The organism is Microvirga splendida (assembly GCF_016427565.1).
Taxonomy (GTDB): domain Bacteria; phylum Pseudomonadota; class Alphaproteobacteria; order Rhizobiales; family Beijerinckiaceae; genus Microvirga; species Microvirga splendida.
Genome location: NZ_JAELXT010000006.1, coordinates 113508 through 168555, shown reverse-complemented (window position 1 = coordinate 168555; position 55048 = coordinate 113508). Strand labels below are relative to the sequence as shown.

Sequence of the window (55048 nt, the reverse complement as noted above, 5' to 3'; positions counted from 1 at the left end):
CGGCGCCCCGTCCGGCAAAGACAAGCAGCAGGCCGGCAGCATCGCGCGGGTCGCCTATACGGGCGCCACCGCGTCCCAGCCGGCGGATATCCGCCTGGAAGGGTTCGAGGCCGGCGACCAGGACGGCCGCGTGAAGATCGGCACCGTCAGCCTCACCGGCTTCTCCATGACGCCGACCCTGAACGGCCTCAAGGCGCTCCAGGGCAAGCCCCTCGAAGGCCTCGGCCAGGAGGAGTTTCGCACGCTCATCCCGACCCTGGGAACGCTACGCATATCAGGCGTCGACATCGACGCCCTGAGCAAGGGCGAGACCAGCGGCAAACCGGAGCGGACCCGCGCCACCATGGAGAGCTTCGAGATCACGGCCGACAAGCCGCTCAACGGCCTTCCGACGAACATCCGAATCGAGCAGCGCAACTTCGTCCTTGCCTTGCCGTCGAACAGCACGGACGAGTTCGTGAAGGAAATCGCAGCCCTGGGCTACAAGACCTTGGACACGTCCTTCCTGATTGCCGCCACCTGGAACGAGGCCGCCAGCGAGATCGCCCTCAAGGAGGTGTCCGTTCAGGGGCAGGACATGGGCAGCCTCTCGCTTACGGGCACCATCGGCAACGTCACCAAGGATCTCTTCAGCCCGGACGAGGCCACCGCCGCCGCGGCGCTGATCGGCGCCAAGGCGAAATCGGCCGACGTCGTGGTCGAGGACAAGGGCCTGCTCGGGCGCTACCTCGCCAGCGCCGCCAAGGAGCAGAAGACCACGCCCGAGGCGCTGCGGACGATCTATGCCAGCGCCGCACCGTTTGTCGTGTCATCCATGATGGGCAATTCGGAACAGGCCAAGACCCTGGGTCAGGCCATCGGCCGGTTCATCGCCAAGCCCGGAAAGCTCACGATCAACGCGCAGCCGAAGAACCCCTCGGGCTTCGGCGTGATGGACGCGATGCTGGCGTCCGACCCGAAGGCAGCGCTGGCGAAGCTGAACATCTCCGCGACGGTGGAGTAGACCGCCTCCCGATACGCACTCACCTCATCCTGAGGAGCAGCCGGAGGCTGCGTCTCGAAGGAGGCTCCAGAGAGCACTGGAGGCGCCCTCGTCCTTCGAGACGGTCACTGACGTGACCTCCTCAGGATGAGGGCTGCTGGAGTGTCACAAAACTCAAATCAGCATCGGCTGATCCTGCTCCGTGGCCTGCGCCTCGACGACCGCGATGGCCGTGATGTTGACGATGCCGCGGGCCGTCACGGACGGGGTCAGGATATGCGCGGGCTTGGCCGGGCCGATGAGGATGGGCCCGACCGGGAGCGAGTCCGCCAGGACCTTGGTGAACTGGAACGCGATGTTGGCCGCGTCCAGGTTCGGCATGATCAGCACATTGGCCTCGCCGGTGAGGCGCGAGTTCGGGTTCACCCGGTCGCGGATCATCTGGGACAGGGCCGAGTCCGCCTGCATCTCGCCATCGACCTCGAGATCCGGCGCGCGCTGGTTGATGCAGGCGAGCGCATCGCGCATCTTGAGCGCCGAGCGGCTGTCGGCGGCGCCGAAATCCGAATGCGACAGGAGCGCGATCTTGGGCTCCATGCCGAAGCGGCGCACGTGGCTGGCGCAGGCGATCGCCATGTCGGCGATCTGCTCGGCGCTCGGGTCGATCTGCACATGGGTGTCGGCCAGGAAGTAGGCGCCCTTCGACGTGATGACCAGCGACAGGGCCGCCAGTTCGTTCACCCCGGGCGCCAGGCCGATGATGTCCTTGATGTGCTTGATGCGGGACTGGAAACGTCCTTCCAGGCCGCAGATCAGCGCATCCGCATCCCCTCGCCTCACGGCCAGCGCGCCGATGACCGTGGAGTTGGTGCGCACCAGCGTTCTCGCCGCATCCGGCGTGATGCCCTTGCGGCCCGCCGCCTCCACATAGGTGGCGACATAATCGCGGTAGCGCGGATCGTCCTCCGGGTTCACCAGCTCGAAATGCCGGCCGATCTCCATGGAGAGGCCGAAGCGCTTCATGCGGGCTTCGACCACGTTGGGACGGCCGATCAGGGTCGGCCTGGCAATGCCTTCCTCGACGATCACCTGCACGGCGCGCAGCACGCGCTCGTCCTCGCCCTCGGCATAGATCACCCGCTTTGGGTTGGCCTTCGCCTGCGAGAAAAGCGGCTTCATGATGAAGCCGGAGCGGAACACGAAACGGCCCAGCGACTCGGCATAGGCTTCCAGATCCTCCAGCGGCCGCGTGGCGACGCCGGAATCCATGGCGGCCTTCGCCACGGCCGGCGCGATGCGCAGGATCAGGCGCGGATCGAACGGGCTCGGGATCAGGGACTTGCGGCCGAAGGGATGCGCCTCGCCGCCATAGGCGCGCGCCACCACTTCGGAGGGAGCCTCGCGGGCAAGGCTCGCGATGGCCTTCACGGCGGCCGCCTTCATCTCCTCGTTGATGGTGGTCGCGCCCACATCGAGCGCGCCGCGGAAGATGTAGGGGAAGCACAGGACGTTGTTGACCTGGTTCGGGTAGTCCGAGCGCCCGGTGCAGATCATCGCGTCGGGACGCGCGGCTTCCGCCTCCTCGGGCATGATCTCCGGATAGGGATTGGCGAGCGCCATGATGAGCGGGCGCGGGGCCATCTGAGCGAGCAACTCGGGCTTGAGCACACCGCCGGCGGAGAGCCCGAGGAACACGTCCGCATCCGGGATCACGTCGGCGAGCGTGCGCGCATCGGTGTCTTGAGCATAGACCGACTTCCAGCGGTCCATGAGCTCGTTGCGGCCCTCGTGGACCACGCCCTTGATGTCCGTGACCCAGATGTTCTCACGCTTCGCGCCGAGCGACACCAGCAGGTTGAGGCAGGCGAGAGCGGCGGCGCCGGCGCCGGAGGTGACGATCTTCACCTCCTCGATGCGCTTGCCCGCCAACTCCAGGGCGTTCGTCACGGCGGCGCCCACGATGATGGCGGTGCCGTGCTGGTCGTCGTGGAAGACCGGGATGCCCATGCGGGCCTTCAACCGCTCCTCGACCTCGAAGCATTCGGGCGCCTTGATGTCTTCCAGGTTGATGCCCCCAAAAGTGGGCTCAAGCGCCGCGATCACCTCGACGAGCTTGTCCACGTTGTTTTCGGCCACTTCGATGTCGAACACGTCGATGCCGGAGAACTTCTTGAACAGCACCGCCTTGCCTTCCATCACGGGCTTGGAGGCGAGCGGGCCGATATCGCCGAGGCCGAGCACGGCCGTGCCGTTGGAGATCACGGCCACGAGATTCTGGCGCGAGGTGAGATTGGCGGCTTCCGCCGGATCGGCCGCAATGGCTTCGCAGGGGGCGGCGACGCCGGGCGAATAGGCCAGCGCCAGGTCGCGCTGGTTGCCGAGGGGCTTGGTGGGCTGGATCTCGAGCTTACCGGGGCGCGGGAACTGATGGTAGAACATCGCCCCCGACTTCAGATCCTGCGAGATGTTGTCTCCCATCCCCAACGCTCCTTGCACCAACCGTGATACTCAGGACCTTGTGAGCGCCCTGCCCTCCGGCGTCAATGTTCTTCTCAGGCAGTGAAGGGTGCGGGACGATGCGTGTGCTTCACGCTGACGCCGCTGTAGCGCTTTCCCCTCTCCCGTGTGGGAGAGGGGCAGGGGTGAGGGCGTGGCGTTGGACCAGCCTAGAACTGCTGTCTTCGCTGCAGCACGTCACCCGCTGCATCTTCTCCGGCACCGGCCTTCCCTCACCCCAACCCTCTCCCACATGGGAGAGGGAGACGCGCCGCTGGTTTCAGATCCCAGCCTCCCCGCACCGTCTCGGGCCGGATGCTCCGAACAGGGCCGCTTACTTCTCCGGCAGGTTCAGCCGGATGTGCAGCTCGCGCAGCTGCTTGGGCGTCACGTCGGAGGGGGCACCGAGCAGCAGGTCTTCCGCCTTCTGGTTCATGGGGAACAGGGTGATCTCGCGCAGGTTCTGCGCGCCGCAGAGCAGCATCACGATGCGGTCGACGCCCGCCGCCATGCCGCCGTGGGGCGGCGCGCCGTACTGGAAGGCGCGGTACATGCCGCCGAACTGCTCCATGACCTCCTTCTCGCCGTAGCCGGCGATCTCGAAGGCCTTCACCATCCGGTCGGGACGGTGGTTGCGGATCGAGCCCGAGGCCATCTCGTAGCCGTTGCAGACCATGTCGTACTGGAAGGCCGTGATCTTGAGGATCGTGTCCTTGTCAGCCGGGTCGAGGGCCATGAAGGCGTCATGGTCGAAGTTCGCCATGGAGAACGGGTTGTGGGAGAAGTCGATCTTCTTCTCGTCCTCGTTCCACTCGTATTGCGGGAAGTCGACGATCCAGCAGAACTCGAACCGGTCCTTGTCGATGAGGCCGAGCTCGTCGCCGATGCGGGTGCGCGCCTTGCCGGCGAGCGAGGCCGCCTTGTCCTCGGCCCCGGCCGAGAAGAACACCGCGTCGCCGGCCTTGATGCCGGCCTTCTCGCGGATGGCCGCCTGGGCTGCCTCCGGGATGAACTTGGCGATGGGGCCTTTGCCCACGATCTGGCCGCCCTCTTCCTCGAACACGATGTAGCCGAGGCCGGGCGCGCCTTCCGTGCGGGCCCAGTCGTTGAGCTTGTCGAAGAAGGAGCGCGGCTGCGAGGCGGCGCCGGTGGCCGGAATGGCGCGCACGACGCCGCCGGACTTGATCACGTTCTTGAACGCGTTGAAGGTCACGTCCTCGCGGGTGAAGACCTCCGACACGTCGGCGATGATGAGCGGGTTGCGCAGGTCGGGCTTGTCGTTGCCGTATTTCAGCATGGACTCGAAATACGGGATGCGCGGGAAGGTCTCGGTGACGGGCTTGCCGTCCGCGAACTCCTTGAAGGTGTCGCGGATCACCGGCTCCATGGTCTGGAACACGTCCTCCTGGGTGACGAAGCTCATCTCCACGTCGAGCTGATAGAACTCGCCCGGCAGGCGGTCGGCGCGCGGGTCCTCGTCGCGGAAGCAGGGGGCGAGCTGGAAGTACCGGTCGAAGCCGGAGATCATGATCAGCTGCTTGAACTGCTGCGGGGCCTGCGGCAGCGCATAGAACTTGCCGGGATGGATGCGCGACGGCACCAGGAAGTCGCGCGCGCCCTCAGGGCTCGAGGCGGTCAGGATCGGCGTCGTGAACTCGAAGAAGCCGCTCTGCTGCATGCGGGTGCGCAGGCTGTTCACGATGGCGCCGCGCTTCATGATGTTGGCGTGCAGCTTCTCGCGGCGCAGATCCAGGTAACGGTAGGTGAGACGGGTCTCCTCCGGGTATTCCTGGTCGCCGAAGACCGGCATCGGCAGCTCGGCCGCCGGGCCCAGCACTTCCATGTCGGTGATGTAGACCTCGATCATACCGGTGGGCAGCTCCGGGTTCTCGGTGCCGGCCGGGCGCTTGCGCACCTTGCCGTCCACCCGGATCACCCACTCGGACCGGGCCGTCTCGGCCATCTTGAAGGCCGGGGAATCGGGGTCGATCACGCATTGCGTCATGCCGTAATGGTCGCGCAGGTCGATGAACAGCACGCCGCCATGGTCGCGGATGCGGTGGCACCAGCCGGACAGGCGGGCGACCCCGCCGACATCGGATTCGCGGAGCGCGCCGCAGGTGTGGGAACGGTAACGGTGCATGGAGGCGGACATGGACAAAAGCCTGCTGGTTCGGTTTGAGGCGCAACATCCATGGGAGGCCGGGGAAGTCAAGGCGGAAGGCTGAAATCGCGCCTGCGCGGAGGCGCTCCCTCCCCGGTTCGGGGTGGCGGCTGCAGGCTGGTCCTGGCTCGTCTCGGGCATTCAAAGGAAGCGCGGGAGCAAGGCTGCTTCGCTTCACTCCGGTGGAGCGGGCGAAGTTCGGGTCGGGACGGGAGATCCGCCCGGACGGGAAGCACCTTAGCCCCCCGCGCACGGCTTTTCGACCCTGAGCCTCGCGCTTCAGCCCATCACGGACGAACCCTCAGAGAGCTTTGCGGCGCGTCATGTCGCGCAGCCCCGGGTGCGCCGGTGCCGGCGAGGCTTGGAAGGCCGACGACGCCAGCCTGCCCGAACAGGCCCTGCGCCTCGCATCCTCCACTCAGAGCCCCGGCATGCGGGACCAGCGTCTTGTCCCACAGCGGCCAGAACCGTATCCCGCCCCCACAACCGACGCCTCGGGCGCGTCCCTCGCGAGGCAGGACGGCACAGGTATGGCTCAGCTTGTGGGATTTGTCAAGAACAAAAGAAGAACATGCCCACGCCATTTCCGGAAGGTTGCGCAATATGATTACTCCTTCCGACTCCTCGCCAGGGGTGCACCCCACCGGTAACATCACGGCAAACCACAGGAGGCAGGAATGCGCGCGCTACCGATCGCCGTCATCGCTCTGCTGGCGTTGCCCTCACTTGAAGCATTCGCACAGGAAAGGCGAAAGCAGCGCTCTCCGGAACGGCAGGCTCAGCGCGAGATCTGCCAGCAGGAGGCAAGGCGGACTTATAAGGTGAAGTCGAGAACAGCGGTCAACAGCCCGGAGGTCAAGGCCGGCATGAAGAGCGCCCGGAAAGCCTATATCCGGGACTGCATGCAGCGGACCAAGGCGGCTGGAGGATAGCGAGAGTCCTCGTCCCTCGGTTATCGACAGCAGCAGGGCCTTAAGCCACCAGTCTCCGATACAAATGCCACGTGGTATGCCCGAGCACCGGCAGGACCACGACGAGGCCCAGGAAGGCCGGGAGCGCCGCCGTGAACAGCATGAGCACGACGCAGAGCGCCCAGCCCAGCATGGCGGCCGGGTTGCTCACCACGGCGCGCACGCTCGTGATCATGGCGGTGATGAAATCCACCTCCCGGTCGAGCAGCAGCGGGAAGGACACCACCGTGAGCGAGAACGTGACGGTGGCCAGTACCGCCCCGACCACGTGGCCGACCGCCAGGAAGGCCAGGCCCTCGGGCGTGGTGAAGAGAACGCCCGGGAAGCCTCCCGCCGGCATGCCGTGGAGCCCGAAGAACAGGGCGACCAGCAGCCTGACCTGATACATCCAGATGATGAACAGGAAGATGGTCACGAAGGCCATCCAGGAGATTTCCTTGCCCCCCTGCGCCCAGATCGCCCCGAACACGCCGGCCAGGGTCGGGTGCTCCCCCTGCTCCCGCAGGCGGCTGACCTCGTAGAGCCCGACGGCCACGAACGGCCCGACCAGCACGAAGCCCGAGGCGAGCGGGTAGACGAGATAGACGAGGTCCCACAGGAACGCGCAGGCGAGGATGACGACCCCGCCGAGGGCATAGACGCTGCCGAAGAACAGCCCGAAGGCCGGATAGGCCTGGAAGTCCCGCAGGCCCGCCGACAGGGCATCGACCAGGTCGGCGCGCCCGATCCGGCGGATGGCCGGCTCCCGGCGAGCCAAGGGTGCGGAGGTGCGGATATCCTGGCTCATGCGGCGTCCTCCTGATCCGGTCTTCGGCCCCTGGGCCGTGCATGGCCGAGCCGGATCGGCATTCGGGCATCATAGGTTCGGAGCACGGCAAAGGTCGACTCAGGAAGAGCCCTTAGGGCTCCGGGCACTCAGCCCCAGCGCTTCGCCATCCAGATCCGGTCGTGGCCGGGCGGGCGGTCCTTCAGGCGGCCGATCTCCGCATAGCCCTGCTTTTCGTAGAACCCGGGCGCCTGAAAGGTCGAGGTGGTCAGCTGCGCGCCGATGGCCCCGTGCATGCGTGCGGTCTCCTCGGCCATGTCCAGCAGGCGGGAGCCATAGCCTTGCCCGCGCAGGGCCTTGTCGACCCAGAAATGATCGACCTGGAGCCAGCACAGGACGACGACCCCGCGAATGCCGCCGCGTACCCGGTTGGCGTCGTCCCGCAGGAGCAGGGTCAGAGGGACGCGCAGCAGAGGGCCGGTCTTCTCGACCACGTGCGCCCGCACGCCGGCGGTCATATCGTCGGCACCGGGCGGGTTGGCTTCTTCAAGGACTTCGATCTGCATGAGCTGGACTTGGCTTCTGGCACCAGGATGGCAGGCTCCAAGTAGCTTAACTCGGCCGCTTGGGGGACTTCAGGACACTGGGTTTCGGGGAGCGTTCCCAACTGTTCCGAAACGCCCGCTGCCCTTTATCATTGATAGGCCTTTTCTGCCCTTCAAAACCCCCTCAAACCCTTGCGGAACAAAGGGTGAAACACCATATTCTTCCTATGGTTACCACCCTTGCAACATCCCTGTTGAGGCCGGCCCGGAACGCTCCCGTCGAGGAGCGGATCGAGGGCAACTGGCACGTCTATCCGCTGGAGGCGGCGCTGGAGCTCGACTATGTGGACCAGGCCGGCAATGCGACCCGGCGCTGGGTGCTGGCGCGCGAGCTGAAGGTGGGGCCGGGCAAGATGCTTTTGGGCGGCATCGATATCCTGACCGAGGACGGCTATCGCGGCTTCCGGGTCGACCGGATCCAGCGCCTCGAGGATGCGGAGACCGGCTTCGTGGTCGAGCACAACATTCTCGACTGGCTCATAAAGCTCGCCGAGCGCCAGGCCCGCGCCCGGCGCAAGGCTGCCAAGCGCTTCCCCCTGCCCGGCACCGGCGGCACCCGGACGGAGGATCTGACCTCGTAAATGGAGACGGCGCCGATCGAGGCGCCGTCTGACGATCCGCAGAGTCTTAGCCGCAGGACTGCCCGAAAGACCTGGGCCGGTCCCGGTCTTCAGGGCCTCTTCGGCTCCTTCTTGGGCTGCCGCTGCTCGGCCGACAGCATGTCGTGGCCGTAGATGTACCACTCCCGCCAGCCTCCGCCGTGCAGGTTCGCGCAGAAGGTCGACCAGGCGTAGAGCTCAGCGTGGTTGATGCCCGGCGGCCGGTCGCAGCGGCTTTTTCCGCCCGCCACGACGCCGAGGCACTCCTCGGTCAAGACTTGGATATTCGACATGATGTTCTCCCTTGGCTGTTCCGGTGATCTGAGTTCTTGAGAACAGCAACTTGATACAATGTCACACATTGGGGAGAGACAAGAGCCCTGCGACAGAACCGCCGCACCGGCCGCTTTGGAATCACCGAACCGATGAACTCCCTTGTGCGATCCCGGTCTTTCTGCAACATCATAACGTTGCTTTGTTGCGTTAGGGGACGGGGTGGCGCATCAATCCTTATTCAGGCCGCAGGCCATCGCGGCAGCCTCGGGCGAGCATTCGTCCGTGTCGCTGCCGGTTGCGCCCTTCTCGTGGCGGCTCCTAGGGGCATTTCTGATCGCCTGCACGGCAACCGTCGTAGGCTTTCTCGGCACGGCGGAATATGCCCGCAAGGAGACCGCGAGCGGCGCTCTCGTGGCGGCGGGCGGCGCGGTGCGCATCGCGGCCATGCGCGGCGGCGTGGTCTCGGACCTCAAGGTCCGGGACGGCGACCGGGTCGAGGCGGGCCAGCCCCTCTTCACTGTCGCGTCGGCCCAGGGCCTCGAGGCCGGCGGCACCCTGGACGGGGCGATCCTCGCCTCCCTGGAAACCCAGGTGCGGGTGCTCCGCGACCAGATCGCCGCCGACCCGGCCCGCACGGCCAACGAGGTCCTGCGCCTCGACGCGGCCATCGCCGCCGTAGCGGCCGAGCGGGCTGCACTGGCCGCTCAGCGGCGGCTCATGGCCGAGCGCATCCGGGTGACGGAGGAGCGGCGGGACGCCGTCGCAGGCCTTGCCCAACAAGGCCACACCACCCGGGCCGCGCTGCAGGAGCAGGACGAGGCGCTGCTCGCCCGCCGCCAGGCGCTCGCCGAACTCGACCGGGAGCTGGCGGCGGCCGAGAAGGAGCTGGGCCAGACCGAGCTTCAGCGGGAGCAGCTGCCGGTGCAGCAGGCCGAGCGCGTGGCGCAGCTGCGCCTGAACCTTGCCGACAAGGAGCGCCAGCAGGCAGAGGCCCAGGCGCAGCGGGCGCAGGTGGTCACAGCCCCCATCGCCGGGCGTGTCACCGCCCTCCAGGTCATGCCCGGCCAGATCGTCGATCCGAACCGGCCGCTTCTCACCATACTGCCCGAAGGCGCGGGCCTGCTGGCGGAGCTTTTCGTGCCGAGCCGCGCCATCGGCTTCGTCGAGGCCGGGCAGCGGGTGCGCCTGATGGTGGACGCCTTCCCCTACCAGCGCTTCGGCACGCAGGGTGGAACCGTCGAGACCGTGTCCCAGGCGGTGCTCCTGCCCAACGAGGTGATCGGGAAGGTCCCGCTGACCGAACCCGCGTACCGGGTCACCGTGCGCCTCGACCGCCAGGACGTGGAGGCCTTCGGGCGTCAGGTCGCCCTCCAGCCCGACATGACCCTCAAGGCCGACATCGTGCTGGAGGGCCGCTCCCTCGTCGCCTGGCTGTTCGAGCCGCTCATCAGCGTCAGGGGGCGGATGTGACGCTCTCCGCCCGCCTCGACTTCTTCGGCGCGCCGCGCCTGCCGGCCATCATGCAGTCGGAGGCGGCGGAGTGCGGGCTGGCGTGCCTGGCCATGATCGCGAGCTATCACGGCCGCGAGGTGGATCTCGCCGCCCTGCGCCGGCTGTTCTCGATCTCGCTGAAGGGCGTGACCCTCAAGGACGTGCTGGCCATGGGCCAGCGCCTCGGCATGACCGGGCGGGGCCTGCGGCTGGAGCCCGAGCAACTGGGCGAGATCAAGCTGCCCTGCATCCTGCATTGGGACATGAGCCATTTCGTGGTGCTGAAGGAGGTCGGCGCCCGCAAGGTGACGATCCACGACCCGGCTCTCGGCGTTCGCACCCTTACCCTGGACGAGGTCAGCCGCCACTTCACGGGCGTTGCCCTGGAGCTGACCCCGACGCAGGGCTTCGAGCGCAGGAAGGAACGCTCGCGCCTGGCCCTCACGGCCCTGTGGGGGCGGATGCGGGGGATCAAGCGAGCCCTGGCCCAGGCGCTGGTGCTGTCGGCGGTTCTGCAGCTCGCGGTCCTCGCAGCGCCCTTCTACATGCAGCTCGCCGTCGACGAGGCGGTGATGAAGGGCGATGGGGGCCTGCTCACGGCGCTGGCGCTGGGCTTCGGCCTGCTCACCCTCATCCATATCGGGGCGGACTGGCTGCGCTCGCATGTGCTGCTGTTCTTGAGCGGCGCGCTCAATTTCCAGATGGGCGCCAACCTCTTCCACCATCTCGTGCGCCTGCCCCTGGGCTGGTTCGAGAAGCGGCATATCGGCGATCTCGTCTCGCGCTTCCGCTCGGCGGAGCCGATCCAGAAGCTGGTTTCCGAGGGGCTGGTGGCCGCTTTCGTCGACGGGGTGATGGCGACGCTGACCCTGGCCATGATCCTGATCTACAGCCCCACGCTGTCAGGCATCGTCTTCGCCGCGCTGGCGCTCTACGCCGCCTTACGCTTTGCCCTGTACCGCTCCCTGCGCCAGCGGCAGGAGGAGATGATCGAGGCCGACGCCAGGGAGCAGACCACCTTCATCGAGACGGCCCGCGCCATCCAGAGCATCAAGATCTTCGGACGCGAAGCCGACCGGGAGGCCCTGTGGCAGAACCGCTATGCGGCTTCGATCAGCCGCGGCATCCGCCAGGGCCGCTTCACCATCGGGTTCAAGACCGCCAACGACCTGATCTATGGCATCGAGAACGTGCTCGTGGTCTGGCTCGGCGCCAGGGCCATCATGGCCAACGACATGACCATCGGCATGCTCTATGCCTTCATGGCCTACAAGGAGCAGTTCCTCTCCAAGGCCACCACCCTGATCGAGACCGGCATCCAGGTCCGCATGCTCGACCTGCATCTCGACCGCCTCTCCGATATCGCGCTCTCCGAGCGCGAGGAGGACCGGCATGGCGACAGCCTCGTGGCGCGGCCGATCGCCGGGTTCGTCGAGCTGAAGGGCGTCGGTTTCCGCTATGCGGATACGGAGCCGGAGGTGCTGTCGGGCGTGGATCTCAAAGTGGAGGCCGGCGAGTTCGTGGCCATCACCGGGCCGTCCGGCGGCGGCAAGACCACGTTGCTCAAGGTCATGCTCGGCCTGTTCAAGCCCCTGGAGGGCGCAGTGCTGATCGATGGCACGCCGCTCGCGCATTTCGGCACCCAGGCGTTCCGCCAGCAGATCGGCGTGGTGATGCAGGACGACCAGTTGCTCTCGGGGAGCATCGCCGAGAACATCTGCTTCTTCGACGCCACGCTCGATCTCGACTGGATGCGCGACTGCGCCAGGATCGCCGGGATCGACGACGAGATCATGGCCATGCCCATGAACTACAACACGCTCATCGGCGACATGGGCACCACCCTGTCCGGCGGGCAGCGCCAGCGGGTGATGCTGGCACGCGCCCTCTACCGCAGGCCGCGCATGCTGTTCATGGACGAGGGCACGTCGAGCCTCGACCTCGACAAGGAGCGCGAGGTGAACCGGTCGCTCGCGGAGCTGAGGATCACCCGCATCGTCATCGCCCATCGGCCCGAGACGATCCGCGCGGCGGACCGGATCGTGGTGCTGCGCGAGGGCCGGGTCTCCCCGCCGATGGACGGGGAGGCACTGGCCTTCACCGAAGCGGCCCGCCATTCCCTCGGCAGCCGGGCCTGAACCTGCGTGAAACGAAAAAGGCGCGGCTCCCAGAAAGCCGCGCCTTGTTCCGGTTGCGAGGGAGATCCGGCGGAGCCTGCGCGGAATCCGCACCTGCTCCGCCGCTCCGCTCAATCCAGGTCAGATGCAGGATGTGGTCTGATAGACGATGATCCGGCGACCGCCCGCGACCCCGGCGAGTTCCTTCTCGCTGAGTTCGACAACGGCCTTCTGCCCCTTCTCGCTGGTTCTGGTCTGTGTCTTCTTCTTCATGAAGACCTCCCCACCTTTAGGGTGTTGTTGGACTTTGAACCTGACCTCGCGGTCAGTGATACAAAGTAACTATTATTTTCCTTTCCGTGTCAATTGATAAGGTTTTACCAAGCCTTAACCATGGGTCAGCTCTGTGGATGGCGGACTCGCGAGCGCCTTGCAGATGGGGTATGAACGCTCCATGGACCTGATCACCTCCACCGATGCCCTGGCCGCCGCCTGCGGCCGCCTCAGCCAGCACCCGTTCGTCACCGTCGACACGGAGTTCCTGCGCGAAACCACCTATTACCCCAAGCTCTGCCTGATCCAGATGGCCGGCCCCGACCCCGCGGATGCGGTTCTGGTCGATCCGCTCGCCGAGGGCATGAGCCTGGAGCCGTTCATGGCGCTCATGGCGAACAGAAACGTGGTGAAGGTCTTCCACTCCGCCCGGCAGGACCTGGAGATCGTCTGGAATCTCGGGGGCATCGTGCCCGAGCCCCTGTTCGACACCCAGGTGGCCGCCATGGTGTGCGGCTACGGGGACTCGGTATCCTACGAGCAGCTGACCAACGATCTCGCCAAGGCGAAGATCGACAAATCCTCCCGCTTCACCGACTGGTCGCGCCGCCCCTTGAGCGACGCCCAGCTCACCTATGCCCTGTCCGACGTCACCCATCTGGTGAAGGTCTACGAGGCCCTCGTGAGCCAGCTGCAGGCGAACGGCCGGCTCGATTGGCTCGGCGAGGAGATGGCGATCCTGACCTCGCCCGAGACCTACCAGGCCGATCCGGACAATGCCTGGCGCCGCCTCGCCGGCCGCCTGCGGAAGGCGAAGGAGGTCGCGATCCTCATGGAGATCGCCGCCTGGCGCGAGCGCGAGGCGCAGAGCCGCGACGTGCCGCGCGGGCGCATCCTGAAGGACGACGCGGTCATCGACATCGCCACCTCGGCGCCGCGCAGCGTGGAAGCGCTCGGGCGCCTGCGCACCATCCCCAACGGGTTCGAGCGCTCCCGCACCGGCGGCGAGATTCTGGAAGCCGTGGAGCGGGCGCTCGCCCGCGATCCCGCCACGATCCCGATGCCGGAACGCAGCCGCGGCCGCAACAGCACCGGCTCCGTGGTCGACCTGCTGAAGGTGCTGCTGAAAGCCGTGGCCGAGCAGGAGGGCGTCGCGCCGAAGATCATCGCCACCGTGGAAGAGCTGGAGGCCATCGCCGAGAGCGACGACGCCGACGTGCCCTCCCTCAACGGCTGGCGCCGGAAGCTCTTCGGCGAGAAGGCCCTCGCCCTCAAGAACGGGCAGCTCGGGATGGTGCTCGAGCGCGGCCGCGTGAAGCTGCGGGAGATTGCGCCGCTTCGAGGCGATGAGGCTCGCCCGGCGTGAGCGCCTCGCAGCCCTGACAGCACCGAACCTCCACCTGCCATGACGCAGTAAGGCGGCCGAAGCCGCCTTACCACCCGTCTCATTGCCGCCGAAGACGGCAGGCCTGCATCACATGACGAAGATGTCGAGATGCGAGAGGGCAAGCCCCTTCTTGACCTGGGCGAACTCAATCGCCTTGCCCCTGCCCGATCCATCGGCATCGTAAGACAGCACACCCGCCTTCTTGTTGTAGACGATGTAGTCGTTCTTATCGATCGCCTTGGTGCCGGTGGCGAAGAAGTCCTTCTTCAGCGTGCCGGTCTTCTTCAGCTTTGCAAAAATCTTGTTCTCCAGCCGGATCGTGTCGTCCTTCGTCGAGAAGTCCGTGATGGTGTCGAAGTTCACCTTCCGGTCGGTCGTGGAGGTTCCGAGCTTCGTGTCGAACAGGAAGCTGTCCTTGCCCTTGCTGCCCGACAGCAGGTCATTGCCGGAACCGCCATAGAGCTTATCATCGCCGGACCCGCCGTAAAGCTTGTCCTTGCCATCCAGGCCCTTGAGGGTGTCCTTGCCCACACTCCCCTTCATGGTGTTGGCTGCACTGGACCCGGTGAGGCTGTAGGACTTTCTGCTGGAGACGCCGGCGAACAGCAGTTCCTCCACCTCAGCGGCGGCATCGAGCCGATAGCTGGTGCCGGTCACGACAACTTTGTCGTAGCCCCCGCCGGCAGTCTCAACCACCTGATCGCCTCCGCTGACATAATAGATATCGTTGCCGCCGGAGCCCTGCAGCACCGCCACTCCGTTGCCGTAGAACGTGTCGGCGTGATGCGACCCCAAAAGGTGCTCGATGGACGAGTACACGTCGCCTGCGGCATCGCCGCCGGTGCCCCCAGCCATGCTGGCTACAACGCCGGCCGCGGCATGGGCGAAGCTCACCGTGTCGAACCCGTCGCCTCCGGCAATCACATCTGCCCCAGCGCCGCCTTCGATCTGGTCGTTCCCGAGCCCGGCCTCGAGGATATCCCCAAAGCCTGTGCCGACCCAGTCGTTGCTGAGCGCCAGCTTTTGTGCGGTGAGGGTTCTGGCCGAGAGCTCGATGGCCGCCTCACGCGGATCGATGATCTTCACCCGGATCGTCGGCTCGCCGTCATGCCACCAGCCGACCGCCACGCGGCCGTCCTCAAGGGTCGTGATGCTAGGCATGCGGTCGTTCGCGCTATCTGGCGCATTCACCGTGAAAATTCCACCGTCCTTCGCACCGGAAGCCGTGTAGACTTGGCTCTTCACTTCCGTGCTCAGCGAGCCGTAGCTTTGGTAATCAGCCCAGGTGATCATGAATCGCCCGTCATTGAACGCGGTCACCACCGGATCCACCTCTACGCCTCCATTGGTCGAGGGGCTGACCTCGAACATGTCGGCTCCCGTCCCGTCGGCTTTGAACACACGTGCCCAGACCGCGTACCGCTCAATGGAATCGATGGCCGGGTCGCGAACCTTCCAGGTGACGACGAAGCCGCCGTCCTTCAGCCTGGTGATCTGCGGGTCGATCTGAACGACGTTCTCGGAATCGGCGCGGGGCAATCCGATGTTGCCCAGATCGTTTACCTCATTGCCGTTGGCATCGATGATCCGTCCAAACAGGTTGATGGCGTTGGTGTTGGTTCCGTCAGTCCAGAGGACGATGGCCTTGCCGCCGTCGAGGCCCTGGATGATCGGCTTTACGTTCTCGTCATCCGCAGTCCTGACAATCGACGTCGGAGCCCCGGCGGAGCTACCATCGCTATTGTAGGCGGCAACCCATATGTCCGCCCAGGACGAGTCCGGATCGGGCAGATTGTAATCGCGCCAGGTCACGGCAAATCCGCCGCCACTGAGAGCCGTGATGCTAGGCTTATCTGAGGCATGAGTCGGCGTTGCGCCCTCATTGACCTTGAAGGAACTGCCGATCTTTACGCCGTCGATGCTGAAAATCTGTCCGAAGACGTCAGCGTAGTCGCCCGAATACGTGGCACCGTCATCGTATTGAGAGGCGCTCTGATCCGTCCAGACGGCTACGAACCGCCCATCCGCCAAGGCCAGAATATTGGGGAGCTGCTGCTCGCCTGCTGAGATTGTATTGAGGGTGAACTGCCCTCCCCGGATCGATCCGTCGGCATTGAGGATCTGCGCCCGGATTTCCTGCGTGGTGTTATCGACCCAGGCCATCACGAAACGGCCATCAGCCAAGGCCGTAATATGTGGCTGGTCGTGATCTCCCAGCCCACTGACGTAGATGTCTGTGCCCCAAAATACAGGAGTTCCCATTCTATTTATCCCCATTGGCGATTCGATTACTGCTCCCTATAGCGGAGCATTGAAGAAATGCCCTATTGTTCAGGCATCACTTCTTTGATCAGACATACTTTCCTTACGGCATGTTGCATGTGTGCTACGGCACCTTGGCCGTAACGCTGGCGCTGCGGAGGGCAAGTATCGAGACAACGAGGCGTTGCTGGTCAGGCCGAATGAGCCAATGAGAACCTATCAAGGGTGCACGGCTCGCGCTGGAAGCTCCTCGGCGAGAAGGCCCTCGCCCTCAAGAACGGGCAGCTCGGGATGGTGCTCGAGCGCGGCCGCGTGAAGCTGCGAGAGATTGCGCCCGCCTGATCGTCCCGGCGTCTATTGGGCCGCGGAGGTCGCCTGCGGTTCGGGCATGCAATCCAGATAGCCGCGATAGCCGACCTGGAGGTTCTGGCCGATCTCGAAGATCATGCTCGCCTCCCGGTGCCGCGCGCCTTCGCGATCCTCGCCCTCGCCCGGCGCATCCGGTGCGACCGAGATGCGGACCGGATCGGCCAGCAGGAGCAGGCTGCCGGACGCCTTGGCGCCTTCCGTGGCAGAAGCCGGCGTCAGGGCGACGAGGCTTCCGTTGAGCTTGACGACACCCCTTGTCGGAGCCCCGCCCGGCTGCACGCCGAATGCGAGAACCGGCCTGCCGGAGCTCGTATACCGGAAATCGCAATGGGAGCCTGTCCCGATCGCCTTCTCGATCTCGGCATCGTTCATCGTGTGGGGATCGAGGGTGGGGATATGAGCCCCGGCGAGCGCCTGTTCCGCAGGCAGGATTCGGGCAACGTCGTGCATCCGGATGGGATTCACCACATCGTCCGGCGCCGCGCTGTCGCCGCATCCCGCCAGCAGCCCAAGCGCCAGGGCCGGGAGAAGATGCCTTCGTACTGCGGGAAGGAAGAGCCCTGCCATCAGTCCCGCGCCTCCAGATCGGCCGCCAGGTACTTCATCTCGGCGATCTCGCGCTCCTGCGCCTCGATGATCTCGTCGGCGAGCTTGCGCACACGCGGATCGGAAATCTGGGCGCGCTCGCTCGTCATGATGGCGATGGAATGGTGCGGGATCATGGCCTTCATGTAGTCCACATCGTCCACCGTGGCCTGGCTGCGCACGAGCCAGAGGCTGAGGGCGAACACCGCGATGGAGCCGCCGAAGATCGCGAAATTGAGCGCCATCTTCTTGTACATGTCGATCATGAAGATGAGCATGATCACCGACATGGTCGCGCCCATGACGAGCGCCATCCAGGCGCGGGTCTCGCTCCAGAACACGTGCTCGGCCGCATAGGTGTTCAGGTACATCAGCCCGTACATCACCACCGTGGAGGTTGCGATCATCGCGGCAAAGCGCCAGTAGGACATGCCCATGGGAAGTCTGCTCCAATTCAGTGCGGATGCGTGCCGTGCGCAGCACCGCCGGCGTCTGCGGGCGCTGAGCCCTGCGTCCCGCCGGGTGCGCCGGCCGCCTGGGGCGTGCTGCTTTGAGATCCTCCGCCACCCGCGCCGGTGGCCTGCGTCGCACCGCCGTGATGACCGCCACCCTGCTGCCCGCCGCCGAGCCGTGCGTATTCCTCGGACGTCATGGCCGGCAGCTGCTTGACGAAGGCCGCGATGTTCCAGATCGCCTGATCGCCATGGGTCGGCCCGAAGGCCGGCATGCCCGACATCTTGACCCCGTGCTTGACCAGCCAGAACACCTCCTGCGGCTCCCACTCGGCAGCCGCCTCGGTCAGGTGGGGAGGCCGCGGCCGCATGCCGCCTGCCCATTCGGCCCTTTCAACGCCGGGTCCCGCATGGCAGTGCTGGCACATGGTCTTGTAGGGGCCCGCCCCGGCCGCAATCATCGCAGGCGTGAAGGCTGCAGGCGCGGCGACATCGTCCGCCCGGCTCTCGACCGAGTTGTGGAACGTGGTGTCGAAGGCCCAGCGGGTGAACGACGCATGCTCCTCCGTCGCCGCCACGTTGTAGGCGCCCGTATAGACGGCGATCAGGCCCGCGATGCCCAGCAAAGCCGCAAGGCCCAGGGCCCCGACCGCCACGCCGAGGCCCGAGACCCTGCCTCGGTCCCTTCTGCCGCCTTCCTGCCTGTCAGCCATCCATCCAGAATCCCTGCCGAATCCGAGTTACACCTGGGAAGTTACACCTGGGAAACAGACGGGGGCGGGCGGAGTTCCGGGCGCAGCCGTAGCCGCAGCAGCACCGGCTCCGTGCTCGACCTGCTGCGGGTGCCGCTCAAGGCGGTGGCCGAGCAGGAGGGCGTCGCGCCGAGGATCTCGATTCGCTTCCCCGCCGCGGCAACCACGCATCGCCAAGCGCGTGGAATTCCTCTAAGGCAACCCCTTCGTTGTGACTTCAAGCCGTGTTAACCTCGACCCGGGGTGTTGGCTTGAAACCATGAAACGTGTTCTTTTTGCTCTCGGGGCGACTTCGGTTCTCTTTGTCAGTGCTGCATTCGGTCAAAGTTTGAGCGATGCGCAGAAGCGCAGGCTCCACCTGCCTTATGTGCGCGCCGCGACCGATTGCTATGCCAGGGCAATCGAGGCAAACACCTCCGCTCTGGATCTGGCGGTCCAGGGCCGCTGGTACGACGCGCTCAGCGCCGTCGGAAAGACCTGCGATGCACCGGCCCTGGCCATGATCAACGTACATGACCAGCTCTATGGCCCGGGAACCGGGGCCAACTTCTTCAAAGGGCCTTACGCGGAAGATTTGCCGAGAGCCGTCGGCACGCGGCTCAGTGGCGCCATCGCACGACGCTCCAGTGAGGTCGAGCAGGCGAATGCCGTTCGCAAGCAGCGTTCCGAGGAGGCCGCAAAGGCAAGGGACCTGCTGCGGGACCGCATGTATGCCTGCACGACCAGCGAAATCGAAGATCTCGTCGCATCTTCGGAAAGCGCAGAGGTTCTTGCCACGGCCGCCATGACTATCTGCAACAAGGAGGTCCAGGCTGCGCTGGATGCGGCTATGGAAGTGGTGCGCCTCGACGGCGTCGCTCCCGACGGCATTCGAAGCAGCCTCAACGACGTCATCAAAAAGAACGTGGTTACGAGCGCGGTTCAGGCGAGAGCGAGCGCCAGGAAGGCACAACCGCCCGCACAGGCCCTCCCGGCTGCTCTGCCCAAGACCTCCAGCCAGGCCTCCAACATTCAAACCCCGGAAAACTGCTTGAAGGATGCGAGCTCCCTGCGCGAAGGTCAGCTCGTCGATCAGGAGAAGCTCATCTCGACGATGCTCGATATCTGCAGGCCCGAGATCGAGAATGCGGCACGCGTGAAGTTTCTCGCCGACCCCACTCAATCACTTGCCGATTTGAGGACGCAGGCGCTCGAAAGCGCCGTCAGGTATGCGAAGGTTCTCGTCGAAGCGCGGTAGTCTCAGGCCGCTCTTGCGGGAAGAACACTCAGAGCAAGCCCTTGAGCCGCAGCATTCCCAACGCCGCCACCGTCGCGGAATCCTTGATGACACCGTCCGTGACCATCGCCAGCACCTCGTCCACCGGGAACGCCCGGCTCACCATGTCCTGCTCGGTTGCCTCGCGCTGGGCTTCACCGGCCCGGAGCCCCTGCGCCAGATAGATGTGGTAGCCTTGAGTCGAGTAGCCGTAGCACTCGAAGAGATGCCCCACGCGGGTCATGGTGGCGGCCGTCAGCCCCGTCTCCTCGCGCAGCTCGGCGCGGGCGAGTTCCAGGGGATCGGTGCCGGGCGCGTCTTCCCATGAGCCCTGCGGCAGCTCCCAGTAGCGGCCCTGCACTGGGTAGCGATACTGCTCCACCAGATGGATCAGGCCGTGGTCGAGGGGCACGATGACGGCTAAATCCGCCTTCTCGACGACGCCGTAGATGCCGGGCGAGCCGTCCTGCCGCTCGATGGCATCCTCCCGGACGCGCATCCAGCGGTTCTCGTAGACGATGCGCGAGGCCTTGGTCCTGATCCCGGTCATCGGCTCATACGATCTCGACCGTCGGCTCCATGTTGAGGAGCTTGCCGAGCGCACGCATGCGGCCGGTCAGGCGCTCGTTGGCGAGCGGCTCCATGGCGGCCGGGAGCTGCAGCACAACCTGGCTGCCCCGGGCGAGCAGGGGCGCCTGGGGCAGCACGCCCTCCATGGCGACCGACACCGGGTAGGCCACCCGCATGAGCGCCGCGAGCAGGCGGGCGCGCTCCATCAGGCGCGGGCCGGCCAGCGTCTTGATGCGCGAGCTCACCTTATCGGGCGAAAGCCCCTCGTGCCGGAAGAAGACCGACAGGGCGAGATAGGCGCGGCCCGGATGGTCGATTCCCGCGAAGGCCCCGTAGGCGATGAGGTTGAGGCTCTGCTCGCCCCGGTAATCGGGATGCACGCGCCAGCCGATATCGGCGAGCAGGCAGGCCGCGCGGCGCAGGCGGATGTCGTAATCCGTCTCCGGCAGGCCGAGGCTGCGGATGAAGGCTTCCGTCCACCCGCACAGCTCCTCGCCATGGCGCGGCGAGCGGGAACGCAGCAGGTTGAGGGCGCTCGCGGCGGCGATGAGCGGATCGCGCTCGCGGGTCTCCGCGTCGAGCTTGTCGAAGAGCACGCCCTCGCGCACGCCGAAGGCGGAAATCGTCACCTCCTTCGGTTCGCCGAGCCGGATGATCTCCTCCAGCAGGATGGCCCCATAGGCGAGCAGCGGGCGCCGGGCTTCCGAGATGCTCTCGATGTCCTTGAGGGTCTTGGAATCGGCCTCTTCCACGAGGTGCAGGAAGTCGAGCCCGTCCTCGGGATCGAGGATGTAGCCGTGCATCACGTGGAGCGGATAATCCTGCGCCGCCTGGTGCAGCTTGGCGAGGGCGCGCCAGGTGCCGCCCACCGCATAGAAGGTGCGGCCATGCAGGTTCTCGAGATATTCCGGTGCGCGCTCAAGGGCCTCGCGCACGATCTTCTGCGCCTTGCGCAACGAGCCGCCGCTCACGTCCTGCAGGGCAAGGCCGCCGAGCGGCATGGTGATGCCCTGCCCCACCTGGGAGCCGCGCACGTCCACCAGCTCCAGGCTGCCGCCGCCCATGTCGCCGACGATGCCGTCCGGCTCGTGGAAGCCGGCGATGACCCCAAGCGCCGAGGCCCGCGCCTCCTCGGCGCCGGACAGGAGGCTGATCGGCTGGCCGCAGGCCTTTTCCGCCGCCTCCAGGAAGGCCGGGCCGTTGGAAGCATCGCGCGCGGCCGCGGTGGCGAGCACGAAGATCTCCGACACGTTCATCGTGTCGCAGAGAACGCGAAAGCGCGCGAGCGCCCGAAGCGCCCGGTCGACCGCCTCCTCGTCGAGGCGGCCGGTGGTCGCCACGTGGCGGCCGAGACCGCAGAGAACCTTCTCGTTGTAGATCGGCGTCACCGCGCGCGAGAGGCCCTCATAGGCCACGAGACGCACGGAGTTCGAGCCGATGTCGATGATTGCCACCGGGCGGCCGAGCTTGAGCCGCCCCGGTGCCTCATGGCTGAGCGCCGGCATGCTAGCGCTGCCCGCGCTTGGCGAGCGCTTTGGGGCTGGAGGTCTTGAGGGACTTGCCACGGCCTGAGAGGCTTGGGTTCGTCATGAAATACTTGTGGGCATTGAACGGCTCCTCGCCCTTGCCGGGCACGATCCGCTGACTCGTTCCGTCGGGTAATACCGTCCAGCTCTGCTCGTTGTCGAGGAGGTTGGCGAGCATGATCTGGTCGAGCACCTGCTGGTGCACCGTGGGGTTCACGATGGGCATCAGCGCCTCGACCCGGCGGTCGAGGTTGCGCGACATGAGATCCGCCGACGAGATGTACACATGCGCCTTGGTGCTGGGCAGCCCGTGCCCGTTGCCGAAAGCGTAGATGCGCGTGTGCTCCAGGAAGCGCCCGACGATGGACTTGACCCGGATGTTCTCCGACAGGCCCCTGATGCCGGGACGCAGGCAGCAGATGCCGCGCACGATCAGGTCGATCTGCACGCCGGCGGCGGATGCGTCGTAGAGCGCATCGATGATCACGGGATCGACCAACGAATTGCACTTGCACCAGATCGCGGCGGGCCGCCCGGCCTTGGCGTGGGCGATCTCCTCCTCGATGTGCTGGAGCAGGCGCTTCTTGAGGGTGAGCGGCGAGACCGCCATGCGCTCCAGCTCCGCCGGCTCCGCATAGCCCGTGACGAAGTTGAAGATGCGCGACACGTCCCGCCCGATGGCCGGATCGGCGGTGAAATAGGACAGGTCCGTGTAGATGCGGGCCGTGATCGGGTGGTAGTTGCCCGTGCCCACATGGCAATAGGTGATGAGCTGGCTGCCCTCGCGCCGCACCACCATGGACAGCTTGGCATGGGTCTTCAGCTCGATGAAGCCGAACACGACCTGCGCGCCCGCACGCTCCAGGTCGCGCGCCCAGCGGATGTTGGCCTCCTCGTCGAAGCGGGCTTTCAGCTCCACCAGGGCGGTCACGGACTTTCCGGCCTCCGCCGCCTCGGCCAGCGCCGCCACGATGGGCGAGTTGGACGACGTGCGGTAGAGCGTCTGCTTGATCGCCACCACGTTCGGGTCGCGGGCCGCCTGGTGCAGGAACTGCACCACCGCGTCGAAGGATTCGTAAGGATGGTGGACGATGATGTCCTTCTCGCGGATCGCCGCGAAGCAATCGCCGCTGTGCTCGCGGATGCGCTCGGGAAAGCGCGGGTTGTACGGCTTGAACTTGAGGTCGGGCCGCTCCAGAGCCACGAGCTGGGACAGGTCCCGCAGGCCCATCATGCCCTCGACGACGAAGACCTCGTCGTCCGAGACCTCCAGCTCCTCGGCCACGAAGAGGCGCAGGTCCTCCGGCATCGCCGCCTCGACCTCCAGGCGGATCACGCTGCCGCGGCGGCGCTGCTTGAGCGCCGACTCGAACAGGCGCACCAGATCCTCGGCCTCTTCCTCCACCTCGATATCGGAATCGCGGATCACCCGGAATGCGCCCTGCCCCTGCACCTCGTAGCCGGGGAAAAGCCTGCTCGTGTAGAGCACGATCATCTGCTCCAGGGCGATGAAGCGGGTGGCGCCGGTCTCGGCGAAATCCGGCAGGCGGATGAAGCGCTCGCCCCGCGACGGCAGGCGGATCAGGGCGTTCAGCACCTTGCCGTCGCTCCGCCGCGCCAGCTTCAGGGCGATGGAGGAGCCGAGATTGGGGATGAACGGGAACGGGTGCGCCGGGTCGATGGCGAGCGGGGTCAGCACCGGGAAGATATGGCTGAGGAAGTAATCCTCGAGCCAGGAGGCCTCGGCCTTGGTCAGGCCCGCGCCCTCGGCGAGGACGATCCCCTCCTCCAGCACCATGTCCCGCAGCTCGCGCCAGCGCCTCTGCTGGTCGGAGGCGAGGTTCGACACCGCCACGGAAATCTTCGCGAGCTGCTCCTGCAGCAGGAGCCCGTCCTGCGACACGGTCGTGAGGCCGGAGCGGACCTGGCCGCGCAGGCCCGCGACGCGGACCATGAAGAACTCGTCCAGGTTCTCGGCCGAGATCGAGAGGAAGCGCAGCTGCTCCAGGAGCGGGTGATGGGCGTTGGAGGCCTCCTCCAGCACCCGGCGGTTGAACTGCAGCCAGGAGAGCTCCCGGTTGATGAAGCGCTGCGGGAACTTGCGCAGGGCCGCGCCGTCGAGCTCGATATCCGGCGGAGCCTTGGGCAGCGGGGCTTCGCTGACGGTCTCCACCTCTTTCAGGGCAATCGCGCTGCGCACCTCGTTCTCCGCCGCTTCACTCTTCGGCGCTCGTTTTGCTCTGGGCTTCGTGACGGTTTCACGACGGTTCGACAACAGGGCGTTTTCAGGCTTCACTCGTTCTCATCCGTTTCCTGCGCGGCGCCTAGGATTTCGGCCGCGATGGCCCGCGAGACACGCCGGCCCCGGCTTAAGGCCTCCCGGTCGAGGAGAGCCACGATCTCGGAGGCCTTGGCGAGCGAGCGTTCGATCCGCAAGGCAATATAGTCGACAACGGAGGTGTCGACCACGAGTTGCCTGTCCACGAACAGCTTCACCAGCACCGCCTTGAGGAGGGCATCGTCCGGCGCCTCCAGGGCGACGCCCGGCGCCAGCCGCAGGCGGGACAGGAGGTCGGGCGTTCTCAATCCCCAGCGGTCGGGAGGCGTCTCGCTGGTGATGAGCAGGGACGCCCTCTTCTCGCGGGCGAGGTTCAGGAGGTGGAACAGGGCCGCCTCGTCCCGCTCGCCCCGGTCCATGTCCTCGATGGCGAGCGCCCCGTTCGAGACGAGATGCGGGACCTTGTCGTGGGTGATCGCCGCGGCGTCCACCGTCCAGGCATGGGCGTTGGTGGCCCAGATCGAGGCCAGGTGGCTCTTGCCGCTGCCGCGCGGTCCCACGAGCAGGAGGATCGTGTCCGGCCAGTCGGGCCAGGTCTCGATGAGGCCGTAGGCCTGCTCGTTGGAGGGGCTGACGAGAAAGTCCTCGGCCCCGAAGCGCGGGTCCAGGGGAAGGTCGAAGGCCAGCTGCTTGGGCACCTCACGCATCGAGATCGGCCTTGCGATCGATCTCGATGCGAGGTTTCAGGATCACCGGATCGGTGCCCTGATAGATGGGGCTGGCGAGATACTGGCGCAGGGCGAAGCGGGCGATGACCCCGATGGCCGCCGCCAGCGGCACCGCCAGCAGCAGGCCGACGAAGCCGAAGAGCGCGCCGAAGGCCACGAGCGCGAACATGAGCCAGACCGGGTGCAGGCCGACGGACTCGCCGACCAGCTTCGGCGACAGGATGTTGCCTTCCACGAACTGGCCGAAAATGAAGATGCCGAGCGTCGCGACGATCATGGTCCAGTCCGGCCAGAACTGCACGATAGCGACCCCGACCGAGAGGATGAGGCCGGTGAGCGAGCCCACATAGGGGATGAAGCTCAGGAGCCCGGCCGTCATGCCGATGAGCGCCCCGAAATTGAGCCCGATCAGCGCGAGGCTGACCGCATAGAAGGTGCCGAGGATCAGGCAGACCAGGGCCTGCCCGCGCACGAAGCCGGCGATGGCCCGGTCGATGTCCCGGGCGATGTCGCGGATCGTGTCCCGGTGGCGCATGGGCATCCAGGAATCGACGGTTCTCACCATGCGGTCCCAGTCCACGAGCATGTAGAAGGCCACCACCGGAGTCACCACCAGCAGGGAGAAGATGCCGATCAGCGCCTGCCCGCCGGACCACAGCCCCTGGAGGAAGGTGGTCATCCAGGCGATGCCCTGGCTGATGAGGTTGCCGACGGACGGGGGCGCGGCCGGCAGCGCCTCCTCGATGCCGAGGCGCCGGACGAGCGGGCCGAGCTGCTCGGCCCCGAGCTCCTGCAGCCGTGCCACGTAGCCGGGCAGCCTCTCCACGAAGGCACCGACCTGCTGGGCCGCGAAAGGCACCAGGATCATCAGGGCGACGATGAAAACCAGCACGAACAGGATGAGGATTATCAGGCTGGCGCCGAGGCGCCCGACGCCGATCTTCTGCATCCGGTCGGCCAGGGGGTCGAGCAGATAGGCCAGCGCGAAGCCCGCCACGAAGGGCAACAGAATGCCGCGCAGCACGAACAGCAGCAGCACCGCGACGACCAGCGCCGCAATCCAGAACCCGATCTGCCGTTGGACCGTCATCGGTACACCTTACACTCCAGAGCATCGTGCGGAAAAGTGGACCCGGTTTTCCGCCCGAACGATGCTCTCATCCAGGAAGAAAGCATCGGATCGATCCCAAAAGTGCAAATCCACTTTTGGGTCCGATGCTTCGGTCATCAGCTTCCCATGTGCCGCAACCAGCCCCCGAGATAGGCACCTGCCGATGCGACGGTCAAGGTCGCCACCACCAGCATGGCGACATCCTCCAGCCCCGCGAGTTCCGCCCCGAAGGCATTGGCGGCCAGCGCGAAGGCCGCAAAGGCGATCTGGGCGCCCGTGTTCAGCTTGCTCACGAGGATCGGCTTGATCTCGACCGGGCGGCTCATGACCCAGGACAGGAGCACGGCGGCCACGATCATCACGTCACGGGACACCACCACGATGGCAAGCCAGCTCGGGATGGCGCCAACGACGGCAAGCGTCACGTAGATCGAAACCAGGAGCGCCTTGTCGGCAATGGGATCGATATAGGCCCCGAACTCGCTCCGCATGTCGAACCGGCGGGCGATGAACCCGTCCACGGCATCCGAGACCCCGGCCACCACGAACAGGACGAAGGCAGCCACCCACCGCTGCTGCATGATCATGACGATCACGATGGGCACGATGATGAGGCGGGCGATGGTGATGATGTTCGGAATGGTCATCGGCGGTGATGATGGACGCTCGGGGGGCGGAGTTCAACGTCTGGAGAGACAAAGTCGGGATGGTGGGCAAGCCTGTTGCTCAGCTAACGTCAGAATTGTATCTGTATAACTGTTCCGTACCGTCGAGAACCCGGGAAAGCGGCATGGATAAGATCGACTTCAAGAAGCTCTACAAAGAGCTGTTCCAAGCCCCGGTCGGTCGCTTCAAACAAATCGAAGTCCCTACGCTTCGGTTTCTCAAAGTGGACGGCCATGGAGATCCCAACACCGCCGAAGCCTTCAAGAACGCGGTCGAATGGCTCTACTCGGTCAGTTACGGCATGAAATTCGCCGCCAAGACGGCTCAGTCCCTGGACTACGTCGTACCTCCGCTTGAGGGACTGTGGTGGGCGGACGATCCTGCAAGTTTCGTCGCGCGCCGAAAGGCCGAGTGGCACTGGACGCTGATGATTATGGCACCAGACTTCATTGGACTGGACCTGTTCGAAGCCGCGATCAGAAAGACCTCGGGAAGACTGGGCGAACCACCCGACAGCCTACGGTTGGAGCCTTACGTGGAGGGCCGCTGCCTCCAGGCGCTCCATGTCGGAAGCTACGACGATGAAGGACCTCTTCTCGCCAAGCTCTACAACGAGACGATGCCGGCCCAGGGCTTCGTGCGCAATGGTCACCATCACGAGATCTATCTGAGCGATGCTCGCAAGACAGCGCCGAGCAAACTCAGGACCATCCTCCGCCAGCCTGTAAAGCCTGCCTAGGCGCCGGTTGAAGCCATCGGCTTTCCCCATCTGCCATGCTTCACAAGATCCAAAAGTGACATAGCCCCTTGCCTCCCGCCCCCTCCAGGCTTACTGCCCACCCCAACACGGGGTGAGCCATGACGACCGAGAAGTCCGAGAAGCAGACGAACGGCCTGACCTATGCCCAGGCGGGCGTGGACATCGATGCGGGCAACGCCATGGTCGACCAGATCAAGCCCCTGGTGCGCTCCACGCGCCGGCCGGGCGCGGACGCGGAGATCGGCGGCTTCGGCGGGCTCTTCGACCTCAAGGCCGCGGGCTTCAAGGACCCGATCCTGGTGGCGGCCAATGACGGGGTCGGCACCAAGGTGAAGATCGCCATCGACACGGGAATCCACGACACCATCGGCATCGACCTCGTGGCCATGTGCGTGAACGACATCATCGTGCAGGGCGCCGAGCCCCTGTTCTTCCTCGACTACTTCGCCACCGGCAAGCTCTCGCCCGAGGTCGGCGTCCATATCGTCAAGGGCATCGCCGAGGGCTGTCTCCAGGCGGGCTGCGCGCTGATCGGCGGCGAGACCGCCGAGATGCCGGGGCTCTACGCCAAGGGCGACTACGACCTCGCGGGCTTTGCCGTGGGCGCGGCCGAGCGCGGCACGCTGCTCCCCAAGGACGTGAGCGTGGGCGACGTGCTCATCGGCCTGCCCTCCTCCGGGGTCCATTCGAACGGCTTCTCCCTGGTGCGCCGGATCGTCGAGCATTCCGGCCTGGCCTGGGATGCGCCCGCCGCCTTCGCATCGGGCAAAACCCTGGCCCAGGCCCTGCTGGAGCCGACCCGGATCTACGTGAAGGCCCTGTTGGAGGTGCTGAAAACCGGCGACGGCATCAACGCGCTGTGCCACATCACCGGCGGCGGCTTCCCCGACAACATCCCGCGCGTGCTGCCCGACGGCGTCGGCGTGCGCCTCGACCTCGATGCCATCGCGGTTCCGCCCGTGTTCGGCTGGTTGGCCAAGACCGGCGGCGTGGCCGAGACCGAGATGCTGCGCACCTTCAACTGCGGCATCGGCATGATCGTGGTGGCGAGCGCCGACAAGGCGGACGCGGTGATGGAGCGCCTTCGCCAGGCCGGCGAAAACCCGGTTCGCATCGGCGAGACGATTGCCCATGCAGGCGGCGAGAGCGTGCAGACTTCAGGCTCCTTAAAGCTTTGATGACCCGCCGCGTCGCCATCCTGATCTCGGGCCGCGGCTCGAACATGGCCTCGCTGATCGAGGCCGCTCAGGCTGCGGACTTCCCGGCCGAGATCGCCCTCGTCCTCTCGAACCGCCCGGACGCGGAAGGGTTAGCGCGGGCGAAGGATTCCGGGCTCGCGACGCTCGCCATCGACCACAAGGCTTTTCCCGACCGGGAGAGCTTCGACCGGGCGCTGGATGCGGCGCTCAACGAGCACGACATCGCCTTCATCTGCCTTGCCGGCTTCATGCGGGTGCTCAGCGACTGGTTCGTGGAGCGCTGGGCCGGGCGCATGATCAACATCCACCCGTCCCTCCTGCCCCTCTATCGCGGCACGCAGACCCATCGCCGGGCGCTCGAGGACGGCGTGCTGGTGCATGGCTGCACGGTGCATTTCGTGGTGCCGGAGCTCGATGCCGGCCCGATCATCGCCCAGGCCGTGGTGCCGGTGGTGCCGGGCGACACGCAGGAGAGCCTCGCCGCCCGCGTGATCGCGCAGGAGCACCGGCTCTACCCGCAGGCGTTGCGGATGATCTGCGACGGCACGGCCCGGCTGGAGAACGGGCGGGTTGTGTTTTCGAGGCAGTGGGATGCAGGCGGCGCGCTGCATTCGCCGACTTAAAACCCATCCACCCTCGTCATCCCCGGACTTGTTCCGGGGATCCACGCTCTCAACCCGTTTCAAGACGTGGATGGCCGGGACTGATCCCCGGATCAAGTCCGGGGACGGCCATGACGATAAGGCAGATAAGTGCTTTCAGTTAAATCTGCGGGCGCGGCAGCCTGCAGGAATCGAGGGCGGCAAGCGCCTTGGCGCGGGCGGTGTCGTTGAACACGCCGGTGTCGCGATAGGCCTGCACCTCCTCGGCGCTGAGCGAGCGCATGGTGCGGCCGGCATAGCAGTCGCAGGCCCGGTTGAGCGAAGACTCGCTCGCCTCGCTCTGGAGCTTCGCCTGGATGACGGTGCAGGCCTGGCTCACCCGGGCGCGCAGCTGGCTGATGCTCTCGGTCTTCAGGGCCGGATCGGGCTGGTATTGGGTCGGCATGTTGGAGGCGGCAGCATACGCGGCCGTCGCGCTCACGGAAACGGCGGCTGCGACGAGCAGCGCGCGGGCGGTCGAGATCATGGACAGCTCCCCAGAGATGAAATCACGTTCGGCGGTTAAGAATAGGCTTGGCCGTTCAGGATCAAGGGGGAGATGTGGATAGGCTTAAGAAGGTCTGACTATCCGATCGGGGCTTCAACCTAAGCCCTCATCCTGAGGAGGTGCGTCAGCACCGTCTCGAAGGATCAGGGCGTCTCCAGTGCTCTCTGGAGCCTCCTTCGAGACGGTCGCTTCGCGACCTCCTCAGGATGAGGTTAGTATTTGTTTCAGTCTTCGGACTAGCCGACGAGCGCCTCGGGCCGATGCTGTTTCCTCGCCACCGGCGGCTCCAGGGACGAGTCGAGATCGGCCTTTTCCAGCGCCACCCGGTTGTCGTGGAAGGCTGCGCCGCCATAGGGCGCCACTTGGTCGCCGCCCGTGAGCGTGTTGATGCCGCGCCCGAAGGGATGGGCGGCGTTGGGCCAGATGCCCTCGGCGATGAGCACGCCGCGCCGGACGCCGTCGAACGGCTTTGCGCGCAGGAACACCTCGCCGCGGTGGTTCCTGAGCTTCACCCAATCGCCCTCAACGATGCCTTGAGCCTGCGCATCGGCCGGGTTGATCATCACCTCGGGCCGCCGCTCCTTGTCGAGCGAGGTCGGGGTTTCGGTGAAGCTGGAATTGAGGAAGTTGCGCGCCGGGCTCGTGGCGAGGCGGAACGGGTGCTCCTCGGTCGCCTCCTCGATCACCTCCCAATGGTCGGGGAAGGCCGGCATGGCGGCCCAGGGCCCCATGGGCCCGTTGTTGGAGGAGGGAATCGTGGTCCAATCGGGCTTGAAGCGGAACTTGCCGTCCGGGTAGGCGAAGCCGTTGAGAAAATGCGCCTCCTCGAAGGGCGGCTGCGCATCGACATGCACCTGCGCCTCAAGGTTTTCGAGCGATCCCCGGCCGGAGTTCTGGAGCGTCCAGTCGATGATCTCGCGCGGCTCCATACTGAACCCGCGATGCTCGGCGCCGAGGCGCTGGGCCAGCCCGCGAAAGACCTCGTGGTTGGAACGGCACTCGCCGGGCGGATCGATGAGCTTCGGCCCGACCTGGAAATGCTGGTGGCCGCCGCCGGAATAGAGGTCGTCGTGCTCCATGAACATGGTCGCGGGCAGCACGATGTCGGCCATGAGCGCCGTCTCGGTCATGAACTGCTCGTGGACGCAGACGAAGAGGTCGTCGCGGCGAAAACCCTGCTTCACCAATTCCTGCTCCGGCGCGACGGAGACCGGGTTGGTGTTCTGGATCAGCATCGCCTTCACGGGCGGGCCGTTGTAGAGCGCTTCGGCGTCGCCGGTGAGCACGCGGCCGATCTGCGACTGGTCGAGGATGCGGATCGCCGGATCGATGGCGTCGTGCCCCTCGATCAGGGCCTTGTTCCAGCGATAGATGCCGCTGTTGGAATGCAGTGCGCCGCCGCCCTCGTACTGCCACGCGCCGGTCACGGCCGGGATCGACAGGGCCGCATGCATGTTGACCACGCCGTTGCGCTGGCGCGCGAAGCCGAAGCCGAGGCGGAAATAGGTGCGCTTGGTGGTGCCCACGAGCTTGGCGAAGGCCTCGATCTCCTGCACGGACAGGCCTGTGATGGCCGAGGCCCAGGCGGGGTCGCGGGTGCGCAGATGCTCTTCCAACTCGCGCGGATGGTCGGTGTAGCGCTCAAGATAATCCCAATCCGCATAACCGTCGCGGAACAGCACGTGCATGACCGCGCAGGCGAGCGCGCCGTCGGTGCCGGGGCGCAGGAGCAGCGCCATGTCGGCCTGCTTCATGGTGGCGTTGTCGTAGATGTCGATGGCGACGATCCTGGCTCCGCGTTCCTTGCGGGCCTTCATCGCGTGGGTCATCACGTTGACCTGGGTGTGCACCGCGTTGGTGCCCCAGATCACGATGCAGTCGGACGCCGCCATCTCGCGCGGATCGGCGCCGCGCAGGTGGCCGGTGCCGGCCACGTAGCCCGTATAGGCCATGGCCGTGCAGATGGTGGAATACTGGCCGGAATATTTCTTCACATGGCGCAGGCGGTTGATGCCGTCGCGCATCACGTAGCCCATGGTGCCGGCATAGTAATAGGGCCAGACGGATTCCGAGCCGAACTCCCGCTCGGCCTCCAGGAACTTCTTCGCCACGATGTCCAGCGCCTCGTCCCAGGAGATGCGCTCGAAGGATCCTGAGCCCTTCGGGCCCGTGCGCCGCATGGGGTAGAGCAGCCGGTCCGGGTTGTGGATGCGCTCCGCATAGCGCGCCACCTTCGCGCAGATCACGCCCGCCGTGTAGGTGTTCGACTTCGCCCCATGCACGCGCCCGATGGTGCGCCCGTCGATCACCTCCACCTCGAGGGAGCAGACGGAGGGGCAGTCATGCGGGCAGACCGAGGCGCGGCGTTCGATGCGGGGGGCTTGGTTCATGGCGGGCGCATGATGAGGGAAAGGGCCAAAAATGAAAAGGCCGCCTCTTCTCCCTCTCCCGTTTGGGAGAGGGCTGGGGTGAGGGGATGCCGCCGGACAAGATGGCAGAACAGCCCAAAAGCAAATGGCCGGGGCGAACCCGGCCATTTCAGAGATTCACTTGAATGAGGTCATTCCCTCACCCGGCTGCTGACGCAGCCACCCTCTCCCACCCGGGAGAGGGTTTTTACCCGACGATCTCGTTGCCCGAGAAGAACTGGGCGATCTCGATCTTGGCGTTGTCCTGGCTGTCGGAGCCGTGGACCGAGTTCTCGCCGATGGACTTGGCGTAGAGCTTGCGGATGGTGCCTTCGGCAGCGCTCTCCGGATTGGTGGCGCCCATGATCTCGCGGTAGCGGAGCACGGCGTTCTCGCCTTCCAGAACCTGCACGACGACCGGGGCCGAGATCATGAAGTCCACGAGCTCGCCGAAGAAGGGACGCTCCTTGTGGACCGCATAGAAGGTCTCGGCCTCGCGGCGGCTCATGAGGATGCGCTTCTGGGCGACGATGCGCAGGCCGGCCTTCTCGATGACGGCATTGATGGCGCCGGTGAGGTTACGCTCGGTCGCGTCGGGCTTGATGATGGAGAAAGTGCGCTCGGTGGCCATGACAGCTCGCTTCTATTTATGAGGGGAAATGGTGAAGTGGGGCGCTTATAGCGGCGAGCCCCCTGTGCCTCAAGGGCCTTTTGGCCCTGCCCGCTTGGAAAGCTTAACCGCCTCCCCTAGTCTCTTCCACGAGCGGTCCGCTGAAGACCGACCTTAAGGGAGTTCCCCATGAAACAAACCATCCTCGCCCTCGGCCTCGTCATGCTGGCCCTTCCGGCCTCCGCCCAGCCGGCGGACCCGAGCGGCACCTATTTGAGCGAAACCGGCGAAACCCGAGTGCGCATAGCCCGGTGCGGCGGCGCCTATTGCGGCACCATCATTGCCGTTCAGGGCGAGGCCAAGGACGTGAACAACCCGGACCCGAAACTGAAGGGCCGGAACCTGGTCGGGGTCCAGATGATCTCCAACATCCAGCCCTCGGCCGAGGGCTTCACCGGCCAGCTCTACAACTACAAGGACGGCAAGACCTATTCCGGCAAGATGAGCTTTGCCGGCGGCAAGGCCATGCAGCTCTCCGGCTGCGTCCTGGGCGGGCTTATCTGCCGCTCGCAGACCTGGGCCAAGGTGAATTGAGGCCTTAGCTCACCTATTCAACCTGCGTCATGGCCGGGCTTGTCCCGGCCATCCACATCTTTGAACCACTGCGCCATTAAGACGTGGATGCCCGGCACAAGGCCGGGCATGACGAGCAGTGAACCTCACCGCGCCTTCTGGCCGAACAGCACGGCCTGCACGGCCGGGTCGGTCAGGTCGGTCTTGGTGCGGTCCTCCGCCCCGACCGCGATGCCGCGCTGGGCGGCCGGGCGGGCGAGCACCGCTTCCAGCCAGCGCTTCACATGCGGGAAGTCCTCGATGTTCTGGCCCTGGCGCTCCCAGAGCTTCGCCCAGGGGGCGATGGCCATGTCGGCGATGGAATAGGCACCGGCCACGAATTCCCGGTCCGCGAGGCGCTGGTTCAGCACGCCGTAGAGGCGGTTGGTCTCGTTGGTGTAGCGGTCGATGGCGTAAGGCACCTTCTCCGGCGCATAGATGCGGAAATGGTGGGTCTGGCCGAGCATGGGGCCGAAGCCGCCCATCTGCCAGAACAGCCACTGATCGACCTCGACGCGCCCCCTCTCGTCCTGCGGATAGAACTGGCCGGTCTTGCGGCCGAGATATTGCAGGATCGCGCCGGACTCGAACACGGAGATCGGCTCACCGCCCGGCCCGTCATGATCGACGATGGCGGGCATCTTGTTGTTGGGGGAGATCGTCAGGAAGTCCGGCTTGAACTGGTCGCCCTTGCCGATGTTCACCGGGTGGATCGCATAGGGCAGCCCGCATTCCTCGAGCATGATGGTGATCTTCCACCCGTTCGGGGTGGGCCAGTAATAGAGATCGATCGGGTGCTGCGCGGAAGCCGCCATGAAACGCCTCTCTTTAGGTTACAACACGGGTTTGCGCCGGAACGTTAAGCCATAAGATTGGCCCTGGCACCCTCGCCCGCAATGAAAATCCTACGAAATCGACGCATGGCAGCTCAACGGGGCTTGCATGTTGCCGCGCGCCGATTCAGAAATCTTATAACGTAAATAAATCGCTGTGGGGGTGATTCGATGATGAACCGAATAGGAAACGCGGCTCTTGCTGCCGCCATGACTTTCGCGCTCGCCGGCGCCGCACAGGCCACCGAGACCAAGCCGAAGAAGGAGCCGACCGCGGCCCAGATGGCCGCCCGCGAGCGCATGAGCAAGTGCAGCCTCGAGTGGAAGGAAGCCAAGGCCAGCGGCAAGGTCGCCAAGGACATGAAGTGGCCGGCCTTCTGGAGCGCCTGCAACAAGCGCCTGAAGGACGGCACCAAGGCCTGACAAAGCCTGCATCATCGGGCTCGAAGGTGACGGCCACTTTTGAGACTCGCCCGATGCTCGTCCTTTGACGAACGCCTCGATTGGACAGGAGCTCTCCATGAATTGGCTATCCCGCATCATCGGCAAGCAAGCCGCTTCCGGCGGCAACTACATTCCGGCCCAGCAGGCGCTGTTCATCCGCCTCGACAGCCATTCCCTTCCCGCTGCGATCTACGAGGAATACAGCCTCTCCGGCTTCGAAAGCCAGCTCGAGGTCGCCCTCGGGGACCTCGGCGAGATCGACGGATATGCGCGCGGCGAAGCAGATACGATCATCTAACTCTATGGTCGTGATGCCGAGGCCATGTACTACGCCATCGAGCGGGTCCTGAAGACCCATCCGCTGGCGCAGGACGCGAGCGTGACGATCCGCAAGGGCCCTCCCGGCACCGCCCGGCACGAGATCCGCACGCTCAACTGATCGGCCGACTGGTTCAGCGGCAAGCCTTTCAGCCTCATCTTCGGGGCACTTGCGACCGCGGACGAGGACAGGCGTTTCGTAAAGGAATGCTCGGATCGCTCCCCATCTCGTCCCGATCTATCGATCGCGGGAGAATGGTGACGAAACGACCATCGCAGCGTTCTCTGACCCGTTGGGCCGTCAGTGCTGGTGTTCGGGTGGAGCGAACAAGATCAACTCCGCGCGCTCATTGCCTTCGACGTATGCGTCGTGGCCGGGTGGGATCTCGAAGAAGTCGCCGGCGCCGATGTGCGTCTCAATGCCCGTATCAACCATGCGAACCACAAGCTTGCCGCCAATGCAGTAGCCAGTGTGGCGCATCGGACATGAATCGGGTGAGCCGAGCAGCGGCTTCTCGTCGGCCTCCCAGGTCCAGCCTGGTTCGAAGACGGCGTGCATGCCAGCTGTGCCATCAGCCATCTTGATAATGGAAATTCGGCCGTGCTCCTTCATGTCGAGGAGTTGGTCGGGGCTCTCAAAGCGCCTGATCTCAATGGCAGGGGACATCTCATAACCCTCCGCTGTGAAAGAGAGGAATGCTGCGGAGATGAGTATCGAAGAGCTTTCGAGTCAGCACAACCGGCCATGCCGCAAACCTGTGGCGGTATTTCGAGATAGGTACCCCACGCGGATCCGTCCGGCTCCTAATCAGCTGCACACGTCGCCGTCTGGGTGCGGCAGTCCCACCAACTAGAGCATCGTGCGGACCCAGCGGGCCGCGCCAGCGAAAAGTGGATCCGGTTTTCCGGGTCACACGATGCTTTTATCCAAGAAGAAAGCATCGGATGGATCCCAAAGGTGCAAGAACACTTTTGGGTCCGATGCTTTAGCCGAGTTTCTTCTTGAAACCTTCATGGCTGCGCGTGAATCCGAGGCGCTCATAGAAGCGGTGGGCGTCCCCCCGGGTCTTGTTGGAGGTCAGCTCCATGGCGCGGGCGCCGTTCTCACGGGCGTGTTCTTCTGCGAAGACCATCATCCGGGCGCCGATGCCGGTGGAGCGCCATGCGGCCTTCACCTTCACGCTCTCCACCTTCACCCGCAGAGCGCCGCGTCCCGTGAGGTTGGGGATGAAGGTGAGCTGGAACGTGCCGACGATCTCGCGGCCATCGACCGCCACGAACAGCCGGTTCTCGGGGCTGCGCTCGATCGCGGCGAAAGCGGCCTCGTAGGCAGGCCGGGTTTCGGGCGACCAGAGATCGCCGTGGGAGCCCAGCTCGTCCTCCTCGTGCAGGCGGATGATCGCTTCGAGATCGCCCGCCTGCGCTTCGCGGATCAGGAGATCGCTCATGCGGCGGCGCGGCTTTCCATGGGCAGAAGATCCTTGGGCTTCCTGCATCCATCGAGCGCCTCGAAGCGCGCCATCCAAGCCGTCACCGCCGGATAGGGCGCGAGGTCGATCTCGGCGTCGCCCGCATAGGCCAGCACGCCGTAAATATCGATGTCGGCGATAGTGACCCCCTCGCCCACGATCCAGTTCCGTCCCGCGAGGTGCTGGTCCAGCACCTGGAGGGCGGATTGGGCCTCGGCCGCATACATCTCCAGAACCTCGGGGCCGCCCTTGCGGAACCCGGCCTTGATGCCGCGGGTGCGGTAGATCGCCGGCGCCAGGCGGTCGAAGTCCCAATAGAGCCACTCGCGCGCCTGCAGGCGCTCGTCGAGCGTCGCGCCGCCGAACTTGCCGAGGGTATCGGCCAGGTATTCCAGGATCGCGGCGGACTGGCACAGATGCCGGCCGTTGTTGCGGTCAACGAGGAGAGGCACCTGCCCGTAACGCTGCTTCGACAGATAGCCGGGCTGCTTGTGCTCCCCGCCTCTCAGGTTCATGTGCATGTAGTCGAAGGGCTCGCCCGAGAGCGTCAGCAGCAGGCCGACCTTGTAGGTCGGCCCGGACAAGGCAATTCCGTGAAGCTCGAAACGTGTCGGCATCGTCCATCCCCCGAAGAAAATTCTGTTGCGCAGACACTAGAAGATTGTGTCTCAATCGTGAAGAAGCGGAATCCAGAAAACCTGAGGAGATCCCATGCCCGGCATGGCACGTGAGCGAAAGCTGCTGCAGCAGGCCGTTGCCGTCGTGGCGGTCATCCCGGTTGCAACGGGGCTCTACGGCGTCCTGTTCGGGCAGGCGCTGACGGGCGATGCGGTGAGCATCTCGGCGGAGAGCCACTTCCGCTACCTGTCGGGCCTGCTGCTCGGCATCGGCCTGTGCTTCTGGAGCACCCTGCCCTCCATCGAGATCCACACCGGCCGCTTCCGGCTGCTCACGCTGGTCGTGGTCATCGGGGGCTTGAGCCGCCTCATCGGCCTGGGGCTCACCGGCCTGCCCTCGCTCTTCATGCTCGGCGGCCTGGTCGTCGAGCTCATCGTCGCGCCGGCGCTGTGCCTGTGGCAGACGCGGGTGGCCAACCGCTACGCGGAGGAATACGGCGTCGCCTGACGCAGCGCGTCAGGCCCTCAGCTCGCGCACGCCATCGACGAAGACCTTCGCGCCGATGGCGCCGAAGACGGCGCCGAAGCTTCCCTCGATGATGCGGAAGAAGCGGGCATAGGCCCGCATGGCGACACCGGTCGAGAAGATCAGCGCGTAGGTGCCGTAGATGATCATGGCCGACGCGGAAGCTCCGACTCCGATGGCCAGGAACTGGAGCGTCGAGAGGCTCAGGGACGCCAGATACATCGAGATCGCCACCCACTTCAGGGCCGCCTTCGGATTGGTCATGACGACGAACAATCCGCGGCGGTAGGCTTCTCCCGCCGGGATGGCGGCGCGCTCCGGGTTGGGCTTTCTGGCGGATGGCGCAAACGCCGTCCGCAGGGCGCGCAGGCCCAGATAGACGAGATAGCCTCCACCCAGAAGGCGCATCGCGGTGATCGCCTGCGGGAAAGCCTTGAGGAGCGCGCCGATCCCGAGCGCAAACAGGATGGACCAGATGAACACCCCCGTGGCGATTCCCGCCGCCGCGATGGCGCCGGGCCCACGCCCGCCGCCCAGGGCGATGGAGGACACGGCCATGAGGTTCGGGCCGGGCGATACCTGCGCAAGGATGATTCCGGCAAAGACGCCCGCCACCTCTAACATCATGGACGCTGCTCCCATCCTGTGATCCGCACCCGCTCAGGCCGCACTCTGGATGCTTTCAAGGCTCTTTTCAAACCGGTATTCCGCCGATTGCGAAATATCCGCCAGCTGACGCTGTTCCCCGGCCTGCACATAGCCCAACCTCGCATAGAGGCGGTGCGCCGTGACGAAGCGCGTGTCGGACCACAGAACCATGCGAGCCGCGCCGTTGCTGCGCGCATGCGCCTCGGCCCGATGAACGAGGCGCGAGCCCAAGCCGCGTCCGCGCTGGTCCGGGCGCACGTAGAGCCGGTGCAGTTCCGCCGTTCCGCTGTCCGGAAAATCGACAGCCACGCAGGCACAGACGCGACCGCGCTCGTCCTCGACGGCCCAGAAGGCGCCGCCGGTCTCGCGATAGGCGGTGCCGGGTGCGCGCAGGTCCGGCAGATCCTCATGCGGATCGACGAAGCAGCCGGGATAGTCCACATAGCAGATCGCGATCAGGCCGAAGAGATCCTGCCTGTCGCTGTCGACGACGGGACGGATGACAGCAAGGTCCTCAATGTTACGCGCCGCGTTGGTCACCGCCCCTCCTCGCCGTCACGGTGGCGATCGTTCGTTCGAGCATGTCGTGCAGCCGGCGATAGGCCCCTGCCGACAGGTGAATGCCGTCCGTCGTAACGCCTGCTTTCGCGGCGCCGTCCCCGTCGGCAAAAGCCCGCTGCAGATCGACGATGGCCACGGCCCGGCCTTTCGCCGCCTGCACCATGCGGCGGCTCAAGGATGCCATGGCGTCCTTCGCATAGAAGCCCGTCAGGCGCTTGCCCGCCTCGATGGGCGGCGGGGTCATCACGACGAGCGGCACGGCTGCCTCCTCGAAGTGACGGAGGATGGAATCGAAGTGCCGCATCACACCGTCGAGCGCATCGTCCGTACAGCCCTTCTTGGCATCGTTCGTGCCGACGAGCAGCATGGCGAGCCCGGGACGGGCCGATTGCAGGAGAAGCGGCACCCGCGGCTCCAGGGCCTCGGTCCAGATGCCGGAATAGCCCGCGTTCAGCACGGGCAGCGATGCGATGCGATTCCAGTAGAAACCTTCGACGAGGGAGTCGCCGACGAACAGAAGGCCTCCGGCCCCCACGGCGGCGCGGTGCGAGCCGATCACGATGTCCCGGATCAGCCAGTGCGGCGCGAAGGGGTTGGGCTGCGAGGTCACAGGTTCGGTGCCCTGCGGGAGCCCCGACGGGCGCGGCTGCGTTCCGCCGGGATGGCCAACGGCCTTACTCGATCCCGAGCTTCTTCTTGAGGATGTCGTTGAGGGCCTGCGGGTTGGCCTTGCCGCCCGTGGCCTTCATGGTCTGGCCGACGAACCAGCCGAGCAGCGTGGGCTTGGCTTTCGCCTGCTCCACCTTGTCGGGGTTTGCCGCGATGATCTCGTCCACGGCCTTCTCGATGGCGCCAGTGTCGGTCACCTGCTTCATGCCACGCGTTTCCACGAGTTCGCGCGGGTCGCCGCCTTCCGTGAAGACGATTTCGAACAGGTCCTTGGCGATCTTGCCGGAGATCACGTTCTCGCCGATGAGCTCGATGATGGCGCCGAGCTGGGCCGCCGAGACCGGCGTCTCCGAGATGTCCTTGCCTTCCTTGTTCAGGCGGCCGAACAGCTCGTTGATGATCCAGTTCGCCGCGGCCTTGCCGTCGCGGCCCTTGGCCACCTCCTCGAAGAAATCGGCGGAGCTGCGCTCGGCCACCAGCACGCTCGCGTCATAGGGCGAGAGGCCGTAATCGGCCATGAAGCGCGCCTTCTTCTCGTCCGGCAGCTCCGGCAGACCCTTCGCCAGGTCGTCCACATAGGCCTGGTCGAACTCGAGGGGCAGCAGGTCCGGGTCGGGGAAGTAGCGGTAATCGTGCGCCTCTTCCTTGGAGCGCATGGAGCGCGTCTCGCCCTTGCCCGGATCGTAGAGGCGGGTCTCCTGCTCGATGGTGCCGCCATCCTCGATGATCGCGATCTGGCGCCGCGCCTCGACCTCGATGGCCTGGCCGATGAACCGGATGGAGTTGACGTTCTTGATCTCGCAACGGGTGCCGAGCTCGTCGCCCGGGCGGCGCACGGAGACGTTCACGTCGGCGCGCAGGTTGCCCTTGTCCATGTCGCCGTCGCAGGTGCCGAGATAGCGCAGGATCGTGCGCAGCTTGGTCACGTAGGCGCGCGCCTCGTCGGCCGAGCGCAGGTCCGGCTTCGACACGATCTCCATGAGGGCCACCCCGGAACGGTTGAGGTCGACGAAGCTCAGGGTCGGGTGCAGGTCGTGGATCGACTTGCCGGCATCCTGCTCCAGGTGCAGGCGCTCGATGCGCACCGTGATGGTCTCGCCGGTCTCCGGCACGTCCACGATCACCTCGCCCTCGCCCACGATCGGGCTTTTGTACTGGCTGATCTGGTAGCCCTGCGGCAGGTCCGGATAGAAGTAGTTCTTGCGGTCGAAGGTGCTGCGCAGGTTGATCTCGGCCTTGAGGCCGAGCCCCGTGCGGATGGCCTGGCGCACGCATTCCTCGTTGATCACGGGCAGCATGCCGGGCATAGCCGCATCCACCAGCGAGACGTTGCTGTTCGGATCGTTGCCGAAGGCCGTCGAGGCCCCGGAGAAGAGCTTGGCCTGGCTCGTCACCTGGGCATGGATCTCCATGCCGATGACGATTTCCCAATCGCCTGTCGCGCCCTTGATGAGCTTCTTAGGGTTGACCGGAGCGTTCATGAGCCTTGCGCCTTTAATTCTCAGTGTTTGAAGCCCGGAGTACGAGCGGCGCTTGAACCGGTCAACCCCCTTCAAGATGAACGGGTGTTCAGATTGATTGCCGGTTTGTTAAGTTGAGAAATAATTTATGCACAGATTTCGAGAATAATTGCCACGCTCCTATGAAACCGCTCCCCGCATCCGGCGTTGTTCGGGAGGTAAAACGGTCAAGGAGTTTCAAAATGGCTATGGATCCCATGGATCGCGAACCCAACGTCTACAATCGTGAGACGAACGTCTACGATAACAGCAGCCGTGGTTCGAACACTCTTGCCTACGTGATCGGCGGTCTTGTTATCGCTCTCGGCCTGCTGGCCTTCCTCTTCTATGATGGCGGCGACGAGCCGACGACCACCGGCGCAGTCGGCACCCAGACGGAAACCGTTGCACCGGGCGCCGTCGGTGGCCCCACGACCGCTCCGGTGACCCCGGTCACGCCGACGACCCCGGCGGCTCCTGCTGCTCCGGCAGCTCCGGCTGCCCCCGCGGCCCCGGCCAACCCGCAGTAATCGCGTCTCGCGTCACAACTGCGCAGGATGGGCCTGACCTCACGGTCGGGCCCATTCCTTTTGGGCTCCGCACCGCTATGCTGGCCCCGGAACCAAGGGCAAGCTCGAGCGATTGCGCTTGGGAGTGTCCCACCGGCTGCATGTCAGGAGGCCAACCATGGCGAACAAGTCGAGCTTCACCCCTGAGGAATGGTCCCGCCTCGTGGCAAGCCCCGTGGTGGCCAGCATGGCGATCACCGCGGCGGATCCGGGCGGGCTCTGGAGCCTGCTGCAGGAATCCATGTCCAGCGGCTGGGCCCTGCTCGAGGCCAAGCAGGACGCCCAGGCCACGCCCCTGGTGAAGGCCGTGGCCGACGACATCGCCAACACCGAGACGCGTAACGCCGTGCGCGACTCCTTCCAAAGCCAGTTCAAGGGCAGCCAGTTCGCCGATGTGAAGCGTAAGGCCATCGAGGAGCTTCATGGCGTCTCGGTGCTTCTCGACGCCAAGGCGCCCGACGAGGCGGCCGCCTTCAAGTCATGGCTGTGGAGCGTCGCCCGTAAATCGGCCGAGGCCGGCAAGGAGGGCGGTTTCCTGGGCTTTGGAGGCGTGGCCGTCAGCGACGCCGAAAAAGCGACGCTCTCGGACATCGCAGCGGCACTCGGCAACCCGGCCGGTTCCGGTGCAGGGCTCGCCGAAACCTAGCGCTTCGACAGACGGTGGGCCGCATAGGCGCCGCTCGCCCAGAGCATTGCGGCGACCAGCCGGACCGGGAAGAGCGTCAGCCCGTCCGAGCGGACCGGCGCGATCCACGGCAACCCGAGGCTGCTGATCGCCCAGGACACCAGGACCGACCCGCCGAAGGCGGCCAGCGCGACGATCATTACCTTGCCGAACTGGTCGGCCTTCCAGCCGAGCCAGACCGCGATCAGAATCAGCACCGGATCGAAGGCTGCGGGCAGCCAGTCCCAGAGGGTGACGACGGGAACGGTGGGACCCACTGGGCTCAAGCCCACCAGGCCTGGGGCAGCCTGATGCGGCCGGCGGAATCCTCGATTACCTGACCGGCGGCGAAGAGGGTCTCCTCGTCGAAGGCGCGGCCGATGAGCTGGAGGCCCAAGGGCAGCCCCTGGGCGTCCAGCCCGGCCGGCACGGCGATGCCCGGCAGGCCGGCCATGTTCACGGTCACGGTGAAGATGTCGTTGAGGTACATCTCGACCGGGTCGTCGGAGCCCTTCTCGCCGATGCCGAAGGCGGAGGACGGGGTGGCCGGGGTCAGGATGGCATGCACGCCTTGGGCATAGACCTCCTCGAAGTCCCGCTTGATCAGGGTGCGCAGCTTCTGGGCCCGAACGTAATAGGCGTCGTAATAGCCCGCCGAGAGCACATAGGTGCCGATCATGATGCGGCGCTTGACCTCGCGGCCGAAGCCGGCGGCGCGGGTCTTCTCGTAGAGGTCGGCGATGTCGCGGCCGTTCTCGCGCAGGCCGTAGCGCACGCCGTCGTAGCGGGCGAGGTTCGAGGACGCCTCGGCCGGAGCGACGATGTAATAGGCCGGCAGCGCGTACTTGGTGTGCGGCAGCGACACCTCGACGATCTCGGCGCCGGCCGCGCGCAGCCATTCCGCGCCCTGGTGCCAGAGCTGCTCGATCTCCGGCGACATGCCGTCGATCCGGTATTCCTTGGGAATGCCGATCTTCAGGCCCTTCACGCCGCGGGAGATGGCGGCCTCGAAGTCCGGCACCGGCAGATCCACGCAGGTGGTGTCCTTCGGGTCGGGGCTGGCCATGGAGCGCAGCATGATGGCCGAGTCGCGCACCGTGCGGGTGATCGGGCCGGCCTGATCCAGCGACGAGGCGAAGGCCACCGTGCCCCAGCGGGAGACGCGCCCGTAGGTCGGCTTGATGCCGACCGTGCCCGTGAAGGCCGCCGGCTGGCGGATAGAGCCGCCGGTATCGGTCGCGGTGGCGCCCAGGCACAGATGCGCCGCGACGGCCGCGGCCGAGCCGCCCGAGGAACCGCCGGGGACCAGATGGGTGCCCTCGATCCGGCCGGAAGCGCCCGCGCTCACGTTCGAGCCCTCGCGCCGCCAGGGCGACACGACCGGCCCGAAGGCGCTGGTCTCGTTGGAAGAGCCCATGGCGAACTCGTCCATGTTGAGCTTGCCGAGCATGACGGCGCCGTCGTTCCAGAGGTTCCGGGTGACGGTGGATTCGTAGGGCGGGTTGAAGTTGCCGAGGATCTTCGAGCCGGCGGTGGAGACCACGCCTTCGGTGCAGAACAGATCCTTGATGCCGAGCGGGATGCCCTCGAGCGCCCCGGCCTCGCCCTTGCCGATCCGTTCGTCGGAGGCCTTGGCCATGGCGAGCGCCTTCTCAGGCGTCTCGAGCACATAGGCGTTGAGCGCCCTCGCCTTCTCGATGGCATCCACATGGGCCTTCGTGAGCTCGGTGGCGGAGAAGGTCTTGGCCTTCAGGCCGTCGCGGGCCTCGGCAATCGTGAGATGGGTCAGTTCGGTCACGGGATCATCCTGTCATCCCGGACGGGGCGGAGCCGCGATCCGGGAACGTCTGGAAGCAATAACTGGTTTGAGCGATCCCGGCTCTCAAGCTGGCGCTGCGGCCGGGATGATGTCGCTACTCGACGACTTTGGGCACCAGGAAGAAGTGGTCTTCCGTGGCGGGGGCGTTCCGGACGATCTTCTCCGGGTAGCCGCCGTCGGTCACGCCGTCCTGGCGCTTCTTCATGACCATGGGGGTCACGGAGGTCATCGGCTCGACACCGTCGACGTTCACCTCGTTGAGCTGCTCGACGAAGGAGAGGATCGCGTTGATCTCGCCCTGGAGATGGGGCACCTCCTCATCCGTCACGGCAATGCGCGCCAGATGGGCGATGCGGCGGACCGTTTTTTCATCGACCGACATGAATGGTCATACCCCTTGGATATCTGCTGGCCGGCCTATAGCACCCGCCCGCGCCGGGGGGCAACGGCGGATGTGGAGCTCGGTGTCATTCCCGGCCGGAGATGGCGGAGCCATCGGAGGGGAAGGGAATCCATGGCGCTGCGCCTGATCGTGGATCCCCTTCCCTCGCCTGCGGCTCGCCGGGGATGACAGCCCACCGTCATGCCCGCAACAAGTGCGGGCATGACGACAGAGGATTTCGCTTAAACCGTCACGCCCACCGTCTTGTGCGGCACCACCACCTGGACGCCCTTGCCGTCCATGGCGGCCACGAAGCGGTCCGCATCGGGCAGGATCATGGGGAACGAGCCGTAATGGCAGGGGATGGCCGCCTTGGCGCTGCCGAAATAGCGCTCGACGGCGAGGGCCGCGACCTCCGGGCCCATGGTGAAGCGGTCGCCGATGGGCACGATCACCACGTCGGGCTGATGAATCTCCGCGATCAGCGCCATGTCGCCGAAAATGTCGGTGTCGCCCATGTGGTAGACAGTCGGCTCGCCCGGCGCCTTCACGATCATGCCGTTGGCGCTGCCGAGCGGAAAGTTCACGTCCATCTCCACGAGACCCGCCGAGTGGTCCGCCCGCACGAGGGTGACGGTGAAGCCGCCCTGGTCCGTGGTGCCGCCCGTGTTCATGGGATCGAAGGTCTCGACACCCTGCTTGGCGAGATACATGCACAGCTCGAAATTCGTCACCACCTTGGCGCCGGTCGCCTTCGCGATCTCGACGGTGTCGCCCACGTGGTCCCCGTGGCCGTGGGTGAGAAGGATGTGGGTGACGCCCTCGGTGATCTTCGCCCTGTCGCCCTCGAAGGCGGGGTTGCCCGTGAAGAAGGGGTCGATGAGCACGGCCTTGCCGGCGAAGTCGAGCCGGAAGGCGGAATGTCCGAACCACGTGATTTTCATGAGAGATTCCTGTTGCTGAGAGCGTGAAGATGGGGCGCCGGCGACGTACTGCCATGTTTCATTGGAACAAAATGGCCGCTCGCGACTTATCTTCTTCAAGCTAAGCAATAACGACGGAGGAGGATAGCCATGTCCCGTATGTTCGCCACTCTCGCCGCCGCAGCCGGACTGCTCGTGTCCACGGGCGCTTCGGCCGTCGAGATCTCCCTTTCGTGCAGTGCCCTCGGCAAGGAATACGAGGTCTGCAAACAGGGGGCCGACGCCTGGGCCAAGAAGACCGGCAACACGGTCAAGATCGTCTCTACGCCGAACTCCGCCACCGAACGCCTCGCCCTCTACCAGCAGCTGCTGGCCGCCGGCGCCGGCGACATCGACGTGTTCCAGATCGACGTGGTCTGGCCCGGCATCCTGGGCGAGCACTTCAAGGATCTGACCGCGCAGGCCAAGGGCCTCGATCAGCACATCCCGGCCATGTCGGACGTCGCCCGCGTGGGCGGCAAGGTGGTGGCCATGCCGTGGTTCGCGGATGCGGGCCTTCTCTATTACCGCAAGGATCTGCTGGAGAAGTACAACCGGCCCGTCCCCAAGACCTGGGCCGAGCTGACGGAGACCGCCCGCATCATCCAGGAAGGCGAGCGCAAGGCCGGCAAGAACGACTTCTGGGGCTATGTCTGGCAGGGCCGCGCCTATGAGGGCCTCACCACCAATGCGCTGGAATGGATCGCCTCCAACAACGGCGGCACCATCGTCAACGACACCGGCGAGGTCACCATCGAGAACCCGAACGCCGCGGAGGCCTTGAAGACCGCCGCCGGCTGGGTCGGCACCGTCACGCCCGAGGGCGTCCTCAACTACACGGAGGAGGAATCCCGCGGCGTCTTCCAGGCGGGCAACGCCGCCTTCATGCGCAACTGGCCCTATGCCTGGGCTCTTGCGCAGGGTGCCGACAGCGCCATCAAGGACAAGGTGGGCATCGCGCCCCTTCCCATGGGCGGAGCCGATGGCCGACACGCCGGAACGCTGGGCGGCCAGCTCCTCGCCGTGTCCAAGTACTCGAAGAACGCCGATGCCGCGACGGACCTCGCCATGTACCTGACGGGCCAGGAGGAGCAGAAGCGCCGGGCCATCGAGGGCTCCTTCAACCCGACGATCCTGAGCCTCTACGAGGATGCCGAGATCACCAAGGCGAGCCCCTTCATCGGCAGCCTGCGCGATGTGTTCGCCAATGCGGTGCCGCGCCCCTCCGGCGTCACGGGGGAGAACTACAACAAGGTCTCGACCGAGTTCTTCAACACCGTGCACCAGGTGCTGTCGAAGCGCGCCGAACCCGCCCAGGCGCTCACCCGCCTCGACCGTGACCTGAAGCGGATCAAGCGCGACGGCTGGAAGTAGGCATGACCAGCGCCGTTGCTCAGGCAGACGTCCCCGTGCCGCACCAGGCACGGGGACGCCGTTCGTCGCTGACGCGCTCGCGCCTTCGCTCCGCATGGCTCTTCATCGCGCCGAGCCTGATCATCCTGGCGTTCATCGCCGGATGGCCACTGGCGCGGACGATCTGGTTCAGCTTCACCGATGCGGACCTCAATAACCTCAACGACTACGAGTTCATCGGCTTCGAGAACTACCTGGCCAATTACGACGGCGAGTGGCTCGGGCTGCTGACGGATCCCGACTGGTGGCACTCGGTGTGGAACACGGTGTGGTTCACCGCCGTGTCCGTGTCCATCGAGACCGTGCTCGGGATCGTCGTGGCGCTGATCCTCAACGCAGCCTTCCCGGGCCGCGGGATCATGCGCGCCATCATCCTCATTCCCTGGGCCATCCCCACCGTTGTCTCGGCCAAGATGTGGAACTGGATGCTGCACGACCAGTTCGGCGTCATCAACGACATGCTCCTGCGCCTCGGCCTGATCGCCGCGCCCATCACCTGGACGGCCAATCCCGACACGGCGCTCTGGACCGTGGTCATGGTCGATGTGTGGAAGACGACGCCGTTCATGGCGCTTCTCATCCTCGCGGCGCTGCAGATGCTCCCCGGCGACATCTACGAGGCGGCGAAAGTCGACGGCATCCATCCCGTGCGGGTGTTCTTCCGCGTGACCCTGCCGCTGATCCGGCCGGCGCTGATCGTCGCCATCGTGTTCCGGGCGCTCGATGCCCTGCGCGTGTTCGACCTGATCTATGTGCTGACCGCCAATTCCCGCGACACCATGTCGATGTCGGTCTATGCGCGACAGCAGCTCGTCGACTTCCAGGAGGTGGGTGTCGGCTCGGCCGCCTCGACGCTGATCTTCCTCATCATCGCGCTGCTCATCGTCGTCACCCTGGCGGCGGGCCGCGTCCGGCTCGGGGAGGATCCGCGATGAAAGTGCTCACCCGCATCGGCTTCTGGCTTCTGGTGGCGGCCGTCGGCCTCTTCGCCCTGTTTCCGTTCTACTACGCGGTCGTCTCGTCCTTCCGCTCGGGCGCCGAGCTGTTCTCCGTGGCGTATCTTCCGGAGCGGTTAGACCTGTCCAACTACGTGGCCGTTTTCGACCGCCAGCCCTTCGGCCAGAACATCCTCAACTCGGTCATCGTCGCGGCCACCGTGGTGGCCCTGTCGCTGGCTTTGGGCATCACGGCGGCCTACGCGTTCGGGCGCATCGCGTTTCGCGGCCGCGCGCTGCTGCTCATGACGATCCTTGCGGTCTCCATGTTCCCGCAGGTGGCGGTGCTGTCGGGCATGTTCGAGCTGATCCGCAGCTTCGGGCTCTACAACACCCTGCCCGGCCTGATCCTCGCCAATCTCATGCTCACCCTGCCCTTCACGATCTGGGTGCTCACCACCTTCATGCGCGAGCTGCCCAAGGAGATCGAGGAAGCGGCCTTCGTGGACGGCGCGACGCCCTGGATCGTGGTCAGGCGCGTGTTCCTCCCGCTCATGGCGCCGGCCGCGGTGACCACGGGGCTTCTCGCCTTCATCGTGTCGTGGAACGAGTTCCTCTTCGCCCTCACCTTCACCCTCACCAACGAGCGGCGCACCGTTCCGCCCGCGATCGCCCTCATGACGGGCTCCTCGGCCTATGAGCTGCCCTGGGGCACGATCATGGCGGCGTCCGTCATCGTGACCCTGCCGATCATCGCCCTGGTGCTCGTGTTCCAGCGCAAGATCGTGGCGGGCCTCACGGCCGGCGCGGTGAAGGGATAAAACGGGAAATTCTCAATGGCTGACGTCATTCTCAAGAACGTGCAAAAATCCTTCGGCAGGGCGAAGGTCATCCACGGGGTCGATCTCGACATCCGCGACGGCGAGTTCGTGGTGTTCGTCGGGCCCTCCGGCTGCGGGAAGTCCACGTTGCTTCGCCTCATCGCGGGCCTGGAGGACATCACCGGGGGCGATCTCTTCATCGGTGGCGAGCGGGTGAACGACCTCGCGCCCGCCAAGCGCGGCATCGCGATGGTGTTCCAGTCCTATGCGCTCTACCCGCACATGAACGTCTACGACAACATGGCCTTCGGGCTCGAGCTGGCGAAATCCTCGAAGGCCGATATCGACGCCAAGGTGCGCGAGGCCGCACGCCTGCTGCAGATCGAGCCGCTGCTCGAGCGCAAGCCGCGCCAGCTCTCCGGCGGCCAGCGCCAGCGCGTCGCCATCGGCCGCGCCATCGTGCGCGACCCGAAGGTGTTCCTGTTCGACGAGCCGCTCTCCAACCTCGACGCCGCGCTTCGCGTCCAGACCCGCATCGAGATCGCCAAGCTCCACACCGACACCCGCGCGACCATGATCTACGTGACCCATGACCAGGTGGAGGCGATGACGCTGGCCGACCGGATCGTGGTGCTCCATGCAGGCCGCATCGAGCAGGTGGGCACGCCGCTCGAACTCTATCACCGCCCGGCGAACCTGTTCGTCGCGGGCTTCATCGGCTCGCCGCAGATGAACTTCATCGAATGCACCGTTGCCGGGGTCGGGCCGGGCGAGGTTCTGGTGAGCCTGCCCGGCGGCGGCACCCTTGCCGTTCCGGTGCAGCCGGACGGCGTGCAGGCCGGTGAAGCCGTTACCCTCGGCATCAGGCCGGACCATGTGAGGATCAGCGCCGACGGCGCCCTGACCGGCCGGGTCGAGCTGGTGGAGGAGCTGGGCGAGAACCATCTTCTCTATGTGGATGCGGGCCAGGGCCGCCGCCTCACCGTGCGCGAGCCCGGCGACGCGCGGCACGAGGCGGGCTCGACCGTGTCGCTCGACCTCGCCCGCGAGTTCTGCCACCTGTTCCGGGGCACCGGCGAGGCCCTGCGGTCCCGGACGAACGCCACAAGCCCGACATCCCCCGATCTGGCGAGCAGCGCCGCATAAGCCCTGCTGTCATTCCCGGCCGGAGATGGCGTAAGCCATCGGAGGGGAAGGGAATCCATGGCGCTGAGGGTGCGAGTGGATCCCCTTCCCTCGCCGACGCTCGCCGGGGACGACAGCCTCGTGGCCAACACGGGGCTTTTGATGGCACCCACTCCGTCATGGCCGGCCTTGTGCCGGCCATCCCGATCCTGAAAGGCGCGGTGCTTCATTGACCGAGATCACCGGCACAAGGCCGGTGATGACGAAGGAGTATGGAGATTCGGCTCTCCGCCTCGACGCCGGGCGACTTCCTCTATACTGGCTGTGATCCGCGAGGCTGAGGAGGAGGCTGCCCATGATTTCCAAGGACGACGAACTGGTCGCCTTCATCGACGGCCTGCCGGCGCGCTCGCGCCTCATGGGGCTCGACCTCGGCACCAAGACCATCGGCCTCGCGCTCTCCGACGTGGAGCGCCGGATCGCGACGCCGCTGGAGACGATCAAGCGGGTGAAGTTCACCCCCGATGTGGGGCGCATCAAGGACCTGGCCGCGCGCTACGACGTCGGCGGCCTCGTGTTTGGGCTCCCGCTCAACATGGACGGCACGGAGGGCCCGCGCTCGCAGGCCACCCGCGCGTTCATCCGGAACATGAAGCCCCTGCTGCCCCTGCCTGTCCTGTTCTGGGACGAGCGCATGTCCACCATGGTGGTGACCCGCACCCTCCTCGATGCGGACGCCTCCCGGGCCAAGCGGGCGGACGCGGTGGACAAGATGGCCGCAGCCTACATCCTCCAGGGCGCGCTCGACCGCTACGAGCGGATCGCCGCCGACGCGGCCGATGCGGAGGACGAGGCCGCCGCGAGAGCCGGCCTCGACATGGAAACGCCGCCCGGAGGCGGCGCGTTGGATGAGTAGGAACTGTTGAGAACGAGAGCCGGCCGATGAGGAGCCTCGCGAACTCCCCTTCGACCGGGTTTGCTCCCAATACCTCAGAAAACGATGAAGTCCTTGTAGGTCATCTTCAGGTTCTTATCGAGGGTCGCGAACTGCACTGCAGCCTTCGACCCGGTGCCATCGGGATCATAGAGCAGCGCGCCCGTGCCCTTGTTATAGATGATGCGGTCGTTCGAATCATGAGCCTTCGATCCGGCCCAGAAGGCAGCCGACGACATCACCCCATTCGACGAGGCGGCAACTTTGAAGATGCCCTTCCAGAGCATGATGGTGTCATACTTGACGCTGAAATCGGTGACGACGTCGATCGTGCTCCTCGACGCCCTGCTCTCGAAGGCGAAGAAGTCATAGCCCGAACCGCCGGTCATGGTATCGCGCCCTGCACCGCCGCTCATGACATCGTTGCCGCCATCGCCAAAAATTCTGTCGTTTCCCGTTCCGCCATCGATCAGGTCGGCTCTGCCCCCACCTCTGACGGTATCGTTGCCGCCGCGGGCGTCTATGATGTTCGTCCTGCTGTTGCCAGTGATCGTATCGGCCGAGGACGTGCCTACAGCGTTGCCATCCGAATCGAGCGAAATCCTAGCCATTAAAAATTTTCCTTCCCGTATCCAATCCGCAGCCAATCCTTTTGCTCTCGCAATAAGATCTGCGCATCCAAAAAGCAACGATATAAGAACTATAGGACACGATCACTCTGCACTGCGAATATTTGCATGAGGATCGTTGAGTTCTCGCTGCGAATAAAGCGCTTCTATAATCTGCCTCAACGTCAAGCTGTGCGGTTGCGCACGCGCCCTCCTGCTGCCCCGCAACTGAGGGTCCGTTCTTGCGAAAGCCCAGGGCGGAAATGCTGCCGGCATCGTACGCCGGAAGGAGCCTTCGAAACGGACTGGACGAGCAAAAGCGCAGAAACACGACGATTTCGAGGCTTGACGACACGCCAAAAGCCCCCTATCTCACCGCCACCACAGCGCTGGCCGACTAATCTTCGCCTCCCGCGAGGCAGACTTAAAAGATTAGAGATTTCAGTTGGTTCGGTGGGGGATAGTTTAATGGTAGAACAGCGGACTCTGACTCCGTTAGTCTTGGTTCGAATCCAGGTCCCCCAGCCACTCGATCTCAGCGTACCCCCCTCATAAAGGCTTGATATTGTTGACCAAACCTGACTTCGCAAGGCGAAATCCGGTATTTTCGTGTTGCGTAACAGGGTGTCATTATTAACTGTTGGCGTCGCTTGTCGCACCGCTAGGGTGATATGACGGTGATATGAGGGGTGTTATCGAACCTTCACCCGAATCATCGTCATCGAATAAGCAGGACAGCCGATGGCCACCCGCAGTGTCTCGTTCAACGAGAAGGTCTACAAGCTCGCGATCGACGAGGCCGATGGCCGTCACAAGACCCCCCTCATCCTGAGCGATTCCGGCTACGAGGGCCTCATGATCAGGGTCACGGCCCGGTCCGCGAGCTGGTACTGCCGCTTCCGAAAGATCTTCTACCGCCTCGGCGACGTCGGCGTCCCCGAAAAGCACAAGCCGCGGAAGGCTGGCGTCATCTACTCGGCAACGGCTGCTGACGAGATCGCGAGTCGCGTGCGCGAGATGGTCAAGTTGGGCCAGGATCCGAGCGACTACATCACGGCCCGCGCCCTCGGGCACACCCACGAGCAGGCGTCCGCCACGGCCGGATCGATCGTGGCCGGGAAGCAGGGCGCATGGAAGTACGAGGAACTCGTCGAGCGATACATTAACGACGTGGTCGCGAAACCGACGAAGACGAGCAAGGGCAAGATCAGGCCCCCGAAGGCGAGAAGCATCTCGGACGTCCGCATGTACCTGATGTACCGGACGACCGAGCACATGCATGGGAAGCTGATCCGAGACATCACCAAGGCCGACCTCGAGAAGGCCCGCAAGGACGCAGCCGACTTGGGCAAGAAGCATCCCCAGCGGAAGGTCGTCACCTACGTCAAAACTGCCTTGACCTGGGCCGCTGACATGTATGGCGCCGAATCGGGACTGGACGACGTCGCGCCGTGGTGGCTGCGGGTGAAGGCCTTCGACACGTCTACCGAGCGCGAGGAGATCCTCGCCGCGGGCGGCTCCGTCCCCACGCTCAGCGCGAAGGACGTCGCACGCATCCTCTTCATGGCGGAGAAGCACCGCGTCTTCCCCGGACGGACGCTTGCCATCCCGACGAAGGAAGTCACGATCGCGGCACTCTGGTGGGTCGCCCTAACCGCGCAGCGCACCCATGCCTCCCTCAGCCTGATGGTCTCCCGCATCGAGGATCAGACAGCCACGCGCGGCTGGCATCTCGTCGAGTGGCTGCCGGCCGACGTGAAATCAAGCCGCTTCCACTCCCTGCCGATCTCTCCCGAGATTTACCGCCGGACCATCGGCCGGGCACTCGCGGCGGCGGATCGGCGTCCAGGCAGCCAGTACGTCTTCCCGTCGCCGAAGGCGAAGGCGAAGGGGTCGGGGCCGGACGGACCTGAAGTCGACAAGCCCGTCGGCGACACACTGCTGAACAGCCTCCTGCTCAGCATGCGGGGCAAGAAGACCCTGTTGCGCAAAGGCGTCGTGGTGCCAGCCACGGGCATCGACCTCCTTGAGGGCGTTCCCAAGTTCTCCCCGCACAAGTTCCGTGATGCTCTGGCTTCAGGCCTGACGGAGCTGGAGCTCCCAGGCGGCGCCGCGTCGGCCGTCCTGGACCACGCCGATGCCGAGAGGGAGGAAGATCCCGAGAGCCGTCAGGCCAAGGTTACCCAGGATCACTACGACCGCAGCCACAAGCTCGGTCTCAAGAACCGTGCGCTCACGGAATGGGCCGATGCTGTCCTTGGCGAATACAAAAAGCTCCTCGACGCCGAGAAGGTGCGCCGCTTCGGGAGTCTCGTGACCACCCATAACGGCCGACGACGGACGTTGGCCCGCATTGCGCCTGCCGATCATTGGCTGTTCGACAGGCACCTTCCCGATCTGCCCGGGCAGAGGCCCGTAGTCAGCGATCCCTCCAAGAGAACCCTTTATTTTTGGCAGCTCTCCCGAGGTGTGGCGAACGACGTCAGGCTGGATGATCCCGACATCGACGACGAACTCGCGGACGTCGGCTAAGCGGCTCACCCGTCAAGATCTCTCGCTCCCTAAGCGAGCCCAAGTCGAAATTCGCTACGGTCCCTCCGCACTCGCCTCCGGTTGAGATTCGGTGGCGGTCTGCGGTGAGTACAGCGTCATCCTTGATCCGCTTCCACCTGCTCGAGCAGTGCCTGCCAACGCTCGCGATCGCTCTCGCAGGCCCGCGTCAGCAGGTCCTCAGCTCCGCCTCCACCTTCGACGGCTCGTAGGATAGTACCAAGACCTGCTCCAACCCGAGCCGCCTCCTTACTCCCGTTGTCGAGGACAGCGGCGAGTTCAAAGCCTACCTGTGTCGTCCGTTCCCGCAGCACTCGCAGAAGGGCGTCGCGCACGCCTGGGTCGCGGCCATGCCATCCATGCACGGCGTCGAGCATGGAGATCAGGAGGCTTTGCCCGAGCATTATCTCTCTCCCGCGATCATCAGCAGGGCCTCAGTCTCGGCGACAGCCTGCCTGTATGCCGTGATCCGCTGGCGCAGAGTCGGCACGATCCGGTCGGCGGGGATGTGGACGCCCTCAACCATCCCCCACACCCTTCGCCCGTCAGCGAGGTCGACGAGAACCGCGCGGATGTCTCCCTCCCATCCGGACCACAGCACGGTGCAAGCCCCGACGATCTCGAATTCGGCGGTGCCGTATGCGTCGCTCACGTAGTCTGCGAGACTACGCACCTCGGATTCGGCCAACATCATCACCTCCGCGGCACCGTGACGACCATCCCGGGGTCGAACGCGGGGTTCTCATTGCGGTACCCGCGAGGATTGCAGATCACCTGCGTCTCGCCGATCCCATAAGCCGACGAGTTGTGCATGTGCCCGTGAATCCACATCGTCGGCTGGGTCTCCCAGATGAGGTCGCCTAGGTCCGAGGCAAATGCAGGGTTCAAAGGACTACCTTCGAACTGGCGGTCGATGCTTGCTGGATGAGGGGCATGGTGCGTGACGACAACCGTCGGCCCGCCATACCCCTTGCGTAAGGTAGAGTAGATGAACGCGCGGGAGTGCCGATTCGCGGCGCGGGCATGTTCAGGCTGCCATCCCTCAAGCATAGTGTCGTCGACAGCGATTGCGGTGTGGTCCGCGAGCATCGCCCCGCATGCGTTTAGGGCGTGCGCGATGTCGAGATCACGCTGCCGTCCGGCCTCCGGCGCGGCATTGAGGGCGTAATCCGTCCACATGGTAGCCCCGACGAAGAGGATGTCCCCGAAGAAGGCACTCGCATCTTGCAGAAGGCACACTCCATCGACGGCTGCGGCCGCTGC

General features: G+C 65.4%; 57 protein-coding genes and 1 tRNA gene (2 of these 58 only partly in view). 23 read left to right on the top strand and 35 right to left on the bottom strand.

Annotated features, from left to right (window positions below):
• Positions 1–1003, top strand: partial view of a hypothetical protein gene (locus JAO75_RS08665; protein WP_199048342.1) — the 3' portion only. 878 nt of this gene lie to the left of the window's left edge; only the last 1003 of its 1881 coding nucleotides appear in the window; its start codon lies beyond the left edge, outside the window; its stop codon occupies positions 1001–1003.
• Positions 1004–1156: 153 nt separating this feature from the next.
• Here JAO75_RS08665 and JAO75_RS08660 read toward each other — a convergent pair whose 3' ends face one another.
• Together JAO75_RS08660 and aspS are read right to left on the bottom strand one after the other, a co-directional pair.
• A complete protein-coding gene (locus JAO75_RS08660) occupies positions 1157–3460 on the bottom strand; it encodes an NADP-dependent malic enzyme (protein ID WP_199048341.1) in 2304 nt (767 codons plus the stop codon).
• A 352-nt stretch (positions 3461–3812) separates the two neighbouring features.
• Positions 3813–5621, bottom strand: coding sequence for an aspartate--tRNA ligase (aspS, locus tag JAO75_RS08655; RefSeq protein ID WP_199048451.1), 1809 nt, complete (start codon positions 5619–5621; stop codon positions 3813–3815).
• A 698-nt stretch (positions 5622–6319) separates the two neighbouring features.
• Here aspS and JAO75_RS08650 point away from each other — a divergent pair.
• Positions 6320–6574 carry a hypothetical protein gene (locus JAO75_RS08650; protein WP_199048340.1) on the top strand — a complete coding sequence of 85 codons (255 nt, stop codon included), beginning with the start codon at positions 6320–6322 and terminating at the stop codon, positions 6572–6574.
• Between the two features lie 40 nt (positions 6575–6614).
• Here the strand turns inward: JAO75_RS08650 and JAO75_RS08645 are convergent, their stop codons facing one another.
• Both JAO75_RS08645 and JAO75_RS08640 read right to left on the bottom strand, forming a co-directional pair.
• Positions 6615–7400: a DUF2189 domain-containing protein gene (locus JAO75_RS08645; protein ID WP_199048339.1), complete on the bottom strand. Its 786-nt coding sequence runs from the start codon at positions 7398–7400 to the stop codon at positions 6615–6617.
• A gap of 128 nt (positions 7401–7528) precedes the next feature.
• Positions 7529–7945 carry a GNAT family N-acetyltransferase gene (locus JAO75_RS08640; protein WP_199048338.1) on the bottom strand — a complete coding sequence of 139 codons (417 nt, stop codon included), beginning with the start codon at positions 7943–7945 and terminating at the stop codon, positions 7529–7531.
• 206 nt (positions 7946–8151) lie between these two features.
• Here JAO75_RS08640 and JAO75_RS08635 point away from each other — a divergent pair, with 206 nt between their 5' ends.
• Positions 8152–8565 carry a hypothetical protein gene (locus JAO75_RS08635; protein WP_199048337.1) on the top strand — a complete coding sequence of 138 codons (414 nt, stop codon included), beginning with the start codon at positions 8152–8154 and terminating at the stop codon, positions 8563–8565.
• 89 nt (positions 8566–8654) lie between these two features.
• On the opposite strand, the gene JAO75_RS08630 is transcribed toward JAO75_RS08635, so the two are convergent.
• A complete protein-coding gene (locus JAO75_RS08630; RefSeq protein WP_199048336.1) occupies positions 8655–8876 on the bottom strand; it encodes a hypothetical protein in 222 nt (73 codons plus the stop codon).
• A 202-nt stretch (positions 8877–9078) separates the two neighbouring features.
• Here JAO75_RS08630 and JAO75_RS08625 point away from each other — a divergent pair, with 202 nt between their 5' ends.
• The gene (locus JAO75_RS08625; protein WP_199048335.1) at positions 9079–10329 is read left to right on the top strand and encodes a beta-barrel domain-containing protein; all 1251 of its coding nucleotides are present in this window, start codon (positions 9079–9081) and stop codon (positions 10327–10329) included.
• Positions 10326–12488 carry an ABC transporter transmembrane domain-containing protein gene (locus JAO75_RS08620; RefSeq protein ID WP_199048334.1) on the top strand — a complete coding sequence of 721 codons (2163 nt, stop codon included), beginning with the start codon at positions 10326–10328 and terminating at the stop codon, positions 12486–12488. The genes JAO75_RS08625 and JAO75_RS08620 overlap by 4 nt, the downstream gene beginning before the upstream one ends.
• A 120-nt stretch (positions 12489–12608) precedes the next feature.
• Here JAO75_RS08620 and JAO75_RS25165 read toward each other — a convergent pair whose 3' ends face one another.
• A complete protein-coding gene (locus JAO75_RS25165) occupies positions 12609–12740 on the bottom strand; it encodes a hypothetical protein (RefSeq protein ID WP_281433494.1) in 132 nt (43 codons plus the stop codon).
• Between the two features lie 181 nt (positions 12741–12921).
• Between JAO75_RS25165 and rnd the strand changes: the two genes are divergently transcribed.
• The gene (gene rnd / locus JAO75_RS08615) at positions 12922–14106 is read left to right on the top strand and encodes a ribonuclease D (RefSeq protein WP_199048333.1); all 1185 of its coding nucleotides are present in this window, start codon (positions 12922–12924) and stop codon (positions 14104–14106) included.
• A gap of 108 nt (positions 14107–14214) precedes the next feature.
• On the opposite strand, the gene JAO75_RS08610 is transcribed toward rnd, so the two are convergent.
• The 4 genes from JAO75_RS08610 to JAO75_RS08595 all read right to left on the bottom strand — a co-directional run bounded on the left by JAO75_RS08610 (position 14215) and on the right by JAO75_RS08595 (position 18508).
• Positions 14215–16290, bottom strand: a complete 2076-nt coding sequence (locus JAO75_RS08610) for a calcium-binding protein (protein ID WP_199048332.1) — start codon at positions 16288–16290, stop codon at positions 14215–14217.
• A gap of 453 nt (positions 16291–16743) precedes the next feature.
• Positions 16744–17325 (bottom strand): DUF6692 family protein, encoded by a 582-nt coding sequence (locus JAO75_RS08605; protein WP_199048331.1) that lies wholly within the window; start codon positions 17323–17325, stop codon positions 16744–16746.
• Complete coding sequence (locus JAO75_RS08600; protein WP_199048449.1) at positions 17325–17774, bottom strand: DUF305 domain-containing protein; 450 nt, start codon at positions 17772–17774, stop codon at positions 17325–17327. Before JAO75_RS08600 ends, JAO75_RS08605 begins: the two co-directional genes overlap by 1 nt.
• A gap of 23 nt (positions 17775–17797) precedes the next feature.
• Positions 17798–18508, bottom strand: coding sequence for a c-type cytochrome (locus tag JAO75_RS08595; protein ID WP_199048330.1), 711 nt, complete (start codon positions 18506–18508; stop codon positions 17798–17800).
• Positions 18509–18806: 298 nt separating this feature from the next.
• Between JAO75_RS08595 and JAO75_RS08590 the strand changes: the two genes are divergently transcribed.
• Positions 18807–19784: a hypothetical protein gene (locus JAO75_RS08590; RefSeq protein WP_199048329.1), complete on the top strand. Its 978-nt coding sequence runs from the start codon at positions 18807–18809 to the stop codon at positions 19782–19784.
• 28 nt (positions 19785–19812) lie between these two features.
• On the opposite strand, the gene JAO75_RS08585 is transcribed toward JAO75_RS08590, so the two are convergent.
• The 6 genes from JAO75_RS08585 to JAO75_RS08560 all read right to left on the bottom strand — a co-directional run bounded on the left by JAO75_RS08585 (position 19813) and on the right by JAO75_RS08560 (position 26662).
• Entirely contained in the window at positions 19813–20352 is a 540-nt protein-coding gene (locus JAO75_RS08585; protein ID WP_199048327.1) for an NUDIX domain-containing protein, read from the bottom strand.
• Positions 20353–20356: 4 nt separating this feature from the next.
• Positions 20357–21877, bottom strand: coding sequence for an exopolyphosphatase (gene ppx / locus JAO75_RS08580; protein WP_199048325.1), 1521 nt, complete (start codon positions 21875–21877; stop codon positions 20357–20359).
• Between the two features lies 1 nt (position 21878).
• Positions 21879–24194, bottom strand: coding sequence for an RNA degradosome polyphosphate kinase (locus tag JAO75_RS08575; protein ID WP_199048323.1), 2316 nt, complete (start codon positions 24192–24194; stop codon positions 21879–21881).
• Positions 24191–24883, bottom strand: a complete 693-nt coding sequence (locus tag JAO75_RS08570; protein WP_199048321.1) for a P-loop NTPase family protein — start codon at positions 24881–24883, stop codon at positions 24191–24193. Before JAO75_RS08570 ends, JAO75_RS08575 begins: the two co-directional genes overlap by 4 nt.
• A complete protein-coding gene (locus tag JAO75_RS08565; RefSeq protein WP_199048319.1) occupies positions 24876–25994 on the bottom strand; it encodes an AI-2E family transporter in 1119 nt (372 codons plus the stop codon). Before JAO75_RS08565 ends, JAO75_RS08570 begins: the two co-directional genes overlap by 8 nt.
• A 137-nt stretch (positions 25995–26131) precedes the next feature.
• The gene (locus JAO75_RS08560; protein WP_199048317.1) at positions 26132–26662 is read right to left on the bottom strand and encodes a CDP-alcohol phosphatidyltransferase family protein; all 531 of its coding nucleotides are present in this window, start codon (positions 26660–26662) and stop codon (positions 26132–26134) included.
• Positions 26663–26805: 143 nt separating this feature from the next.
• Between JAO75_RS08560 and JAO75_RS08555 the strand changes: the two genes are divergently transcribed.
• The 3 genes from JAO75_RS08555 (at position 26806) to purN (ending at position 29263) form a co-directional block, all read left to right on the top strand.
• The gene (locus tag JAO75_RS08555) at positions 26806–27420 is read left to right on the top strand and encodes a GyrI-like domain-containing protein (RefSeq protein WP_199048315.1); all 615 of its coding nucleotides are present in this window, start codon (positions 26806–26808) and stop codon (positions 27418–27420) included.
• Between the two features lie 119 nt (positions 27421–27539).
• On the top strand, positions 27540–28619 hold the full coding sequence (gene purM, locus JAO75_RS08550) for a phosphoribosylformylglycinamidine cyclo-ligase (protein WP_199048313.1): 1080 nt from the start codon (positions 27540–27542) through the stop codon (positions 28617–28619).
• Positions 28619–29263: a phosphoribosylglycinamide formyltransferase gene (gene purN, locus JAO75_RS08545; RefSeq protein WP_199048311.1), complete on the top strand. Its 645-nt coding sequence runs from the start codon at positions 28619–28621 to the stop codon at positions 29261–29263. Before purM ends, purN begins: the two co-directional genes overlap by 1 nt.
• 139 nt (positions 29264–29402) lie before the next feature.
• On the opposite strand, the gene JAO75_RS08540 is transcribed toward purN, so the two are convergent.
• From JAO75_RS08540 to ndk, 3 genes are all read right to left on the bottom strand, one after another.
• Positions 29403–29768: a hypothetical protein gene (locus JAO75_RS08540; protein WP_199048309.1), complete on the bottom strand. Its 366-nt coding sequence runs from the start codon at positions 29766–29768 to the stop codon at positions 29403–29405.
• A gap of 257 nt (positions 29769–30025) precedes the next feature.
• Positions 30026–32179, bottom strand: a complete 2154-nt coding sequence (locus JAO75_RS08535; protein ID WP_199048307.1) for a molybdopterin-containing oxidoreductase family protein — start codon at positions 32177–32179, stop codon at positions 30026–30028.
• Between the two features lie 226 nt (positions 32180–32405).
• Positions 32406–32828 (bottom strand): nucleoside-diphosphate kinase, encoded by a 423-nt coding sequence (gene ndk / locus JAO75_RS08530; protein WP_199048305.1) that lies wholly within the window; start codon positions 32826–32828, stop codon positions 32406–32408.
• Between the two features lie 168 nt (positions 32829–32996).
• Here ndk and JAO75_RS08525 point away from each other — a divergent pair, with 168 nt between their 5' ends.
• A complete protein-coding gene (locus tag JAO75_RS08525; protein WP_199048303.1) occupies positions 32997–33401 on the top strand; it encodes a DUF2147 domain-containing protein in 405 nt (134 codons plus the stop codon).
• 125 nt (positions 33402–33526) lie between these two features.
• Here JAO75_RS08525 and JAO75_RS08520 read toward each other — a convergent pair whose 3' ends face one another.
• Entirely contained in the window at positions 33527–34234 is a 708-nt protein-coding gene (locus tag JAO75_RS08520; RefSeq protein ID WP_199048301.1) for a glutathione S-transferase N-terminal domain-containing protein, read from the bottom strand.
• A gap of 189 nt (positions 34235–34423) precedes the next feature.
• On the opposite strand from JAO75_RS08520, the gene JAO75_RS08515 reads away from it, so the two are divergent.
• Both JAO75_RS08515 and JAO75_RS08510 read left to right on the top strand, forming a co-directional pair.
• Positions 34424–34675: a hypothetical protein gene (locus tag JAO75_RS08515; RefSeq protein ID WP_199048300.1), complete on the top strand. Its 252-nt coding sequence runs from the start codon at positions 34424–34426 to the stop codon at positions 34673–34675.
• A gap of 97 nt (positions 34676–34772) precedes the next feature.
• Entirely contained in the window at positions 34773–34994 is a 222-nt protein-coding gene (locus JAO75_RS08510; RefSeq protein WP_199048299.1) for a hypothetical protein, read from the top strand.
• A gap of 321 nt (positions 34995–35315) precedes the next feature.
• On the opposite strand, the gene JAO75_RS08505 is transcribed toward JAO75_RS08510, so the two are convergent.
• The 3 genes from JAO75_RS08505 to JAO75_RS08495 all read right to left on the bottom strand — a co-directional run bounded on the left by JAO75_RS08505 (position 35316) and on the right by JAO75_RS08495 (position 37100).
• On the bottom strand, positions 35316–35681 hold the full coding sequence (locus JAO75_RS08505; RefSeq protein WP_199048298.1) for a cupin domain-containing protein: 366 nt from the start codon (positions 35679–35681) through the stop codon (positions 35316–35318).
• Between the two features lie 319 nt (positions 35682–36000).
• Positions 36001–36462, bottom strand: coding sequence for a GNAT family N-acetyltransferase (locus JAO75_RS08500; RefSeq protein ID WP_199048297.1), 462 nt, complete (start codon positions 36460–36462; stop codon positions 36001–36003).
• The gene (locus tag JAO75_RS08495) at positions 36459–37100 is read right to left on the bottom strand and encodes a glutathione S-transferase family protein (protein WP_199048296.1); all 642 of its coding nucleotides are present in this window, start codon (positions 37098–37100) and stop codon (positions 36459–36461) included. Before JAO75_RS08495 ends, JAO75_RS08500 begins: the two co-directional genes overlap by 4 nt.
• A gap of 103 nt (positions 37101–37203) precedes the next feature.
• Here JAO75_RS08495 and JAO75_RS08490 point away from each other — a divergent pair, with 103 nt between their 5' ends.
• The gene (locus JAO75_RS08490) at positions 37204–37608 is read left to right on the top strand and encodes a DUF4345 domain-containing protein (RefSeq protein ID WP_199048447.1); all 405 of its coding nucleotides are present in this window, start codon (positions 37204–37206) and stop codon (positions 37606–37608) included.
• A 9-nt stretch (positions 37609–37617) separates the two neighbouring features.
• Here JAO75_RS08490 and JAO75_RS08485 read toward each other — a convergent pair whose 3' ends face one another.
• The 4 genes from JAO75_RS08485 to gatB form a co-directional block, all read right to left on the bottom strand.
• Positions 37618–38253, bottom strand: a complete 636-nt coding sequence (locus tag JAO75_RS08485; RefSeq protein ID WP_199048295.1) for a LysE family translocator — start codon at positions 38251–38253, stop codon at positions 37618–37620.
• A gap of 33 nt (positions 38254–38286) precedes the next feature.
• Positions 38287–38814: a GNAT family N-acetyltransferase gene (locus JAO75_RS08480; RefSeq protein ID WP_199048294.1), complete on the bottom strand. Its 528-nt coding sequence runs from the start codon at positions 38812–38814 to the stop codon at positions 38287–38289.
• Positions 38795–39445 carry a GDSL-type esterase/lipase family protein gene (locus JAO75_RS08475; RefSeq protein ID WP_199048293.1) on the bottom strand — a complete coding sequence of 217 codons (651 nt, stop codon included), beginning with the start codon at positions 39443–39445 and terminating at the stop codon, positions 38795–38797. Before JAO75_RS08475 ends, JAO75_RS08480 begins: the two co-directional genes overlap by 20 nt.
• A gap of 64 nt (positions 39446–39509) precedes the next feature.
• Positions 39510–40985, bottom strand: coding sequence for an Asp-tRNA(Asn)/Glu-tRNA(Gln) amidotransferase subunit GatB (gatB, locus tag JAO75_RS08470; RefSeq protein ID WP_199048292.1), 1476 nt, complete (start codon positions 40983–40985; stop codon positions 39510–39512).
• A 221-nt stretch (positions 40986–41206) separates the two neighbouring features.
• Between gatB and JAO75_RS08465 the strand changes: the two genes are divergently transcribed.
• Together JAO75_RS08465 and JAO75_RS08460 are read left to right on the top strand one after the other, a co-directional pair.
• Positions 41207–41533 carry a hypothetical protein gene (locus JAO75_RS08465; RefSeq protein ID WP_199048291.1) on the top strand — a complete coding sequence of 109 codons (327 nt, stop codon included), beginning with the start codon at positions 41207–41209 and terminating at the stop codon, positions 41531–41533.
• Between the two features lie 157 nt (positions 41534–41690).
• Positions 41691–42218 carry a hypothetical protein gene (locus tag JAO75_RS08460; RefSeq protein ID WP_199048290.1) on the top strand — a complete coding sequence of 176 codons (528 nt, stop codon included), beginning with the start codon at positions 41691–41693 and terminating at the stop codon, positions 42216–42218.
• On the opposite strand, the gene JAO75_RS08455 is transcribed toward JAO75_RS08460, so the two are convergent.
• The 4 genes from JAO75_RS08455 to JAO75_RS08440 form a co-directional block, all read right to left on the bottom strand.
• On the bottom strand, positions 42215–42523 hold the full coding sequence (locus JAO75_RS08455; RefSeq protein WP_199048289.1) for a hypothetical protein: 309 nt from the start codon (positions 42521–42523) through the stop codon (positions 42215–42217). The two genes, JAO75_RS08460 and JAO75_RS08455, sit on opposite strands and share 4 nt — an antisense overlap.
• On the bottom strand, positions 42520–44034 hold the full coding sequence (gatA, locus tag JAO75_RS08450; RefSeq protein ID WP_199048288.1) for an Asp-tRNA(Asn)/Glu-tRNA(Gln) amidotransferase subunit GatA: 1515 nt from the start codon (positions 44032–44034) through the stop codon (positions 42520–42522). The genes JAO75_RS08455 and gatA overlap by 4 nt, the downstream gene beginning before the upstream one ends.
• A 115-nt stretch (positions 44035–44149) precedes the next feature.
• Positions 44150–44437 carry an Asp-tRNA(Asn)/Glu-tRNA(Gln) amidotransferase subunit GatC gene (gene gatC / locus JAO75_RS08445; protein ID WP_199048287.1) on the bottom strand — a complete coding sequence of 96 codons (288 nt, stop codon included), beginning with the start codon at positions 44435–44437 and terminating at the stop codon, positions 44150–44152.
• Positions 44438–44679: 242 nt separating this feature from the next.
• Positions 44680–45381 carry a metal-dependent hydrolase gene (locus JAO75_RS08440; protein WP_199048286.1) on the bottom strand — a complete coding sequence of 234 codons (702 nt, stop codon included), beginning with the start codon at positions 45379–45381 and terminating at the stop codon, positions 44680–44682.
• A 129-nt stretch (positions 45382–45510) separates the two neighbouring features.
• Between JAO75_RS08440 and JAO75_RS08435 the strand changes: the two genes are divergently transcribed.
• The 5 genes from JAO75_RS08435 (at position 45511) to ruvX (ending at position 50609) form a co-directional block, all read left to right on the top strand.
• A complete protein-coding gene (locus JAO75_RS08435) occupies positions 45511–46773 on the top strand; it encodes an ABC transporter substrate-binding protein (protein WP_199048285.1) in 1263 nt (420 codons plus the stop codon).
• Between the two features lie 2 nt (positions 46774–46775).
• Positions 46776–47747: a carbohydrate ABC transporter permease gene (locus JAO75_RS08430; protein WP_199048283.1), complete on the top strand. Its 972-nt coding sequence runs from the start codon at positions 46776–46778 to the stop codon at positions 47745–47747.
• Positions 47744–48568 carry a carbohydrate ABC transporter permease gene (locus JAO75_RS08425; protein WP_199048281.1) on the top strand — a complete coding sequence of 275 codons (825 nt, stop codon included), beginning with the start codon at positions 47744–47746 and terminating at the stop codon, positions 48566–48568. The genes JAO75_RS08430 and JAO75_RS08425 overlap by 4 nt, the downstream gene beginning before the upstream one ends.
• A 15-nt stretch (positions 48569–48583) precedes the next feature.
• Positions 48584–49714 carry an ABC transporter ATP-binding protein gene (locus JAO75_RS08420; RefSeq protein ID WP_199048279.1) on the top strand — a complete coding sequence of 377 codons (1131 nt, stop codon included), beginning with the start codon at positions 48584–48586 and terminating at the stop codon, positions 49712–49714.
• Between the two features lie 334 nt (positions 49715–50048).
• Positions 50049–50609: a Holliday junction resolvase RuvX gene (gene ruvX, locus JAO75_RS08415; RefSeq protein ID WP_199048277.1), complete on the top strand. Its 561-nt coding sequence runs from the start codon at positions 50049–50051 to the stop codon at positions 50607–50609.
• 74 nt (positions 50610–50683) lie between these two features.
• Here the strand turns inward: ruvX and JAO75_RS08410 are convergent, their stop codons facing one another.
• Positions 50684–51238, bottom strand: a complete 555-nt coding sequence (locus tag JAO75_RS08410; protein ID WP_199048275.1) for a calcium-binding protein — start codon at positions 51236–51238, stop codon at positions 50684–50686.
• 451 nt (positions 51239–51689) lie between these two features.
• Between JAO75_RS08410 and JAO75_RS08405 the strand changes: the two genes are divergently transcribed.
• Positions 51690–51763: transfer RNA gene (locus JAO75_RS08405), tRNA-Gln, on the top strand.
• A gap of 213 nt (positions 51764–51976) precedes the next feature.
• Positions 51977–53767: a site-specific integrase gene (locus JAO75_RS08400; protein WP_199048274.1), complete on the top strand. Its 1791-nt coding sequence runs from the start codon at positions 51977–51979 to the stop codon at positions 53765–53767.
• A 116-nt stretch (positions 53768–53883) separates the two neighbouring features.
• On the opposite strand, the gene JAO75_RS08395 is transcribed toward JAO75_RS08400, so the two are convergent.
• The 3 genes in view from JAO75_RS08395 to JAO75_RS08385 are tightly spaced (each overlapping or abutting the next) and all read right to left on the bottom strand, a layout consistent with a single transcriptional unit that may run on beyond the window.
• A complete protein-coding gene (locus JAO75_RS08395; protein WP_199048273.1) occupies positions 53884–54189 on the bottom strand; it encodes a hypothetical protein in 306 nt (101 codons plus the stop codon).
• Complete coding sequence (locus JAO75_RS08390) at positions 54189–54479, bottom strand: hypothetical protein (RefSeq protein WP_210340204.1); 291 nt, start codon at positions 54477–54479, stop codon at positions 54189–54191. The genes JAO75_RS08395 and JAO75_RS08390 overlap by 1 nt, the downstream gene beginning before the upstream one ends.
• On the bottom strand, positions 54479–55048 hold the 3' portion of the coding sequence (locus tag JAO75_RS08385; protein WP_199048271.1) for a metallophosphoesterase. 228 nt of this gene lie beyond the right edge of the window; 570 of the gene's 798 nt are visible here — the last part of the coding sequence; its start codon lies off the right edge, out of view; it ends in the stop codon at positions 54479–54481. Before JAO75_RS08385 ends, JAO75_RS08390 begins: the two co-directional genes overlap by 1 nt.

Coding starts and splice junctions, on each gene's coding strand:
- JAO75_RS08660 (WP_199048341.1), bottom strand. CDS start 3,460: ATGGGAGACAACATCTCGCAGGATCTGAAGTCGGGGGCGATGTTCTAC.
- JAO75_RS08560 (WP_199048317.1), bottom strand. CDS start 26,662: ATGACCATTCCGAACATCATCACCATCGCCCGCCTCATCATCGTGCCC.
- JAO75_RS08495 (WP_199048296.1), bottom strand. CDS start 37,100: ATGCCGACACGTTTCGAGCTTCACGGAATTGCCTTGTCCGGGCCGACC.
- JAO75_RS08425 (WP_199048281.1), top strand. CDS start 47,744: ATGAAAGTGCTCACCCGCATCGGCTTCTGGCTTCTGGTGGCGGCCGTC.
- purM (WP_199048313.1), top strand. CDS start 27,540: ATGACGACCGAGAAGTCCGAGAAGCAGACGAACGGCCTGACCTATGCC.
- JAO75_RS08440 (WP_199048286.1), bottom strand. CDS start 45,381: ATGAAAATCACGTGGTTCGGACATTCCGCCTTCCGGCTCGACTTCGCC.
- JAO75_RS08515 (WP_199048300.1), top strand. CDS start 34,424: ATGATGAACCGAATAGGAAACGCGGCTCTTGCTGCCGCCATGACTTTC.
- JAO75_RS08640 (WP_199048338.1), bottom strand. CDS start 7,945: ATGCAGATCGAAGTCCTTGAAGAAGCCAACCCGCCCGGTGCCGACGAT.
- aspS (WP_199048451.1), bottom strand. CDS start 5,621: ATGCACCGTTACCGTTCCCACACCTGCGGCGCGCTCCGCGAATCCGAT.
- ruvX (WP_199048277.1), top strand. CDS start 50,049: ATGATTTCCAAGGACGACGAACTGGTCGCCTTCATCGACGGCCTGCCG.
- gatC (WP_199048287.1), bottom strand. CDS start 44,437: ATGTCGGTCGATGAAAAAACGGTCCGCCGCATCGCCCATCTGGCGCGC.
- JAO75_RS08520 (WP_199048301.1), bottom strand. CDS start 34,234: ATGGCGGCTTCCGCGCAGCACCCGATCGATCTCTATTACTGGCCCACC.
- JAO75_RS08460 (WP_199048290.1), top strand. CDS start 41,691: ATGGCGAACAAGTCGAGCTTCACCCCTGAGGAATGGTCCCGCCTCGTG.
- JAO75_RS08565 (WP_199048319.1), bottom strand. CDS start 25,994: ATGACGGTCCAACGGCAGATCGGGTTCTGGATTGCGGCGCTGGTCGTC.
- JAO75_RS08510 (WP_199048299.1), top strand. CDS start 34,773: ATGAATTGGCTATCCCGCATCATCGGCAAGCAAGCCGCTTCCGGCGGC.
- JAO75_RS08630 (WP_199048336.1), bottom strand. CDS start 8,876: ATGTCGAATATCCAAGTCTTGACCGAGGAGTGCCTCGGCGTCGTGGCG.
- ppx (WP_199048325.1), bottom strand. CDS start 21,877: ATGCCGGCGCTCAGCCATGAGGCACCGGGGCGGCTCAAGCTCGGCCGC.
- JAO75_RS08420 (WP_199048279.1), top strand. CDS start 48,584: ATGGCTGACGTCATTCTCAAGAACGTGCAAAAATCCTTCGGCAGGGCG.
- JAO75_RS25165 (WP_281433494.1), bottom strand. CDS start 12,740: ATGAAGAAGAAGACACAGACCAGAACCAGCGAGAAGGGGCAGAAGGCC.
- JAO75_RS08505 (WP_199048298.1), bottom strand. CDS start 35,681: ATGTCCCCTGCCATTGAGATCAGGCGCTTTGAGAGCCCCGACCAACTC.
- ndk (WP_199048305.1), bottom strand. CDS start 32,828: ATGGCCACCGAGCGCACTTTCTCCATCATCAAGCCCGACGCGACCGAG.
- JAO75_RS08585 (WP_199048327.1), bottom strand. CDS start 20,352: ATGACCGGGATCAGGACCAAGGCCTCGCGCATCGTCTACGAGAACCGC.
- rnd (WP_199048333.1), top strand. CDS start 12,922: ATGGACCTGATCACCTCCACCGATGCCCTGGCCGCCGCCTGCGGCCGC.
- JAO75_RS08525 (WP_199048303.1), top strand. CDS start 32,997: ATGAAACAAACCATCCTCGCCCTCGGCCTCGTCATGCTGGCCCTTCCG.
- JAO75_RS08540 (WP_199048309.1), bottom strand. CDS start 29,768: ATGATCTCGACCGCCCGCGCGCTGCTCGTCGCAGCCGCCGTTTCCGTG.
- JAO75_RS08570 (WP_199048321.1), bottom strand. CDS start 24,883: ATGCGTGAGGTGCCCAAGCAGCTGGCCTTCGACCTTCCCCTGGACCCG.
- JAO75_RS08390 (WP_210340204.1), bottom strand. CDS start 54,479: ATGATGTTGGCCGAATCCGAGGTGCGTAGTCTCGCAGACTACGTGAGC.
- JAO75_RS08400 (WP_199048274.1), top strand. CDS start 51,977: ATGGCCACCCGCAGTGTCTCGTTCAACGAGAAGGTCTACAAGCTCGCG.
- JAO75_RS08395 (WP_199048273.1), bottom strand. CDS start 54,189: ATGCTCGGGCAAAGCCTCCTGATCTCCATGCTCGACGCCGTGCATGGA.
- JAO75_RS08485 (WP_199048295.1), bottom strand. CDS start 38,253: ATGATGTTAGAGGTGGCGGGCGTCTTTGCCGGAATCATCCTTGCGCAG.
- JAO75_RS08605 (WP_199048331.1), bottom strand. CDS start 17,325: ATGGCAGGGCTCTTCCTTCCCGCAGTACGAAGGCATCTTCTCCCGGCC.
- JAO75_RS08535 (WP_199048307.1), bottom strand. CDS start 32,179: ATGAACCAAGCCCCCCGCATCGAACGCCGCGCCTCGGTCTGCCCGCAT.
- JAO75_RS08650 (WP_199048340.1), top strand. CDS start 6,320: ATGCGCGCGCTACCGATCGCCGTCATCGCTCTGCTGGCGTTGCCCTCA.
- purN (WP_199048311.1), top strand. CDS start 28,619: ATGACCCGCCGCGTCGCCATCCTGATCTCGGGCCGCGGCTCGAACATG.
- JAO75_RS08435 (WP_199048285.1), top strand. CDS start 45,511: ATGTCCCGTATGTTCGCCACTCTCGCCGCCGCAGCCGGACTGCTCGTG.
- JAO75_RS08600 (WP_199048449.1), bottom strand. CDS start 17,774: ATGTCCTACTGGCGCTTTGCCGCGATGATCGCAACCTCCACGGTGGTG.
- JAO75_RS08610 (WP_199048332.1), bottom strand. CDS start 16,290: ATGGCCTGGGTCGATAACACCACGCAGGAAATCCGGGCGCAGATCCTC.
- JAO75_RS08500 (WP_199048297.1), bottom strand. CDS start 36,462: ATGAGCGATCTCCTGATCCGCGAAGCGCAGGCGGGCGATCTCGAAGCG.
- JAO75_RS08595 (WP_199048330.1), bottom strand. CDS start 18,508: ATGGCTGACAGGCAGGAAGGCGGCAGAAGGGACCGAGGCAGGGTCTCG.
- JAO75_RS08410 (WP_199048275.1), bottom strand. CDS start 51,238: ATGGCTAGGATTTCGCTCGATTCGGATGGCAACGCTGTAGGCACGTCC.
- JAO75_RS08490 (WP_199048447.1), top strand. CDS start 37,204: ATGGCACGTGAGCGAAAGCTGCTGCAGCAGGCCGTTGCCGTCGTGGCG.
- JAO75_RS08645 (WP_199048339.1), bottom strand. CDS start 7,400: ATGAGCCAGGATATCCGCACCTCCGCACCCTTGGCTCGCCGGGAGCCG.
- JAO75_RS08590 (WP_199048329.1), top strand. CDS start 18,807: ATGAAACGTGTTCTTTTTGCTCTCGGGGCGACTTCGGTTCTCTTTGTC.
- JAO75_RS08635 (WP_199048337.1), top strand. CDS start 8,152: ATGGTTACCACCCTTGCAACATCCCTGTTGAGGCCGGCCCGGAACGCT.
- JAO75_RS08430 (WP_199048283.1), top strand. CDS start 46,776: ATGACCAGCGCCGTTGCTCAGGCAGACGTCCCCGTGCCGCACCAGGCA.
- JAO75_RS08555 (WP_199048315.1), top strand. CDS start 26,806: ATGGATAAGATCGACTTCAAGAAGCTCTACAAAGAGCTGTTCCAAGCC.
- gatB (WP_199048292.1), bottom strand. CDS start 40,985: ATGAACGCTCCGGTCAACCCTAAGAAGCTCATCAAGGGCGCGACAGGC.
- JAO75_RS08465 (WP_199048291.1), top strand. CDS start 41,207: ATGGCTATGGATCCCATGGATCGCGAACCCAACGTCTACAATCGTGAG.